Genomic DNA, 56519 nt, shown 5'->3' with positions numbered 1-56519 from the left:
CGAACCCACCGATCACAACCGGCTTGATGAACTCGTCCAGAACGTCCTGCTTGTAGCTGTCCTTGACTGCATCTTCGGCGGTCGCGGCCTCAAAGCCCTTGCCGTTGATCATTGCGTCATAGGCCAGCTGCACCCGCTCCCAGCGGTTGTCGCGGTCCATGGCGTAGTAGCGGCCCGACACGGTGGCGATGAAGGCGCCTTCGGGCAGGCGATCTTCTAGCTCGGCGACGAATTTGTCAGCGGACTTGGGCGCCACATCGCGGCCATCAGTGACCACGTGCATCGCAACGGTCACGCCCGCATCGGTGATCGCCTTGGCGGCGGCCAGCGCGTGCTCGGTGTGGCCATGCACACCGCCGTCCGAGATCAGACCCATCACGTGGGCCATGCCCGCGCTCTCGGTCACTTTGGCGATAAACGCCTGCAATTCTTCGTTCTCGTAGAAAGAGCCGTCTTCGATCGCCAGATCGATCTGCCCCAAGTCCATCGCGACCACGCGGCCTGCGCCGATGTTGGTGTGACCCACTTCGGAGTTGCCCATCTGGCCGCTCGGCAGACCTGCGTCGGGGCCGTGGGTGATCAGGCGGGCATGGGGGCAGTCGTTCCAGATACGGTCAAAGTTGGGCGTCGCTGCCAGCGCGGGCGCGTTCGCCGGACTGTCATCACTCAGTCCCCAACCATCCAGAATACATAGAACAACGGGCTTGGGTGCAGTCATGGTGTTACCTCCTAGGCTTGCCCTCTCCTAGCGCAAGGCAAGCGCGGGGTGAACCATCCCTGTATCGGCCAACTGGATTTTTTGGTCAAAAACCGGAAGCCGCCCGATCAAGGGCGCTTATTCGCGGTGGTACGGCGCGTTCGACAGGATCGAGGCTGCGCGATACAGTTGCTCGGTCAGCATGACCCGCACCAGCATGTGGGGCCACACCATCTTGCCAAAGCTGATCGCGAAAGCCGCCTCGGCGCGCAGGGACGGGTCGATCCCGTCCGCCCCGCCAATCACAAAGGCCAAGTCCTGCGTGCCCGTGTCACGCCACCCCGCCATCTTGTCCGCAAAATCGGGCGAGGTCATGAGTTTGCCGCGTTCATCCATGACGACCAGCTTCGATCCGCTGGGGATCGCCTTGCGCAGCAGATCCGCCTCGGCGCCCATGCCGCGGGACTTCTTATCCTCGACCTCAATGACCTTGGCCGGGCCAAGGCCCAAGGCCCGCCCGGTTCGGTCAAATCGCGTCAGATAGTCGTCAATAAGAGTGGCCTCGGGCCCCGACCGCAGTCGGCCCACCACGCATAAATGCACGCGCATCGTCAGTCCCTAGCGGCGTTCCAGCCTCAGGCGGTGCCCGCAGGCTGCCACATCTTCTCGAGCTGGTAGAACTCGCGCACTTCGGGACGGAACACGTGGACAACAACGTCGCCAGTGTCGATCAACACCCAGTCGCCGCCTTCTTTGCCCTCGATCTTCGAATAGATGCCGAACGCTTCTTTCAGGCGATCGACCAGCTTTTCCGCGATCGAGACAACCTGACGGCTCGAACGACCAGAAGCGATGACCATGTAATCACCAATGGACGACACACCGCGCAAATCGATCTGCACGACGTCTTCAGCCTTGTCATCATCAAGAGAGGTCAGGATACGGGACAAGATGGCTTCACTTGTCACTTCGGCATCCGCTGCCGGAACGGGTTCAGCAGACTGGGCTGCTTGGTTCGTCATAGTCAGGACTTGGTCCTCCTAGATACACGCCGAATAGCCCCGGCGCTGGACATATATATAGCCTACCACTTTTGCGGCTTTCCCTCAATCACCGAGGGGGCATCGCAACGGGCGACTCACTTGGCGCGCCTTCATAGCGGGCGTTCGCGGGCTGTTCCACCGGCTGACCCGAAATTTCGAGACTCGCATGCGCCCAGCCAAAGCTCAGGCACAGGGCCAAAATCAGCAGGATTTGCAGCAAGCACAGAGGCTTCGTCAGGTGGGTCACGCGTTAAACGTCCGTTGGTGAATCACAAGCCGCGGCGTGTAACACGACTTGCCCTTGCAGCGAAGCCCTCTGCGCTGTATTTCCACGCCATGATGGTAATTTTCGATATGGATGATCGCGCACGCCTGCCGTGGCGCTTCTTCGGTGCGATGCACACCGTTCTCGCCCGCCTATAAGGCGGGACCCGAACCACTATTCCATCACATTTTCCAAAGATATCCACGGGAGAGGACCATGACCGCCCCGAAGACACTCTATGACAAGATCTGGGATGCCCACGTTGCCCACGAGGCAGAAGACGGCACCTGCTTGCTTTATATCGACCGTCACCTCGTACACGAAGTGACCAGCCCTCAGGCGTTCGAAGGCCTGCGTATGGCCGGCCGCACCGTGCACGCGCCCGAGAAAACCATCGCGGTTCCGGACCACAACGTCCCCACCACCGCGGGCCGTGACGATCCGTCGAACATGCCCGAGGACAGCCGCATTCAGGTTGCCGCTCTGGACACCAACGCAAAAGAGTTCGGCATCCACTACTACCCCGTGACCGACGTCCGTCAGGGCATCGTGCACATCGTCGGCCCCGAACAGGGTTGGACCCTGCCCGGCATGACCGTCGTCTGTGGTGACAGCCACACCGCGACTCACGGTGCGTTCGGCGCACTGGCCCACGGCATCGGCACGTCCGAAGTGGAACACGTTCTGGCCACCCAGACCCTGATCCAGAAGAAGTCCAAGAACATGAAGGTCGAAATCACCGGCAAACTGATGCCCGGTGTGACCGCCAAAGACATCGTTCTGCGCATCATCGCGGAAACCGGCACCGCTGGCGGCACCGGCTACGTGATCGAGTATTGCGGTGAAGCGATCCGTGACCTGTCCATGGAAGGTCGTATGACCATCTGTAACATGGCCATCGAAGGCGGCGCCCGCGCCGGTCTGATCGCGCCCGACGAGACCACCTTTGAATATGTCAAAGGCCGCCCCCACGCCCCCAAAGGCGCCCAGTGGGAAGCTGCTCTGAACTGGTGGAAGACCCTCTACACCGACGAAGGCGCGCACTTCGACAAAGTTCTGGTCATCGAAGGTGAATCGATCGAGCCCACCGTGACTTGGGGCACCTCGCCCGAGGACGCACTGCCGATCAGCGCCGTCGTTCCCACCCCGTCCGATTTCAAAGGCGGCAAGGTCGAAGCGGCTGCCCGCTCGATCGAGTACATGGGTCTGACTTCGGGCACTCCGCTGACCGACATCGAGATCGACACCGTGTTCATCGGCTCCTGCACCAACGGCCGCATCGAAGACCTGCGCGCCGCAGCAGAGATCCTGAAGGGCAAGAAGGTCAAAGAAGGCATGCGTGCCATGATCGTTCCCGGTTCGGGTCTGGTCCGCGCTCAGGCCGAAGAAGAAGGTCTGGCAGACATATTCAAGGAAGCCGGTTTCGAATGGCGCCTTGCGGGCTGCTCGATGTGCCTTGCCATGAACCCCGACCAGCTGAAGCCGGGCGAGCGTTGCGCCGCAACCTCGAACCGCAACTTCGAAGGTCGTCAGGGCCGTGGTGGCCGTACGCACCTGATGTCGCCCGCGATGGCAGCTGCTGCTGCGATCACCGGCAAGATCACCGACGTGCGCACTCTCGCCTGATAAATCCCGCCGCCTGCGTCAGGCGGTCATGTATGTACGTAAGCCATACGTGATCCAGACGCAGGCCATACCCACCTTTTTCGGAAGGAAGACAGGATATGGACAAGTTCGAAAAACTCAGCGGGATCGCCGCACCCATGCCGTTGATCAACATCGACACCGATATGATCATCCCCAAGCAGTTCCTGAAAACCATCAAGCGTTCGGGCCTCGGCGTGAACCTGTTTGATGAAATGCGCTACGACGACAACGGCAACGAAATCCCTGATTTCGTGCTGAACAAGCCCGCCTACCGCGAAGCCGAGATCATCATTGCCGGTGACAACTTTGGCTGTGGCTCGTCGCGCGAACACGCTCCTTGGGCGATCAAAGATTTCGGCATCAAGTGCGTGATCGCACCCAGCTTTGCCGACATCTTCTTCAACAACTGCTTCAAGAACGGCATCCTGCCGATCGTTCTGCCCCAAGAGCAGGTCGACGTGCTGATGAAGGACGCAGAAAAAGGCGCCAACGCCCGTATGGAAGTGGATCTGGAAGCCCAGACCATCACCACCTCGGACGGCGAGACCTTTGCCTTCGAAGTCGACGCATTCCGTAAGCACTGCTTACTTAATGGCCTCGATGACATTGGCCTGACCCTCGAAAAGAAAGCTGCAATTGATTCTTACGAGTCGGCAGCAGCGCAGGCGCGTCCTTGGGTCTAAGACCCTGACAAACCAAAATATCTAGAAAGGGGCCGAATTTCGGCCCCTTTTTTGCTTACAGTTTGATGCAGAATAGCACCAGCTTTTCCCCGAATCCGCCCCAATACGTAAGTAACTTACTTACAGGTATTGAGACCTGATCCCGATATTGGCAGCATTGTGTCAAGATTGAGGCATTCCGCACCATAAGCGGATCAGGTGGGTCAAAAGGCACGGCAAAAAAGGCCAAGCCCGCCCTGGTAGAGAGGTAGAGCAGTGTTCACACGTTTTGTGAGCGCACTTGTGCGCGCGATATTCGTCGTGCTGTTGATCGCGACCCCGTGGCTGTTGCTGCCCGGTCCGAATGACAGTGCGCCCATCGTCCTTCTGGTGGCGATCTTTGTCGGCTGGCTCGTCTTCTCGGAATACATGACCGAATACCCCAGCCTGATCGAGTTCCGCGACGCCCCCCCGTATAACCGCCTGCGGTTCGGCGCCCTGTTTGCGACCGTTCTGGTGCTGACGCTGATCCAGCGCGGCATTGCGCATCCCAGCCCCATCAGCGAGCTGTTTACCGCGATCTCGCACGTGGTCGGCAATGCTTTGGACTTCCCCTTCTCGCCCGTGCGCCTGATGGTTCTGTCCCTGCCCGAAAGCGCCCATGCCGCCGATATCGACCTGCTGCGCCGCACTTCGGCGATTGCTTATCTGATGTCGCTCATCTCGTTGGTTTTCTTCATCTTTATCATGTGGCTGAACGGCTGGCCCCGCCAGAATGGCAGCTTCAATGTCTGGACCAACCTGCCCACTTTTGACCCCACCGGTGGCGGTGATGTGGTCGGCCGTCTGAACCGCGACGCCAATCTTTACGTGGCCTTAGGCTTTTTGCTGCCATTCTTGATCCCGGCCTTCCTGCAGGCCGCTGCGGGGATCGTTGACCCGATCGCCGTGGCCCAACCGAAGTCACTGATCTGGACCGTCAGCCTATGGGCCTTTGTACCGTCGAGCCTCTTGATGCGGGGCATTGCCACCGCCCGCGTCGCCTCGATGATCGCGGACAAACGTCGCCGGTCCATGGACCGCGACACCGAGGATATGCACGTCTTCGGCTGATCCTATTGGCTGTGCTGGCTTGCCTTGCGGGGCTGGCCCACGCCGACCCCATTCGCATCGCGACCTACAACACAGAGCTCGGCCGCAAAGGGCCGGGCATTTTGCTGCGTGACATCCGGCGCGGCGACGATCAGGTCAACGCCGTTATGCGGGTGCTGGTGCAGGCAAACGCAGACATCCTCGCACTGCAGAGCATCGACTGGGACCATCGCGGGGAAACTCTGGCAGCCTTTGTAGACGTCCTTGCGGCCCAAGGCCTCACCTACCCGCATACCCTTGCCCTACGCCCCAACGCCGGACTTCAAATCGCGGGCACCGATCCGCCCCAAGACCACAGCTTCGGTCGATTCGCAGGGTCCGAGGGCATGGCCTTGCTTTCGAAATTCCCAATCGACCGCACGCAGGTCCGCAACTACGCCGATCTGCCTTGGCGCGCCCTGCCGTGGACCCACCCTCCGGCGGGCACACACCCGGATCAACGCCTCTCGACCATGGGACATTGGGTCGTGCCGCTCCAAACGCCCGAAGGCTTGCTCAGCCTGATGGTCTTCCACGCCACGCCCCCCGTCTTTGACGGCCCCGATGACGCCAACGGCTTGCGCAACGGAGACGAGATCCTGTTCTGGCAACATCTGCTGGACGGCGACCACGGCCCACCGCCCGAACGCTTTGTGATCATTGGGGATTTCAATAACGACCCGACCCAAGGCGAGGGCCTGAAAGCCCCCTTGAATGCCCTACTCTCTGACCCGCGCCTGACGCCTGTCCACGCCACAGGCGCCCAAGGCACGGCCACCGTGGACTGGTCCGATATCGGCCTGCCGCCCATGCGCGTCAGCTACATTCTGCCTGACAACGGGATCACCGTTCGCGCCAGCGGTATCCTCTGGCCGCCCCCCGACGATCCGACGTTTGCGATCATTGATTCCGCCAGCCGGCACCGTTTGGTGTGGGCGGACATCGAGATGCCCCGAAACACGCAAGAAAACGTCACTCAGCCTGCAAAACAACAGCTGCGGTTCCTTGACCCCCTTCGCGCCAGTCGGTAGGCCATCTGCCAACTCTTGGGACATTCAAAAGGACCATCGCACATGAGCAATCCTTCGCTTCTTATCCTGCCTGGTGACGGCATCGGCCCCGAAGTCATGGCGCAGGTTCGCCGCATCATCGACTGGTTCGGTGACAAGCGCGACCTGAAGATCGACGTGAGCGAAGATCTCGTCGGTGGTGCAGCGTATGACGCGCACGGCACCCCTCTGCACGACGACACCATGGCCAAAGCGCAAGAAGTCGACGCGGTTCTGCTGGGTGCCGTTGGCGGCCCCAAATACGACGTCCTTGACTTCTCGGTGAAGCCCGAGCGCGGTCTGCTGCGCCTGCGCAAGGAAATGGACCTTTATGCCAACCTGCGCCCCGCACAGTGCTTTGACGCGCTGGCCGACTTCAGCTCGCTCAAGCGTGACGTGGTTGCCGGTCTGGACATCATGATCGTGCGCGAACTGACTTCGGGCATCTACTTCGGCGAGCCCCGCGGCATCGTCGAAGAAGGCAACGAGCGCGTGGGCATCAACACCCAGCGTTACACCGAGTCGGAAATCGAGCGTGTTGCGCGGTCTGCGTTCGAACTGGCCCGCCGCCGCGGCAACAAGGTCTGCTCGATGGAGAAGGCCAACGTGATGGAATCGGGCATCCTCTGGCGCGAAGTCGTCCAGAAGGTCCACGACGAAGAATACCCCGATGTCGAGCTGTCGCACATGTACGCGGACGCAGGCGCCATGCAGCTTTGCCGCTGGCCCAAGCAGTTTGACGTGATTGTGACCGACAACCTGTTCGGTGACTTGCTGTCGGACGCGGCTGCGATGCTGACCGGCTCGCTCGGTATGCTGCCGTCGGCTTCGCTGGGTGCTCCCATGGCAAACGGCCGTCCCAAGGCGATGTACGAACCGGTACACGGCTCGGCTCCTGACATCGCAGGTCAGGGCAAAGCCAACCCGATCGCGTGTATCCTGTCCTTCGCTATGGCCCTCCGCTACAGCTTTGACCAAGGTGCCGAAGCTGACCGTCTGGAAGCAGCGGTTGCCAAGGTTCTCGAAGATGGCGTGCGCACTGCTGACCTCTTGGGCGAAGAGGGCGTCGAGCCTGTCTCCACCGAGGGCATGGGCAGCGCGGTTCTGGCGGCTCTGGACGCCAGCCTCTGATAAACCTGCACATTCACGAATGTATGAGGGGGGCCTTGCGGGCCCCTTTCTTTTTGGTTTGATGGGTCTAGGGTTACCGCAGTTCCTTGTACTCCCTCCCCTTCCAAGGAGACCTTTCATGTCCACCCCCCCTGCGACTGAACAGTCGAATATCAAGGGTGCCATCTTTGCACTAACCGCTTTTGCGCTCTATTCCGGCCATGACGTGCTGGTCAAAGTGCTGGGTGCAAACCATCACCCCTTCCAAATCGTTTTCTACAGCGTCCTGCTCAGCTTTCCCTTCCTGACCGTGGTGCTGATCCAACGCAAAGAGCCCTCGACCCTGCGTCCGGCCACTCCTGCATGGACCTACGCGCGGACGATCGCCGTGGTCTTTACCGGTGTCTGTGCGTTCTATGCCTTCTCGGTGCTACCGCTGGCACAGGTCTACGCCATGGTCTTTGCCACGCCACTTCTCATTACGGTTTTGTCCATCCCTGTCCTTGGGGAAAAGGTCGGCCCCCGCCGCTGGGGCGCTGTAATCGTCGGTCTGATCGGCGTCATGGTCGTCTTGCGGCCCGGCTCGTCTGAACTGACCTTGGGCCACTTTGCCGCCCTTGGCGCGGCCGTCGGCGGATCGTTCGTGTCGATCATCGTGCGCCGCATCGGGTCGAAGGAAAGCGATATGGTCCTGCTTCTGTATCCCCTGATCGCCAACATTGTGATCATGGGCATGCTGATTCCGCTGGAATACAAGCCCATGCAGCTGTGGGAACTTGGCACCGTTGCCTGCGTGGCGCTTCTGTCTCTGATTGCCATGAGCTTCCAGATCCGCGCCTACAAGACTGGCGAAGCGGGCATCGTTGCACCGATGCAGTACAGCCAGATGATCTGGGCCATCTTTTACGGCTACATGTTCTTTTCCGAATACCCCGACTTCTACACCCTTCTTGGGGCGGGGATCATCATCGCCAGCGGCGTCTACATCGTGATGCGCGAAGGCGCCAGAAAAGACACCCAAGCGCCGGTCACCAACACCGCTGTTCGGTTCGAAACCGGCACCACCCCGCGCTATACGCTTTTATTCCTACGCAGAAGCAAGAAACGCCAAAGCACTCTTGCCAAGCAAAGCTAGGTGCGATAATCGGCCCGGCACGGTCGGAGTGTAGCTCAGCCTGGTAGAGCACTGTCTTCGGGAGGCAGGGGCCGGAGGTTCGAATCCTCTCACTCCGACCAATAAAACAAGGCGCCCTCAGGGGCGCCTTTGTGCGTTCTTGGACACGGTTTTCAGGGATGCGCTGCGCGATAGGCGCTGGGGCTCTGACCCGTCCACCGCTTGAAAGCGCGGACAAATGACGACGCCTCGGAAAAGCCCAGCAGATAGGCCGTCTCCATCACCGAAGCCTTTTGCCCCGTCAGATATTCCTGCGCCATTTGGCAGCGCAACTGGTCATGCACCTCGGCAAAGGTGACGCCTTCGTCCTTCAGCCGACGGTACAGTGTCTGACGGCTCATCCCCAGATCCCGTGCGACGTCATCCATCGAAACCGACCCCTTGTGCAGATCAGGCAACAAGGCCGCCTCAACCCGCGCACGGGTGCTTTCGTCCCGCTGCAATGTGGTCAAGAGCGCGTCGGCATGGCGGGTATAAAGCCCAAAGGCATAGGGCTTTGGCGTGGCATCCAACCCGTCCAGACATCCTGCATCCAACGCCAAGGCATTGCGCCGCGCCTCAAAGGTCACAGGGGCCTGAAATACGTCTTGGTACAGGTCCGTATGGGGCGGCGCGGGATAGGTCACAGAGACCCCTTGCAGAAACGTAGTCTCTGGCAACATCCGGCGGAAGTTCGTCACAAAATTCGCAAAGGTCTGCTCGATCGCAGTGGGCGAGGCATTGGCATTCGGAAAGTGATCGATCAGCCAGAGGGTTTGCCCCTTCCGCTGCAATTCAAACCGATCAGGGGCGTGCGGAATATGCACATCCGCGATAATGCGGGCGTAGCGGTTTACATGGGCAATTCCCGCCTCCAAAGGGCCCGCAGCGTCAATGATCAGCCCAATGATCGACAGTTTCTCTAGCCCCGTTTCCGCAGCATAGCGCAGTGCAATGCCGCTATCGCCGGTGTTGCCGATCGCCGTGCCCATCATCGCCCCATAGGACCGCACCGGCACCCGCGCGTCGGGGTCCAATAACAGTGCCTCGTCAATCTGAGCAGCGTTCAGCAATGCCTCGCGCGGGACACCGCGCCCCACCGCATACTCCAGAAACGAAGCGGCCATGCTTCCCATCACCGTGGGCTCGGTCATTCGTCTGTTCCCCCTGCTCGCGCGTCTTCACAAGCGCGTTGGTCCTAGCCCAAGGGCCTGCGCCCCCTTGATACCAAGGGGCTTGGCCCCACCTACCATAGGTTGATGCAATCCTGACTGTCTCTCAAGGGAATGGTGAATGAACGAACGCCCCGAACACGATGATCATAGCCAGCGCGGCCTACGCCATGTGCGCGAGCTCGAAGGACACCTCGCGTGGCTCGACACCTTTTCGGGGGTCGCCTTGGGCGTTCTGTCCGCTGCATCGGGGATTTACACATATCTTGGCGTTTCGGGACTGCTGGATGACACGGGCGCGTTTTCCTTTTTTGCGGCAGCGGCGTATTCGATCGCGGTATCAGTCGGGATTTTCGTCTTCTGGTCCTACATGCTGCGGCTGTTGCCCGCGATGCGGAACACCGGAAACAAGCTGAAGCTTACCGGCGCGATGGCCTTGGGCTGCGCAGCGATCATTGCGATGTCGTCTTGGCTGAACGCTGCCGCGCTGGCTGGTGCAGCGGCCGTTGAACAGCACCTCGCGACCACGGTCCAAAGCTACCAAAGCGCACTCGAGGAATCCCACGACATCGCCATTTCGGCCCAAGCGCTGGAACGCGACGTCGCCCGCGTGCGCCAGTCGTTCGAGGATCTTTCGGCCCAAGAGGCAGACGGCAACCTGTCCGGTCTTGCGGGGCGCGGCGCCGTCTTCCGTGTTCTCTCTCAGAAAGCGTCTGAGCTTTCGGCGCTCGAAGAGCAGATCGCTGCTCAATCCCCCCTGATCGACTCCGCCTTTGACGAAGGTAACGCCCTACTGTCCCAGATGCGCGCGCTGATCGTTGAACAAGGCCCCGTCGAAGCCCGCAGCGTCGCCTTCAGCGAAGAAGCCGTACGGCTCGCAGGTCTGGTGGCACAGCTTCGTCAGCTGTCCGTTGCACCACTTGTGGATCGCGCGGCAGCAGACCTGTCGGCGTCGGTCGTTCTGCCGGAACTCGACGGCAGCACACCCGACGGGCAAATGGCGCAGCAGCAGACGATCTCTTCGGTGATGGATGTGCTGCAACTGCGCGCAGACTCTTTGGCGCAGGCGGCAGACCAAGTGCTCGCCCGTCCCGCTCCTGCCGACGTGGTCTATACGCCGGTCTCGGCTGCGGATGCGGTGATCCTGTATGCGGGCAACTTCGTGCCGTCTTGGGCGGGCGCGATTGCGATCGACCTTTTGCCTGCCGTGCTGGTCCTGATCCTGATGGTCACCCAATCGGCCATACGCGAAAACCGCCACACCGCCCCCGCTGTCGATGGCCTGACCTTGGGCGAATTGCGCGCGGCCATGTACGCCATGCGCGAGGTAGAACAGGACAGCACACCGCGCCCAACGCCTGCACCTGCCCCCATGCCCAAGCCGGACACACCTGACACATGAGCGAGACGCACACCGTAGACACACGCTCTGCCAAACCTATTCGCCGTGCCATTCTGGCCATCTTGTGGGTGCAGATCGGGATTGGCGCGTTTCTGGCAGGCTCTGATGTGATGTCGGGGTTGGACGGAGTGATGCGCCCGTCCAGCGCCCCCAGCTTTGATCAACCCGTTCGGCCCGGCGATCAAACCCGACGGTTCGAGCCCGCGAACGCGCCGGACCTAACCACTGATCCCAGCCGGCGTACCCCCTTTCCGGGCGGCGATAATGTTCCTAGCCGATTGGCGTTCGAAGCCGCCGACGGCACCGCCTTTGTCAAAGGGCAGATCACGCCCGGTGACGCAGCCCGGTTCGACGAATGGCTCGCCACGGTGGAGGTTGACCGTGTGCGGCTGATGTCTCCCGGCGGATCGGTGCAGGACGCATTGCACATTGGTCGAACCATCCGCAGAAACGCGCTAGAGACCGTGATGCTGGCAGGCGACTTTTGCTATTCCGCTTGTCCCTACGTGCTAGCAGGCGGCACCAGCAGACAGATTGACGACGAAGCCTCGGTCGGGGTGCACCAGCATTACTTTGACGAAAATACGGTGCTGCCCGCTTTTATTGCGGTCGAGAATATCCAGCGCGGTCAAGCAGAGGTCGTCGCCTATCTGACCGAGATGGGCATCGATCTGCGGGTAACAGAGCACGCCCTGTCGACCCCACCGGATGAAATCTACGTGCTCCTCCCCGAAGAACTGGTCGAGTACGGGTTTACCACCGCTGAGGAGGCGTGACGCTTAGGCGTCGCGCTGGATGATGGCGATCCCGACACACACCAGCGCAAGGCCCGAAAATACCGTCCGCGTGATGTTCCAAACCTGCCACGGCTCTGAATAGTCGGCCCAGATGCGGCTGGCCTCGGCCACCTCCGTATCGACCGTGATGTGGAGAGCGCCAAGTGCTTCGTTCATCGGGACGTTCACCAGCATTGTCAGAAACAGGCCCCCGAACAGGTAAAGGAGCGCGCCCGCTCCGACCCACAGTCCAGCGGCTCGCGCACCGGAGCGCAGCGCCAATATCGCCGCCGCGCCCAACACAAGGGGCGTGCCAAAGAATGCGTGGGCGAAGACAGCGTTTCGGACGGACGCGTTCATTTCTTGCATCGCGATAATCGCCACACGCGGATCCGCGTGATCCAACCCCCACATGGTCGAGCAGACCCATGCATAGAAAAACCCAAAGATCGCCCCGCTGAACAAGAGCGAAAGAACCAGCGCCCCAGACACCAAATCAATTGATCTGGTGGAGTGAACTGTCTGTGTGATCGTCATGAAATACCCCGATCCGTAATGATGTGTACGCCTATGCAAGATCCGTAACGAGATGTACGGATTCGGTCAAGTGATTGGGAGACGACTATGCAGGACGCCAAGAAAGACGCACGGAGCGAACAAATCGAAGAGGCAGCCTATGCGGTTCTGGCAGAGAAAGGGTTCGCTGGTGCTTCGATGCTGTCGATTGCCAAGCGGGCGAAATGCTCGAACGAGACGATGTACCGTTGGTATGGGGACAAGGTCGGGCTCTTTCGCGCCCTCGTCACGCGCAACGCTGATCGGGTCGCGTCCGTTTTGCGTCAGGCGGCGGCGCAGGACCGTGCGCCGCTTGACGTGCTCGAAGAGTTCGGCCCCTTGCTCTTGGACACCCTGCTCGGAGAGCGCGCGGTCGCCTTGAACCGAGCGGCAGCGGCGGATGCAAGCGGGACGCTTGGACAAACCTTGGCCGAGGCAGGACGAGACACTGTGCAGCCTCTGATCGTCGCGGTGATGGAACGCGCGATCCGGCAGCGGGCCATCTCTGGACCCGCAGAGGCGGCCTGCGATCTGTATCTGTCGCTGCTACTGGGGGACTGGCAAATCCGCCGAGTGGTTGCGCGGGTGCCCGTCCCGTCCAATGACGTGCGCGCAGCACGGGCCAAGCGGGCGATCCAAGGCCTTCGCACCTTGATGCCTGCCAAATAAAAAAGCCCCCGCCGCTAGGGCGAGGGCTTCGAGTTGCGTGAGTGGTCGGTTTTTAGTCCGAGATTGCGCCTTCTTCGTCTTTGCGCTGCATTTTATTCTTCAGCACACGGCCAAAGACGATGGGCATAACAAAGCCAATAATCGCAATCGCCCACAAACCGAGGGACAGAGGGCTGTCTACAAGGGTCCACCAGTCGCCGTTGTCGATGGTGATCGCACGGCGCAGGTTGGCCTCCATAGAGTTCCCCAACAGGGTCCCGAGGATGATGGGCACCAGAGGCACGTCCAGCTTGCGCAGAACCCAGCCCATAACACCGAAGCCGATCATGACCAGCAGGTCAAAGGACGAGCCCGAGATGCCGTAGATGCCGACAAAGCTGACCATCGCAACCACAGGCATTAGGACGCGCGGGGGCACCATCAGCAGGCGGGTGAACAGACCAACCATCGGGATGTTCATTGCCAGCAGCATGAAGTTCGCAATGAACAGCGCGGCGATCAGGCCCCAAACCACGTCAGGGTTCTGGGTGAACAGCAGCGGGCCGGGAGTGATGTTCAGCGACAGCAGAACAGCCAGCAGAACAGCGGTGGTACCGGACCCGGGGACACCCAGCGCCAGCATCGGCACCAGTGCGCCACCCGCAGCCGCGTTGTTGCCGGTTTCAGGCGCAGCCACACCGCGGGGATCGCCGGTGCCGAACGTGCCTTCTTTGTCGACCAGACGCTTTTCCATCGAGTAGCTGATGAACGAGCCCAGCGATGCGCCTGCACCAGGCAGAACGCCCGCGATGAAGCCCAGAACCGAAGTCCGCAGCATGGTCGGGGTACACTGCTTGATCATGGACCAAGGGGGTGTCAGGCGACCAACGGTCAGCTTACGACCTTCGGCGCTGGCGTTGCCGTGACGCTCTTCGAGGAAGATCAAAACCTCGGACAGGGCGAACAGACCCACGATAGCCACAAGGAAGTCGAGACCGTCATAGAGGTGCACTTCGCCAAAAGTGAAGCGCGGCACACCGGTCTGAGTGTCCACACCGATCATCGCCAGACCCAGACCCAGAGCAGCCGCAAAGGCCGACTTGGCTTGATTGGTCGAGCTCACACCGCCAAGGGTCATGAACGCCAGAGCGAACAGGGCAAAGTATTCGGCAGGGCCAAACAGCAGGGCGACTTTGACCAACTGAGGTGCCAGAGCGATCAGGCCCCATGTCGCAAAAAACGCACCAACGAAGGACGCGATACCGGACAGGGACAGCGCTTCGCCAGCCATGCCCTTTTTCGCCATGGGGTGCCCGTCGAGACAGGTCATCATCGCAGGCTCATCGCCCGGAATGTTCAACAGAATAGAGCTGATCCGGCCACCATACATGGCGCCGTAATACACGGACGTCAGCAGGATCAGCGACGGTGTCGCCCCCAGACCCAGCGTGAACGCCAGCGGGATCAGAATAGCCACGCCGTTCGACGGCCCAAGGCCGGGCAGCGCGCCCATAACAGTCCCCAGAAAACAGCCCAGCAGCGCCAGAAGCAGATTTTCAAAGGTCAGAGCGATCGCAAAGCCATCGCCAAGAGCAGAAAGGATATCCATATCGTGTCTCCTTAGAAGCCGAGCGGGCCACGGGCCAGCGAGAGCCCGAGCACGAGGTGGAAGATGACGTAGATGCCGACCGAGGTACCGACGCCAGTGGCGACAGCTCCGATGATGGTCGAGCCCAGACGCCATGCGAGATAGGTGGCAGCGATTGCGGTCGCGAAAACAAATCCAATGATCGGCAGGAACTCTGCGTACAGGACCATCACGACAACGGCGGCCGCGATTTCAACGAAACGGCCGATGTCAGGCCAGTGGGGCTCTGGATCGGGTTTGATCGCAATCACGGCAGAGCTGATGCCGAGGATAGCTGCGATAATCAGGGGAAAGGCTTTGGGGCCGACTGCGTCCGACAAAAAGCTCTCTTCGATGGCGAGGGCAGACATTGCGTACCCGATGGCCAGAAGAACGCCGAACACGCCGAAGATACGATCACTCATCAAGGATCTCCTGAGACGGCTATGGTTTGGATATGGAAAGGGACGCCGCATGAAGGGGAGAGGCGGCGTCCCTAGGTGTCTACACAGGGGGGCTGCGTAGAATTACTTGATGATCCCGATCTCTTTCGAGATGTTCTGGATCTGGGTCACAGAGCGCGACACAAAGGTCTGGAATTCATCGCCGCGCAGGTCGAGCGGTGCCAGACCGTTTGCTGCCATGATGTCTTTCCACTCGGGCGATTCATACAGGTCGCCGATTTTGCCAACCCATGCGTCATACGCTTCGTCGCTCATGCCAGCGGGGGCGTAGAAGCCGCGCCAGTTTGCGCCGATCGCGTCGATGCCCTGCTCTTTTGCAGTCGGGAAGTCAGCGAATTCGCCACCCAGACGCTCGGGCGACAGAACTGCGATCACTTTGACGTCGCCGCTGTCAACAAAGCCTTTTGCTTCGGAAACGTCGCCGGTGAACGCCTGAACCGAGCCAGCCAGCAGCTGGGTTACAGCTTCGCCGCCGCCATCAAACGCGATATATTTCACCGAACGGACATCTTCGACGCCGTATGCGTTTGCTGCGATCAGAACCTTCAGGTGGTCCCAGCCGCCAACAGCCGAACCGCCAGCAACCGATACCGAGGTGGGATCGTTTTTGATCATGTCCAGCAGTTCGGGGAGGGTGTTCACTTCGCTGTCGGCTGCAACGGCGATGACACCGTAGTCCGCACCGATCGACGCCAGCCAACGCACCTGATCATAGGTGTTGCCAGGGTATGCGCCCTGCGCCAGACGAGTCGCAGTTGCGGTCGAGCCTGCAACGATCAGGTCATTGTCGTCGCCGCGCTTGTTCACAACTTCGGCAAATGCCACACCACCGCCGCCACCGGCGAGGTTCACGACCTGCATAGTCTTTTCGATCAGACCGAGGTCCTGCATGGATTTACCAACCTGACGGCAGGTGAAGTCCCAGCCACCACCGGGGTTTGCGGGAGCGATACACTCGGGGTTCTCGGGCTGCCAGCCTTCGGCGGACGCTGCAAATGCGGATGCACCCAGCATCAGGGCGGCCACGGTCATACGAGTCGCTTTAAAGATCATTGATGTTCTCCTCCACAGTGATCCATCAGACAGATTTCGGGCCTGTCCGGTATGAACCCGCCAGCGCTGCTTGTGTTTGCAGTCTCCTCGTGGCGGGCTATGAAGGAGTTAAGTAGCGATGAAAGCTGTCGCGAACCTGTCAATTTGACAGCAAAGCGCCGGCAGATAGACCCGATAGAGGAAAAAGATGCGCATTCTGATTGTCGAAGACGCCACCGACATGGCAGAGGCCATCGCGATTCGCCTAGGCAAGGCAGGTATGGCCTGTGACATGGCCGAATCGTGCGAGGCAGCCGAAGATTTCCTCGCTGTGCAGCGCTATGATGCCTTGGTTCTAGATATCAACCTTCCTGATCGCACGGGTACAGAGCTCCTTGCGGACCTGCGCGCGCGCGGTGTGCGCACGCCTGTTCTAATGCTAACCGCGCTGTTTTCCGTGGATGACCGAGTATCCGCACTAAACCTCGGGGCTGATGACTATTTGGTAAAGCCCTTTGATTACAGGGAACTAGAGGCCCGCCTCCGCGCTCTTGTCCGCCGCGAAGCCGAGCAAAAGACCGACACACTGACCCTTGGCCCTTTGAAATTCCAGCCATCGACGATGACCGCTGATTTGTCGGACACACCTTTGGACTTAACGCGGCGCGAGGCTGCTCTGCTGGGGCTTTTACTGCGAAACAGTGGCAAAACTCTGAACAAAGAGCGGCTCTATGACGGCCTTTTTGCATTTGAAAACGCAGACGTGGGATTGAACGCGATCGAGCTGTATATCGGCCGCCTGCGCAAGAAACTGGCGGGAAGCGGCGTCTCGATCGAGACCCAACGACGACTCGGATACCGGATCATTCTGGATGAATGAGCCTCTGATTTCCACCGCGCGACAGCGATCTTTGTCGTCACGTGTGGTGACAGGTGTGCTCTCGCTTTTGTTGATCGGTGGAATCATTGTTGCCATCGCGAGCTTTGCCTACGGCCGCCAAGCTGCCCGCCAGGCATATGACCGTCTGCTTTTGGGCGCCGCCAACGACATCGCAGAATCGATTGCGGTGATCGGGGGCGAACCTCTGACCGATCTCCCAGTCTCGGCCTTCCAACTCTTGGCGCTGGCACCCGATGACCGCGTGGCCTACGCCGTGCGCGGCTCGCGCGGGCAGCTATTGACCGGCCAAGACCACGTACGTCTGCCGCAATCGAGCACGACTGGCGGCCCCGTGTTCTACGATGCCCCCATGCAAGACGAGGCCGCGCGTTTTGTAACTGTGTACCGCCGCTTTGCCGAAAGGGATTTTTCGGGCACGGTCAGCGTGACGGTCGGACAAACGCTCGCCGCGCGGAATGTCATGGCTTTGGGACTGACCCGCGATGCCCTGATCGCTTCGCTCGTGGCTGGACTTGCGCTGATGGTTCTGGCCACACTCGTGATCCGCAATGCGATGGCCCCGCTAAACAAAATCGCCGATGAATTACTGGACCGAGATCCCTACGATCTGACTCCCATGGACCGGAATGTGCCGGCCGAAGTCTCCGTCATGATCGACGCCATGAACCGGTTCATGCTGCGTCTGGACCGTCAGGTCAGCAGCATGCGACACCTGATTTCGGACACCGCGCATCAACTGCGCACCCCCGTTGCCGCTATCCGAGCTCAATCAGAGCTGATCGTCGAAGCCACCGACGAGGACGTGCGAAACCAGATGGTCACCCGCTTGACGCGCCGCTCGCGATCCTTGGGCGAACTTTTGGACCAGATGCTGTCCCGCGCGCTGGTGATCCACCGATCAGACAGCGCGCCACCTTTGCCAGTGGATTTGCGCGACATCGCTCTGAATGTCGTCGAGTCCAAGGATCACGAACTTCTCTCGCCTGAAACAGAGGTAGAACTGCGGATCGGACCGGACGAAGTGATTGTACTGGCCGACGAGATCTCTTTGGTCGAGGCGGCGAAAAACATGTTTAACAATGCGCTGCGCCATGGCCAGTCGCCCGTTGTCATCGGTGTCTCTCAGCATGGGGGCTCGGCGGAAATTTGGGTCGAGGATGCGGGCTCTGGCCCGCCCGCCGACATTCTGGACCGCATCGGCGAACGCTTCGAACGCAGCGCCGCCTCTTCGGGGCGCAGCGCAGGCTTGGGCCTGTCTATCGTTCGCTCTGTCGCCAGCGCTTTCGCAGGCGAGCTGACCATGGGACGGGGCGAAAACGGCTTCCGCGTTACACTCACCCTGCCAGCCCAAACCGGAGAGACCCAATGATCCGCAGAATGATCGCGGCCCTTTTGCTGTGCCTCTTTAGCCTGCCAGCCCATGGCGAAGAAGCGGTTGCCGTGTTTGGCGCAGAATCCGCCCGCCCGATGCTGTTTCGGTCCACCACGGATATCCGCGTCTTGGGGCCTACAATCGAAGAGTTCGTGCGTCTGAACCCCGACATCCGCGTAATTTACGAACAGTGGGGCTCAAACGCGCTTTACGCCGAATCCCTTAAGGATTGCGAAGCCGGTCGCGGTGCCGATGCGATCCTTTCCTCGGCGGTGCACCAGCTTGTGTCCTTGGTGAACAGCGCGTGCGCGGCGCCCTACCGATCCCCCCTCACTGAAGCCCTGCCCAATGATCGACGCTGGCGCGACGAGCTTTGGGGGATCACGCGCGAAGCCGCCGTCATCATCTACAACACCGCGCTCGTTTCAGAAGAGGACGTCCCACACAGCCGCTTTGAACTACTGGACCTTATGCGGCGCGAGAACCCCATTTACGAGGATCGCATCGCCACATACGACATCGAAGCCTCGGGCCTAGGCTACCTCTTCGCGTTTTCAGACAGTATTGAGGCCAGCACATTTGGCGCTTTGCTCGAGGGCTTCAGCCGCGTAGACGCGGTTGCCACCTGCTGCTCGAACGAGATCATCGAAGGGGTCAGTTCAGGCCGCTATCTGATCGCGTACAACGTGCTTGGGTCTTATGTCAGCGCCCAGTACCGAGACAATGTCAGCGTGGTGATGCCCGAAGACTACACCCTCTTCCTCTCACGCACTTACATGATCCCGCGCAACGCACAGAACCAGAGCGCGGCCACGCGTCTATTGGACTTCCTGCTCTCCAGCCAAGGCGATGCGCTCTTGCGCGACAGCGGGCTGGTGATGCGCCGCGACCCCGAGGAAACATTCCTGCCCGAAAGCTCGGAACGAGCGATCCCGATCAACCCGATGCTTCTGGTCGCCTTAGACCAACACCGCCGCAAACGGTTCATCGCGCAGTGGCGTTCCACCTTCGGGGCCCCTCAATTCCTATCTCCCTAAAAGAATAAGGCGCAGGCCAGTGAGGAGGGGCCTGCGCCGGATAGCGCCACTTGAATAGGAATGGGGAGTCAGGTGGCGCAGAGCTTGGAACGCGTGAGGAAACGACGCTCCCGCCCATTATCAAGGCTAAACATCCCGCCACGGCCGTCGATCACGTCGATGATCAAATCCGTGTGCTTCCACACCTCGTACTGACTACCCGAAATGTAGAATGGCATGCCGCCAATCTCTCCTAGTAAAACATCGTGCTCACCGATGCGGAAATCCCCTTGCGCGTAACACATCGGGGCCGAGCCATCGCAGCAGCCTCCGGACTGGTGGAACATCACAGGCCCATGATCGGCAACGATCTCGGACAGGAATTCCAGCGCTTCAGGGGTGGCAGACACCTTGTCCAGTTTTTCAGACATGATCCGCCTCCTTCATCTTGGCGAAAATACCCTCGGGGGGGTGTGGGGGACCGAAAGCCCCCCACGCGTTCCGGAGTTAGAAGAAGCCCAGTTTCTTGGGGCTATAGCTGACCAGCATGTTCTTGGTCTGCTGATAGTGCTCCAGCATCATCTTGTGGTTCTCGCGGCCAACACCGGACTGCTTGTAGCCACCGAACGCCGCGTGTGCGGGGTACGCGTGGTAGCAGTTGGTCCAGACACGGCCTGCCTCGATGGCACGGCCAAAGCGGTAGCAGGTGTTCGCATCACGCGACCAGACGCCTGCACCCAGACCGTAGAGGGTGTCGTTCGCGATCTCGAGAGCTTCTTCCGCGTCCTTGAAGGTCGTGACCGACACAACGGGGCCAAATATCTCTTCCTGGAAGATGCGCATCTTGTTGTGGCCCTTCATCACGGTCGGCTTGACGTAGTAGCCGTTCTCGAGATCACCACCCAGAATGTTGCGATCGCCGCCAGCCAGAACTTCCGCACCTTCATCGCGACCGATCTGGATGTAGCTCAGGATCTTTTCCAGCTGCTCTTGCGACGCCTGCGCACCGATCATGGTGTTGGGGTCCAACGGGTCGCCCTGAACGATTTCTTCAACACGCTTCAGAGCGCGCTCCATGAACTTCTCGTAGATCGATTCCTGGATCAGTGCGCGGCTGGGGCAGGTGCAAACTTCGCCCTGGTTCAGCGCGAACATCACAAAGCCTTCGATCGCCTTGTCAAAGAAGTCGTCGTCATGTGCTGCAACGTCTTCGAAGAAGATGTTCGGCGACTTGCCACCCAGCTCCAGAGTTACGGGGATCAGGTTTTCCGACGCGTACTGCATGATCAGGCGACCGGTCGAGGTTTCGCCGGTGAATGCGATCTTCGCGATGCGCTTGGACTGTGCCAGCGGCTTGCCGGTTTCCAGACCAAAGCCGTTGACGACGTTCAGAACGCCTGCGGGGATGACATCGGCCAGCAGTTCACACAGAACCATGATCGCTGCGGGGGTCTGCTCTGCAGGCTTCAGAACGATGCAGTTGCCGCCTGCCAGTGCAGGTGCCAGTTTCCAGCATGCCATCAGCAGGGGGAAGTTCCAGGGAATGATCTGGCCAACAACACCCAGAGGCTCGTGGAAGTGGTACGCGATGGTGTCTGCGTCGATTTCCGAGATCGAGCCTTCCTGAGCGCGCAGAGCGCCAGCAAAGTAGCGGAAGTGGTCGATCGCCAGCGGCAGGTCAGCCGCCATGGTTTCGCGGATCGGCTTGCCGTTGTCCCAAGTTTCACATGTCGCCAGCAGCTCCATGTTTTCTTCCATGACGTCTGCGATTTTCAGCAGAACAGCTGCGCGCTCGGTGGTCGATGCGTGACCCCATGCCGCTTTGGCTGCGTGCGCTGCGTCCAGCGCCGCTTCGACGTCGGTCGCGTCCGAACGGGCGATTTCACAGATTTTGCCGCCAGTGATGGGGCTGCCGTTGTCAAAGTAACGGCCTGCTGCGGGGGCAACGAACTTGCCGCCGATGAAGTTGTCATAACGCTCTTTAAAGGGCGACACACGGTTGGCCGAACCGGCCTGAGCCATCTCGTTCATGATATTCCTCCTCGTTGACCCGGCCTATCCTCCGACCGGGATTGAGAGGACGATGCCCACCCTTTTGGCCCTGCGCATCCCCACCAAAGTCTCATGTTTCGGGGGAGTGTCTCAGGACTGAGACAGTTAGTGAGACTTTTCGGAAATCCCGAGGCGCTTCATCCGGCGGTACATGGTCGCCCGCCCGATTCCGAGCGCTTTGGCGGCCGCAGAGACGTTGCCATCCGCCCGCGACAGGGCCCGCATGACAGCTGCGCGCTCGGCCCCTTCGAATCCTTTGGGCGATTCTTCGGAGCGGCCGAGCAGGTCCACAGCGGGGATCGGACGCAATTCGCCCTCGGTCGGCAAATCTAACGCGGCGCGGGCGAGACGTGTGGCACCAACAACCAAATCATCCTGATCCACCGCGAGCAGTGAACCTTCGCGAGCGTCATCCCCTGCAACAATGATCCGCGCCTTGGGGAAAGTTGCGCGGAAGAAGTCTGTCTCGATCTGGCGGGCTGTTTGTTCCACCATCGCAGAGATCAGTTGATTGAAGCCTTCGGTCTGGTCGCTGCGGGCTGAGGAGACATCCAGCGCGCCCAATAGCTGCCCGTTCGGTCCGAAGATCGGTGCGTCCATACAGCTGAGCCCTGTGTTCCGCGCGATAAAATGGTCATCTCGGTGGATCGTCACGCGGCGGCGCTCTGCCAGACAGGTGCCGATGCCATTGGTGCCCTCAGCCTCTTCGCTCCAGTTGCCACCGGACCACAGGCCCCAGTCCGAGAATACCTCGGCGTCGCCGTCATTCACACGGTGCTGCAAAACGATTCCGCGCGCGTCGGTCAACAGAACCGCGCAGCCCGACTGCCCCACCAGCGCATACAGGTTGTCCACCCGCGGCGTCGCGCTGCGCAGGAAGCTGTCGTTGGATTCCACAAGCACATTCAGTTCGCGTTGGGTCAGACGCTGAGGCCCCTGCCCTGTCGCGGGATCGATGCCGTGCCGCACCAAGGACCGCCGCCAAGACGCGGCCAAACGCGACAACGCTGCCGCAGAACTGGACTCGACAACGGACAGCACGCGGTCTGCGTGGTTATGAAGCTCGGACATGAGTACCTCCCTCATACAGCGCGCCTCACTTCGTCCTCACTCGGCAGGCGTGCGCGCGTAGTGTCCTGCAACGACAAATGGCCCGCAAGGTCTGAAACCTTGCGGGCCATCGTCAATTGGTCCTACTGCAGCGGATTACCGCCCGCCGTCTTCTCCGTCATCACCCGCTTCGCCGTCGGTGTGGTCGGGCAAGTCCAATTCCTTGGGCTTGTTGCGAGCGTCCGCAGTATCCGAGACGTCGTCGGCTTCGCCTTCAACGATCGCTTCGTTCTCTTTCTTGACCCGCATCGGAACGGACGAGCCGTCCTTGTTCTCGGCCCAAGTGAGGGTCTGGTAAGGGAACGGGATCTCGATACCGCGCTCATCGAAGATGCGCTTGATGATCTCGTTATAGGCACGGCCAATGCCCCACTGATCGCCGGGACGGGTTTTAATCCGGCCACGCAGAACGATGGCACTGTCACCAAAGCTGTTCAGACCAAACCATTCAAAGTCACCAGTGATCTTGGCGCCATTTTCACCCTCTTTTAGCTCATTAAAGGCATCGAACATGGCTTCTTTCACCTCGGGCACGCTCTCGCGATAGGCCACGCCCATGTCGGCAACAAAGTAGCCGTATTCCATCATGTAGTTGGACACCATGTCGACACTGCTGAACGGAATCATGTGGTAGATGCCCTGATAATCCCGCAGCGACACCGATCGGATGGTCAGCTTTTCGACCACACCGGTGGTGCCATTCAGGGTGATCACGTCGCCGACGTTAATCACACCCTCGAATTGAATGAAGATACCGGTGATGATGTCCTGCACCATCTTCTGCGCACCAAAACCAATGGCCAGACCGAGCACACCAGCCGAAGCCAGCAGCGGCGCGATATCCAGGCCAATTTGCGAGAGCACGAACATCAGCGTGATGATGATCAGCGCGATGGTCGCCGCATTGCGCAGCAGGCTCAGCAGCGTGGTCTCGCGCGAACTTGGGGCGGAGCCCCAGTCGGGGTTTAGACGATAATCCACCCAAGAGGTCAGCGACAGCCAGATCAGGCAGGACACTGCAAGGATCAGGATCACGCTAATGGTCTTGGCCGACAGATTTGCCCCGAAGTTCGACGCCAATGCTGCACCAAGGTCAAACACACCCAACGCGTTCAGCGCAAAGACGACAACGAACAGGAATAGCACAACGCGCAAGCCAGCCAGCACTTTGGGCACGAACTTGTTCAAGCGCGATTCCAGCAGCGGCAGACGCTCTTTCCACGAGGCGGGCAAGCGCACGCCATGGCGCACAAAGTGGGTCAGCCAGCCAGAAGCCATCATGCCGATCAGGACAACCAGCGCGACTTGGGCCGTATTCACAAACGTTTGGAACACAACGGTGGTGGAGCGGGTCATGACGATCACGAACACGCCTGCCAAATACAGCAGCACCGGCCAGTGCCAGTTGCGCGCCAAAACGCGCGCTGCCCCTTTGGGAGCGTCTTCTTCGTCGCGCCCCAGCAGATAGCTGGCCACATTGGTGCGGTTACGCAGAACGGTCGCGATGATAATGCCCAGAACCAGCAGCGCGAGGATTAGCGTCACTGCACGGCCTGTCATATAGGACAGATCATTGTTCACGACGGGCACGACCAGCAGCTGGCCATAGCCCAGTAGACCGATCAGCAGGTTCAACCGGCGCGACACGTAACCGGCGGTATCGTCATTCAGCGGGAACATCCGCAAGCTTGACGTTGCGGGAGAGAAGATCAGGCGCACGACGACTTTGATCAGCTCGACCACAAGGAAGGCGTTCAGATACAGTGTCTGACGGATGCCGATCTCGCCGAATTCACCAAAGACCATGAGCGCGAGCGCATAGCCCGTGAGCCACGAAATCAAAACGATCAGGACGTCGATCGCGCCGGACAGAAAGAACAAACCGACAGAACGCAGGAAGAGACTGTCAGAAGCCTTGGTCCCCAGACGCTTGTAATAGCTCGTTGCAAAGCTGCGCAGCACAATGAACACCGCGATGGTCGAGACGATCACCAGTGCCAAGTCCTTGAACGTTGCCAGAAGGTCCGAAGCATCATCAGAGTCGAGCGACGTCAGCGTCGACACCGAAAAGGTGATCTGACGCCAGATTTGCGCACTCTGCGCTGTCAGGTCCTCGGCCAACCCTTTGGTAAAGGTCGCGATTTGGCGGCCAAGTGACACGTCGTCTGCTTGCGTGATGTCATCGACCGTTTGCGCGGCCTCATCAGCAATGGTTGTTTCGCTTTGATCAGAAGAGCCCTCGGAATCCGAAGACGAGTCCGAGTTGTCGATCTCCCGAAGGGCTTCGATCAGCCTCTCTCGTGTGGAATCGTTCTGGAGGACATCGATAAGTTTATCGGTTTCAGCACTCTGACTAGAAGATGTGTCAGATGCGGAAGTGTCAGAGGACATCGCTGCACCGCTGTCCTGCGCCAGCAAAGCGCCGGACCACATCAACATCAGTGCCACGACACAGGCCAGCATCAGCTTTGACAGGGTCGAAAGGGGGCGGATCATTTTTCGGAAGTTCTTCTCGGTCATTAATTACAGTTGGTTCGGCCCTGAGTGCTACAGAGAAACGCGCACAGCAAGATGGGCCGAATACGGCTATGCTTTGGGACAAAAGCCCCGCAGCACATGAAAGGTTCCCTATCGCTTAACCTTTTGAGCAAAAATTTCATTAGCCAAGCGCTCAATCACGCCATCACGATCCTGTCGGTTGGCTGAAAAAATGCCATAATTCGGGTGACATCACCGATTTGACGCAGCACTGTCTGTTCCATGTTTGATGCCGCCCTACGTCCCTTGATCGACCCCACTTTGAACCGCTTGGGAGCCCAGATGGCGCGGGCTGGCCTTAGCGCGAACGCGGTTACGCTGGTCGGATTGGCCTTAGGCCTTGGTGCGGCTGGGACAATCGCCACAGGGCACGTGGGCTGGGGACTGGCACTGATGCTGGCGAGCCGATTGGCCGACGGGCTGGATGGTGCCATCGCCCGCGCAACGCGGAAGACCGACTTTGGCGGCTATCTGGATATCACCTGTGACTTTCTATTCTACGGCGCAATTCCTCTGGGGTTCGTTATCCTAGACCCCACTTCGAACGCGCTGGCTGGGGCCTTCTTGCTGACCAGCTTCTACTTCAATGGGGCAAGTTTTCTGGGCTATGCCATCCTTGCCGAAAAGCACCGGATGCACACGTCCGCCCGTGGTTCCAAATCTCTGTATTTTACCGGCGGCATCCTAGAAGGCGCAGAAACCATCGGCTTTTTTATCCTGATCTGCCTATGGCCTGTGCTGTTTGCCCCCGCGTCCTATGTCTTTGGCGCGCTGTGCTTTGTCACCGCCGTGTCGCGCATTCTGTTGGCCCGCCAAGTGTTCGGGTCCCCCGTCCAAGAGGAGGAAAAGATTTGATGAAACGCCTGACTGCGGCCTGTGCCGCGTCCCTGCTGGCCACAACGGCTTTTGCCCAACCCGATCCCACTGATTGGGATGCCGTCCTCGAAGAGGCGCGCGGGCAAACCGTGTACTGGAACGCATGGGGCGGCTCGACAACCACCAATGACTTTATCGCATGGGTCGGGGACCGCGTGGCCGAAGAGCATGGCGTCATTCTCAAGCACGTGAAACTCACCGATACTGCTGATGCCGTGGCCCGTGTTCTGGCCGAACAGCAGGCTGGCACAAACGAAGGCGGCGCAATCGACATCATCTGGATTAACGGTGAAAACTTCGCCTCGATGAAACGTCAGGACCTGCTCTTTGGCCCCTTTGCCGAAGACCTGCCAAATTGGCAGTACGTGGATACCGAGGGCAAGACTGTCCAGACCGACTTCACCATCCCGACCGAAGGCTATGAGAGCCCATGGGCCATGGCTCAGGTCGTCTTTATGTATGACACCGCCGATATCGACACGCCCCTGCCGTCGATGGACGCCATCCTGGAATGGGCACAGGCCCATCCCGGTCGCTTCACCTACCCCCAACCGCCGGATTTCCTAGGCGCGACCTTCCTCAAGCAGGCGCTGCTGGACTTGGTCGAGGACCCTGCCCCGCTGATGGAACCAGCCACGCCCGAGACCTTTGCCAAAGTGTCGGCCCCCGTTTGGGATTTCCTCGAAGAACTGACTCCGAACCTGTGGCGCGAAGGCGAGACCTATCCGCAAAGCGGCCCTCAGCAGATCCAACTGCTCAATGACGACGAGATTGATCTGGCGATCAGCTTCAGCCCGGGCGAAGCCTCGACCGCGATCTCGAACTTCGAGCTGCCTGACACCGTGCGGACGTTTGTTCTGGACAAGGGCACCTTGGGCAACGCCAGCTATCTGGCCATTCCCTACAATGCGAATGCGGCGGCAGGGGCGATGGTTGTCGCGAACTTCATTCTGTCGCCCGAAGCGCAGGCCCATGGTTTGGACCCGTTGAACCTGGGTTACGGCACGGTTCTGGACATGGATAAACTGTCTGACGATCAGAAAGCGGCCTTTGATGCGATCGATTTGGGCATTGCGACGTTGACGCCGGCTGAACTGGGCACGGCCCTACCTGAACCCCACCCCAGCTGGATGGAGATGCTCGAGACCGAGTGGACCGCCCGCTACGGGGTCCAGTGACGCCAAGCCTGACATGGGTTCCCCGCCTGACGCTGGCCGCCTTGGTGCTGCCGGTCGGGGCGGGGCTATGGGGTGTGATTGCCCCCCTCTTGGGTCTGGTCCAGATCACCGGTGCCGACCCTACTGAGGCGATTGATGCACTGCTCGCTTGGCCCGGCCTCGGGCCCTCTGCGCTGCTGAGCGTGACCACAGGCGTTTCTGCAACCCTGCTCGCGCTGTCCTTGGTCGTGCTGATCCTGTCCCAACTGCATGGCAGACCCGCGCTGGATTGGCTTCGCCGTTTGCTCTCGCCACTGCTGTCGGTGCCCCACGCGGCCGCAGCTTTTGGTCTGGCATTTCTGATTGCACCGTCAGGATGGGTGGTGCGGCTCTTTAGCCCTTGGGCGACCGGATGGGACCAACCGCCGGACCTGCTGATCCTGAACGATCCTTGGGGCCTAACACTGACCCTAGGCCTTGCTATCAAAGAGGCGCCCTTTCTGCTGCTCATGAGCCTTGCCGCGCTGGGGCAAACAAGGGCCGACCAGTCGATCCTGATTGCACGGGCGCTGGGGCACAGTGCCTCTGGCGCTTGGCTAAAAACGGTCTTTCCAGCGGTCTACGCCCAAATCCGACTGCCAGTCTATGTGGTGCTGGCTTATTCGATGACAGTGGTAGACGTGGCGCTCATCCTTGGGCCGACGCGGCCGAGCACTCTGTCCGTTCAAATCCTGCGATGGATGTCTGATCCTGATCTGGCCTACCGTCTGCAAGGCGCGGCCGGAGCCTTGGTCCAATTAGCACTCGTCGTGGGCGTCATGGCCCTGTGGTGGGTGTCAGAGCAAATCATCGCAGCGTCGGGCAAGGCATGGGTCATGGGCGGAAATCGGAGCATTGGGCTTGATCGCCTGCGTCCACTCGCTCGCATTCTTGGGACGCTTTCATCGCTGGGGGTGTTGCTGGGGCTGGCTGGACTAATGATCTGGTCCTTCGCGGGGCAATGGCGCTATCCCGATGTGCTGCCCGACCAAATGACCTTGCGCAGTTGGCAACGGTTTGCGCCGCAACTGACAGATCCGCTGATCGAGACCGCCCTGATCGCACTGGCCAGCACTAGCATCGCCCTGATCCTATGTATTGGCAGCCTAGAGGCCGAGACTCGACACAACCTGCGCCCTACAGGGCGCGCGATGGCCCTGCTGTACCTGCCGCTACTAATCCCGCAAATCGCGTTCTTGCCGGGGCTGCAGGTGCTGCTCCTGCAATCAGGTCTCACGTCGGGGCGCTGGGTGGTGGTTCTGTCCCATCTGGTCTTTGTGCTGCCCTATGTCTTCTTGTCGTTGTCCGATCCTTGGCGTGCGTGGGATCGTCGATATGGCACCGTAGCCAGTGCGCTTGGGTCCAGCCCCGATGGCGTTCTGTTTCGTGTGCGTTTGCCAATGTTGCTGGCCCCCCTTCTGACGGCCGCAGCAGTCGGGTGCGCGGTGTCCGTCGGGCAATACCTGCCCACCCTTCTCGCTGGCGGGGGGCGCGTGGCTACGATCACGACCGAAGCCGTCGCGCTGAGTTCCGGTGGGAACCGCCGTGCCATCGGGGTTTACGCCGTGGCTCAAACTCTCGCCGCGCTCATCCCCTTTGCAATCGCGCTTGGACTGCCCAGACTGGTCCACCGCAACCGCCGTGCCTTGATACCGGAGACCCGATGACCACCGGACTGACCCTGAAATCCCTGCGCATTACCCGCGGCGAGACTGAGTTGCTTGCAATCGACACTGATGTACCTTCGGGCGCTGTGCTGTCTGTCATGGGTCCCTCTGGTGCGGGCAAATCTACGCTGCTGGCTGCACTGACGGGCACGCTGGCTCCTGCGTTTCATCTCCAAGGACGCGTGATTCTGAACGGTCGCGATATCACAAACCTACCGACCGAAGCGCGGCGCGTCGGCATTCTATTTCAGGACGACCTGCTATTTCCCCATTTGAGCGTCGGTCAAAATATGGCCTTCGGATTGGCCAAAGGCGGTACCCGCGCCGAGCGCCGAGCGAAAATCGAAACCGCGCTGGCGGATGTGGGACTAGAGGGCTTCTTCGAGCGCGATCCGGCGACCTTGTCCGGCGGACAAAAGGCACGGGTCGCCCTGATGCGGATGCTGCTGAGTGCGCCAGAGGCGCTGCTACTGGACGAGGCGTTCAGTGGTCTGGATCCGGCCTTGCGTGAACAAATACGGGCGCTGGTGTTTACCCGCGCCCGCACTTTGAATTTACCTGTGGTGATGGTGACCCACGACCCCGCCGATGCAGAGGCCGCGGACGGGCCCATCTTGAAAATCGGTTAGGCCGCGCTGCGCGGGTCCACCAGATTGCGCAGGATGTCATCCTTGGTGATCTGACCGATGATCTGGCCGTCCTTGATCACAGCGAGCGGAGTTTCGGTGCCCATGATGCGCTGCATCACGTCGCCCACCGGCATCCCTGCATCCACCTGATCGGTCGCCAGAGAGGTCGCGGGCGACATGATATCGCCCGCGCGCAAAACACCCAGCGGGTTCATGTGCGCCACAAACTCGGTCACATAGTCGTCTGCAGGCTTCGAGAAGATCTCTTGTGGGGTGCCGCACTGGACAATCCGCCCACCTTCCATAATCGCGATCCGATTGCCGATCTTGAACGCTTCGTCCAGATCGTGGCTCACGAAGATGATGGTGCGGTTCAGCTTCTGCTGAAGCTCCAGAAGTTCGTCCTGAAGTTTGGCGCGGATCAGCGGGTCAAGCGCACTGAAGGGTTCGTCCATCAAGAGGATCGGCGCGTCGGTCACGAACGCGCGGGCCAGACCCACACGCTGCTGCATGCCGCCGGACAGCTCACCGACCTTCCGGTCGGCCCACTGGGACAGACCCACGAGGTCGAGTTGAGTTTCAACCTTGGAGTCGCGCTCCGCCTTGTCCATACCGCCAAGTTCCAGACCCAGCTGCACGTTCTCGCGCACGGTCCGCCAGGGCAGCAGACCGAACTGCTGAAAGACCATGGCGATCTGGCTCAGACGCATCCGGCGCAGGTTGGTTTTGTCCGCATGGGTGATGTCCACCATCTGGTTGCCGTCATTGACCAGAACCGAGCCGCGCACGACAGGGTTCAGGGCATTCACAGCACGCAGCAGGGTCGATTTGCCTGAGCCAGACAGCCCCATAAGCACCAGAATTTCACCGGTCCCAACCTCCAGCGAACAATTATGGACGCCCAAGACCTGACCGCATTCCTGTTGGACGGTGCCGCGGTCGGCGCCCTTGTCCATCAGGGGCAGCGCGCTTTGGGGTTTGTCGCCAAAGACGATGGAGACGTTGTCGAATTTAACAGCCGTACTCATTTCTTCTCCCCTTTACTCAGCATCCGATCCAGCATGATGGCGACAACCACGATGACAAAGCCAGACTCAAAGCCGAGCTTGGTGTTCACCTGATTCAGCGCACGCACCACGGGCACGCCAAGGCCATCCGCACCAACCAGCGCAGCGACCACAACCATCGACAGCGACAGCATGATTGTCTGGTTCAGGCCCGCCATGATCTGCGGAAGGGCATAGGGAAGTTCGACCTTGTACAGGACCTGATTGGGCGTTGCACCGAACGCGCGCGCCGCTTCAAGCAGCTGCTGCGGGGTCGAGGAGACACCCAGATAAGTCAGTCGGATCGGCGCAGGCAGCACGAAGATCACGGTCGCAATCAGGCCCGGCACCATGCCGATGCCGAAAAAGACGATCGCGGGGATCAGGTAAACAAAGGTCGGAAGGGTCTGCATCAGGTCGAGCACCGGACGCAAATATGTGTAAACCTTGGGCTTGTGGGCGGCGAAAATCCCGATGGGCACGCCAACGGCCATACAGACCACACAGGCGGACATCACCAGCGTGATGCTTTCGGTGGTTTCCTCCCAATAGTCCTGATTCAGGATGAACAGGAAGCCAGCGAAGACAAACGCACAGATTTTCCAGTTGCGCTGCAGGACCCATGTCAGAGCGACAAAGACCGCGATCACCACCAGCGGATGCGGGGTCTGAAGCAGCCACAGGATGGCATTGATCAGCCAGTCCATCGCATCGGACAGGCCTTCGAAAAAGAATTCGGCGTTGTCGCGCAGGAAGTCGAACACGACCTCGGCGCCTTCGCCTACCGGAATTTTGTTATCGGTTAACCAATCTAGCATCTATCACTCGTTCTCTGTTCGGAGGGACAACCTTGAGAAAGGGGCCCGACATTGATCCGGGCCCCGATAGGTCGGTGATTAGAGACCGAGGTGCGCTTTGACAGCGGCAACCGCGTCGCCACCGTCGATGGTGGTCACGCCTTCGAACCAAGGTTCGATTTCTGCGAAGTTTGCTTTCAGCCAGGTTTCGGTCGCATCATCTGCTTCTTCGCCGTCGTTCAGGATTTTGCCCATGACTTCGTTTTCCATGGCGAGGCTGAACTTCATGTTCTTGAGCAGCTGACCAACGTTCGGGCACTCGTCTGCGTAACCGGTACGAGTGGTGGTATAGACTACACCTTCACCGCCAAAGAAGTCTTCACCGCCGGGCAGGTACTTCAGTTCGAAGTTTGCGTTCATGGGGTGGGGTTCCCAGCCCAGAAAGACAACATCTTCTTGGTCTTTGTAGTTACGCTCGACCATCGCCAACATGCCCTGCTCCGAGCTTTCGACGACTTCGAACTCACCCAGACCATGGGTGTCATTCTCGGTCAGCCCGATCAGGTAGTCGTTGCCTTCGTTGCCGGGCTCGATGCCATAGATTTTGCCGTCCAGCGACTCTTCGAATTTCGCGATGTCACCATAGGACTGCAGGCCACGCTCCCAAGTGTAGGCGGGAACGGCCAGAGTGTACTTGGTCCCTTCGAGGTTCACGACCAGCTGCTCGATCTCGCCTTTGTCGAGGTAGGGCTGGATGGCGCCGGATTGCGCGGGGATCCAGTTGCCGAGGAACACGTCAACGTCGTCGCTTTCGAGCGAGGCAAAGGTCACGGGAACCGACAGAACCTTGGTGTCTACGTCGTAGCCCAGACCTTCGAGGATGTGAGTCGCGGTTGCGGTGGTGGTGGTGATGTCTGTCCAGCCCACGTCCGAGAAGGTCACTTCCGAGCAATCCGCGAATGCGGGCGAAGCGGCGATGACGGCCAGAGCAGAGATGGTTGCCTTGAATTTCATCTGTATTTTTCCCTGATTTGTTTGAGTGTGGTTTTGTTGATTGACTGGTCAATAAAAATCTGGTCTCGGTGAGAGAGTCAACGAAAAACCCGAATTGACAGGGTTTTGTGGCGCATTGGACCAGTTTTTATGCGGTTTGCGAGGGGTTTGGAGTTCATTCCCATTTTGCAAGATCGCACTTGCAACACGAGGAGGACACCGAGAGATGACCGAAACGAAACGGCCGAACATCCTGATTTTGATGGTAGACCAGCTCAATGGCACGCTCTTTCCGGATGGACCGGCAGACTTTCTGCACGCGCCCAACCTGAAAAAGCTGGCCGCGCGGTCCACGCGTTTCCGGAATTCTTATACGGCCTCTCCGTTGTGCGCACCTGGCCGCGCCTCCTTTATGTCCGGGCAGTTGCCCAGTGATACGGGTGTCTACGACAACGCCGCAGAATTCACATCGTCAATCCCGACATACGCGCACCATTTGCGCCGTGCGGGGTATCAGACATGTCTGTCAGGTAAAATGCACTTTGTCGGCCCTGACCAGATGCACGGCCTAGAAGAACGCCTGACCACCGACATCTATCCCGCCGATTTTGGCTGGACCCCGGACTACCGCAAACCCGGCGAGCGGATCGACTGGTGGTACCACAATATGGGCAGCGTCACCGGCGCGGGCGTGGCTGAGATCAGCAACCAGATGGAGTATGATGACGAGGTCGCCTACAACGCCACCCGCAAGATCTATGATCTGGGCCGCGGTCTGGACGACCGTCCATGGTGTCTGACCGTCAGCTTTACCCACCCGCACGACCCCTATGTTGCACGCAAGAAATACTGGGATCTGTACGAGGATTGCGAGCACCTGCTGCCCGAAGTCGGCGCAATCCCCTACGAAGAGCAGGACAACCACTCCAAGCGCATCTTCGACGCGAATGACTGGCGCAGCTTTGACATCACCGAAGACGACATCAAGCGCTCGCGCCGCGCTTACTTCGCCAACATCTCGTACCTCGACGACAAGATCGGCGGCATTCTCGAGGCATTGGACGGCACCCGCCAGACCGAGAACACCATCATCCTGTTCGTGTCAGACCACGGCGATATGCTTGGCGAGCGCGGCCTCTGGTTTAAAATGTCGTTCTACGAGGGCTCGTCCCGCGTGCCGATCATGATCGCTGCCCCACAGATGGAGCCCGGTTTGGTCACCGAGCCCGCGTCGAACATCGACATCTGCCCGACCGTTTGTGATCTGGCTGGCGTCAGCATGGAAGAGGTCATGCCGTGGACCACCGGCGAGTCGCTGGTGCCCTATGGTCAGGGCAAAACCCGAGAAACCCCTGTCGCGATGGAGTACGCGGCAGAGGCTTCGTACGCTCCCATGGTCTGCCTGCGTCAGGGCAAATACAAGTTCACGCGCTGCACTCTGGACCCCGAGCAACTGTTTGATCTGGAAAAGGACCCGCACGAACTGACCAACGTCGCTGGCGATCCCGAATACGCGGACGTTCTGGCTGAGTTCCAAGCCGAAGCCGATCGCCGCTGGGATTTGGAGCGCTTTGATGCGGATGTACGTTTCAGTCAGGCGCGCCGCTGGGTGGTCTACGAATCTCTGCGGAACGGTGAATACTACCCTTGGGACTACCAGCCCCTGCAAAAGGCCTCCGAACGCTACATGCGCAACCACATGGATCTGAACGTCCTAGAGGAAAACAAGCGCTTCCCCCGCGGCGAGTGACAAGCGATCTGCCAGCGGTGGCAAGCCGCTGGCCCTTGACCTTTGGTTTCAATCTGTTGGACCCTGCGGCATTCCCCGCGGGGTCTTTTCGTTTCACAAAGGTCAGCCATGTCTCCGGACCAGTTTCCATCGCCAGACACCTTGCGCGCCGATATCGGTGACGCGGCTTGGGTGGACGTGATGCAGGCTGTAGATCGGACCTATGCAGAACTGGTCGACTACCAGGAACAACTGGAAACGCGGAATGCTGAGTTAGAGGCGTTGCGGACATTTCTGTCGTCGATCATGCATTCGATCAGTGATTATCTGGTGGTGACCGACACCGCCGATTGCATCGCAGACGCCAGCCGGTCGTTCTGCAAGGCAGTGGGCCTGCCCGTGGAAAAGTTGGTCGGCCAACCGATTGCAGGCTTTCTGTCGGGGACCAGCAGCGCCGATCTCATGACTGCGATTTCGCGCACCATGGCGCAGCGGGCCGAAAAAACGGCCGAGGCTGAGCTCTCCACCACCATCGGGCCAGAGCCTGTGGAATTCCGCGTATCGCCCCGTCTGCGGGCAGGACGCAAAAGAGCAGGCGTGATCCTGACGGGCCGTCCCTTGGGCGAACTACGCCGCGCCTACTCAGAGCTGGAAACCAGCCACGAGGAACTGAAGCAGGCTCAGACCCAGCTGGTCCGCAATGAAAAACTGGCCTCCTTGGGCCGCCTCTTGGCCGGTGTGGCGCACGAGTTGAACAACCCGATCAGTTTTGTCTACGCGAACACCCACGCGCTGGAGAAATACATCAACCGGTTCGAGACCTATTTTGACCGCGTGCAATCGGGGGCCTCTCGGGATGAATTGGTGACCCTGCGCGCCAACCTGAAGCTGGACCGCGACCTTCGCAATCTGCGCACCGCCATCAACGGCGCCCGCGACGGGGCGGAGCGGGTCAAGAACATCGTCGAAGACCTGCGCCGCCTATCCGCCGAAGGGTCGGGTGAATTGCGCCCCACGGATCTTGTCCAGACCGCCCGTATTTCCGCCGACTGGGTCGAGCGCGGCAGCAAGAGCCATGTCAAAATCACCTTTAGCGGCGCCGAGCCATGCATCGCCCACGCCCGCGGCGGTCACATCCAACAAGTCTTGATGAACTTGATCCAGAACGCTGTCGACGCCATGTCAGGACAACCCGATGCCACGCTGGACATCGCCACCCGCTACGAGGACACCCGCGCGATTATCGAGGTGACTGACAACGGCCCCGGCATTCCCGACAGCGCCAAGGCCAAAATTTTCGACCCCTTCTTCACGACCAAAGAGGTCGGCCAAGGTACCGGCCTCGGGCTGTCGATCAGTCACAAGATCGCTGATGAACACGGGGGTGCGTTGGAATTGGTTCCGACCGACAGCGGCACACGTTTCCGGCTGACCCTGAATCGGGGAGATCAGACATGAATATCCTATGGCTCCAATCTGCGGGCTGCGGCGGCTGCACCATGTCCCTGCTCTGCGCCGAGGACCCCAATGTGCTGGACCTGCTCGAAGGGGCGGGTCTGGACCTGCTGTGGCACCCGTCCTTGTCCGAGGCCACAGGGGCCGAAGTACGCCGGATGCTGGACGCGATTCTGGCGGGGGAGCAGCAGCTGGACATCCTGTGTGTCGAAGGCTCCATCCTGCGCGGCCCCAACGGCACAGGCCGTTACCACATGCTAGCCGGCACGGGCCGCCCGATGCTGGAGTGGGTCCGCGATCTGGCTGGCATCGCCAGCCACGTGGTCGCCGTGGGCACGTGCGCGGCCTATGGCGGGATGAGCTCGGCAGGCGAAAACCTGACCGACGCAGTGGGCTTGCAGTACGACGGCGGGCACGCGGGCGGGATCTTTCCCGCGACGTGGCGCAGCAAGTCTGGCCTGCCGGTCGTGAACGTGGCGGGCTGCCCAACCCACCCTGACTGGGTCACCGAAACCCTGATGCTGATCAAGGCCGGTGCCCTGACCGAAAACGCGCTCGACGGCCTCGCCCGTCCTCGCTTTTATGCGGACACTTTGGTCCACCATGCCTGCACCAAGAATGAGTTCTACGAATACAAAGCCAGCGCCGAACACCTTTGTGAAATGGGCTGTATGATGGAGCATCTTGGCTGCGTCGGCACCCAAGCCGTCGGCGACTGTAACACCCGAGGCTGGAACGGCGCGAACAGCTGCACACGGGCAGGCTACCCCTGCATCAACTGCACCGCGCCCGAGTTCGAGGAACCCGGTCACGGCTTTACCGAGACCCCGAAATTCGCGGGCATCCCCGTGGGACTGCCCACCGACATGCCGAAAGCGTGGTTCATGGCCCTCGCCAGCCTGTCCAAGGCCGCGACCCCGAAACGACTGGCGGAAAACGCGGTGTCCGACCGCGTGACCGTGCCGCCAACTCTGCGAAAGCCCAAACCATGACGACCCTGCTTGTTGGACCCTTTAACCGTGTCGAAGGGGATCTGGAAATCCGGCTTGAGGTGCAGGACGGTCAGGTGTCAGCAGCCTATGCCAATTCGCCCCTGTTTCGTGGGTTTGAACGGATGATGGTGGGCAAAGGTCCCTTGGACGCCCTGACAATTACACCACGCATCTGCGGGATTTGTTCGATCAGCCAGTCTATGGCGGCTGCGGCAGCGCTGGCCGATCTGGCAGGCGTCCAGCCCGCGCCTGAGGGGGCGAAGGTCGCGGCCCTGCTTCATATGATCGAGAATGTCTCGGACCACATGGCGCATTTCAACCTGTTCTTCATGCCGGATTACGCTCGCGCAGTATATGCGAGTACAGACTGGCACGGGCAGGTATTGGAGAGATTCACGGCGGGCCAAGGCAGTGCCCTACGCCGCGCGATCGAGGCCCGCGCAGACCTGCTGCACGTTGTTGGAATGCTCGGAGGAAAGTGGCCGCACACTCTGGCGATCCAGCCGGGTGGGGTCACCCGCACGCCCACCGCACGGGACCTAATCCGTATCGGCGCGACCTTGCAGGCGTTCCGACGGTATCTGGAGGCCGAAACCTTTGGCGGCAAGCTAGAGGATTTCGCAGCTTTGGACAGCATTGAGGCGCTGGAAGCGTGGAACGGTGGAGACGCCGCCCTGTTCCTGCGCGTTGCAGATGCATCCGGCACGGCAAAGATGGGCCAAGGGTCAGGGCGCTACATGAGCTTTGGCGCCTACCCCCTGCCCGACGGCCGCGTCTTCGGTGCCGGCACGTGGGACAATGGCACCGAAGCGCCCGTGGACTTCAGCGCGATCCAAGAAGACATCAGCCACGCATGGATGCTTGGAGATCCAGCGCACCCGACGCAGGGCGAAACGATCCCCGACGAGATGATGCGTGAAGAGGCCTACAGTTGGTGCAAGGCGCCGCGCCTCGCCGGTCGGACATTTGAGACCGGCGCACTGGCGCGGCAGATCATCGTTGGGCACCCTTTGGCACGGGCGCTGGCGGCAGAGAGCGGTGTACGGGCGCGGGTCGTCGGGCGCCTGCTGGAACTGGCGCTGACACAGATCGAGATGGAACGCTTGCTGCGCAGCATCCAACCCGAAGAGCGGTTCATGGATCAGGTCGCACTGCCTGCAGACGGCACCGGCGTCGGTGTGGTCGAGGCCGCGCGGGGGGCCTTGGGGCATTGGATCAGCGTCGAGGATGGCGCGATCAGCAACTACCAGATCATCGCGCCGACCACGTGGAATTTCAGCCCCCGTGACAGCGCAGGCACCGCCGGTCCGGTCGAGGCCGCCTTGGTGGGCGCACCAGTCGCCGAGGGCGAAGATACCCCGCTTTCGGTCCAGCACATCGTCCGCAGTTTTGACCCCTGCATGGTCTGTACGGTTCACTGATGCAAGGTCTGCGCATCAGGGTGCGTGGTCAGGTCCAAGGAGTCGGCTTTCGACCCTTTGTCTGGACTTTAGCGCAGGATTTGGGCGTCACGGGCCATGTGCTGAACGATCCCGAAGGCGTGCTAATCGAAGCCTATGGACCCGTGGCTTCCTTGCCCGATCTGATCCACAGTAAAGCGCCACCTTTGTCCCGCATTGATGCGATCGAGGTATCAGAAATCACGGGCAAATCGCCCGCAGATTTTCGCATCATTGCGTCAAGCGGCACCGGGGCCGAAACCCGTGTGACACCAGATGCCGCGACATGCGCGGAGTGTCTGGCAGAAACCCAAACACCGACAGATCGTCGCTATGGGTATGCTTTTGCCAACTGTACCCATTGCGGGCCCCGCTACACAATCCTGCGGGCGTTACCCTACGACCGTGCGCAGACCACCATGGCAGAGTTCCCGATGTGCCCGGACTGTGCCTCGGAATACGCCGACCCTGCGGACAGACGGTTTCACGCGCAGCCCATCGCCTGCCCCGTTTGCGGACCGCGCCTGTGGATCGAACCCGCACACGAGGACCCAATAGCCGAGGCCGCAGCGCGCCTGCGGCACGGGGAAATTTTGGCCATCAAGGGGCTTAGCGGCTTCCATCTGGCTTGCGATGCACGGAACGCAGGTGCCATCGCAAACCTGCGTCGGCGCAAGCACCGGCCCGCGAAACCCTTTGCTCTGATGGGGACGCTCGCGATGATCCGCCAGCATGCATCCCCGACAGAGGCAGAGGTCGCCCTCTTGTCAGATCCATCCGCGCCGATCGTGCTGCTGTCCAGCAACGGCACCCTTCCCGAGGGCGTCGCCCCGAACCAAAACACATACGGCTGGATGCTGCCCTATACCCCTCTGCATCACCTGCTGATCGAGGCCTTTGGCGGGCCTCTGGTGATGACCAGCGGGAACCTGTCGGGCGAGCCGCAGGTCATCGGCAATGATGAAGCACGCGAGAAACTGGCGCCCTTTGCCGATGCGTTCCTGATGCATGACCGCGATATTGCGCGGCGGTTGGATGATAGCGTCGAGCGGATCACCCTGCACGGCCCCATGGTTTTAAGGCGGGCGCGAGGGCGCGTACCGGGGACTTTGCCCCTGCCCAAAGGGTTCGAGGATGCGCCGCAGGTTGTGGCCTATGGCGGGCAGATGAAAGCAGCGCTTTGCCTGATCAAAAACGGGCAGGCCCTATTGGGTCACCATCTAGGAGAACTGGATGAGGCTCTGACATGGGAGGCATTCCAGCAGGCCGACCGCGATTATGCAGCGCTATTTGATCACAAGCCACAGGTCGTGGCGGTGGACCTGCACCCCGATTTCCGCGCCTCTCGACACGGAACCGCGCGGGCCGAGGCCGAGGGATTAATCCTGCAGGAAGTGCAGCATCACCACGCCCACATCGCAACGTGCATGGGCGAAAACCTGTGGCCTCTGGATGAGGGCAAGGTCGCGGGGATCATACTGGATGGGCTCGGGCTTGGGCCGGACGGGACCGTCTGGGGCGGGGAAATCTTGCTGGGGGATTATCTTGGTTTCGAGCGGGCTGCGCATTTGTCACCCGCGCCGCTGGTCGGTGGAGATAGGGCGCAAGCAGAGCCTTGGCGGAATGCTTTGGCGCGACTGGATCAGGCAGGGCTTTCTGATTGGGCGGATGCGCTATTTCCAGATGCGCCCCGAGACATGCTGCGAATGGCGGCTGCGCGCGGGCTGAATGCGCCGATGTCCACCAGCGCAGGGCGGCTCTTCGATGCAGTGGCCGCATGCCTAGGTATCTGTTCGGCGGGCCAGAGTTATGAAGGCGAGGCCGCGATGACCCTAGAAGCGCTCGCACTGAAGGCCCCGTCGCCTGACCCGCACCACGCCTACCAAATGCCCGAAACCCCCAACGGCTTTGACGCGAGCCAGATGTTCAAAGCCATCCGCGCAGACCTAGGCACTCAAACCAGCATCCAGACGATCGCATGGCGCTTTCATGCCGGACTGGCGCAGACGTTTGCCACTGCGGCTGCGGCACTGGTCAAGGATGGTCAGGCCAAGGCCGTTGCCCTATCTGGCGGGTGCTTTCAGAACGCGCTGCTGCTTGATCTGACCCTTCGCGCGCTTGGCGACACACCAGTGCTGATCCACACCAAGACTCCGGCCAATGACGGCGGGCTGGCCTTGGGGCAAGCGCTGGTTGCAGCAGCCCGCGCAACAGCTACGCCGGAAAGTATGTAACCAACAGGGTGGAAAGCTGGCAGCATTCCATCCGAATGCAACCGCAGCACCAAGCCCAATAGTTACAGCAAGCCCCTGATCTGACAGCGTTTTAAATGTGTGCCGCCGGTGCACCCATTCGCTTTGATCGAAATCGTCACCTGTCCGACATTCAGACTAACGGAATGTATGCAATTGCATCCCGACGGAATCGATCCAGTTAGGGGAGGACCAGTTTTGAGCCAGATCGAAACCTTCTACGACGTCATGCGGCGTCAAGGGATCACGCGGCGGAGCTTTATGAAGTATTGCTCTCTGACTGCGGCGGCCCTGGGCCTGAGCCCAAGCTTTGTACCCAAAATCGCCCACGCCATGGAAACCAAGCCGCGTACGCCGGTGATCTGGGTTCACGGTCTGGAGTGTACCTGTTGTTCGGAATCCTTCATCCGCGCCGCGCACCCGCTGGCCAAGGATGTGGTTCTGTCGATGATTTCGCTCGACTACGATGACACGCTGATGGCGGCGGCAGGTCACGCGGCGGAAGCTGCGCTGGAAGATACCATCGAGAAGTACAAGGGCAACTACATCCTTGCCGTTGAGGGCAACCCGCCCTTGAACGAAGATGGCATGTTCTGCATCACCGGCGGCAAGCCCTTTGTCGAAAAGCTGCGCTATGCTGCCAAAGACGCCAAGGCGATCATCAGCTGGGGTGCCTGTGCATCCTATGGCTGTGTGCAAGCGGCGAAACCGAACCCGACCCAAGCGACACCGGTTCACAAGGTCATCACCGACAAGCCGATCATCAAGGTTCCGGGCTGCCCACCCATCGCCGAGGTCATGACCGGTGTGATCACCTACATGCTGACCTTTGACCGTTTGCCCGAGCTGGACCGTCAGGGCCGCCCCGCGATGTTCTACAGCCAGCGCATCCACGACAAATGCTACCGTCGTCCGCACTTCGACGCCGGCCAGTTTGTCGAGACATGGGACGACGAGCACGCGCGCAAGGGCTATTGCCTGTACAAGATGGGCTGCAAAGGCCCGACCACCTACAACGCATGCTCCACCATCCGCTGGAACGAAGGCGTCAGCTTCCCAATCCAATCGGGTCACGGCTGTATCGGTTGTTCGGAAGACGGCTTCTGGGATCAGGGCAGCTTCTATGACCGCGTCACCGACCTGACCCAGTTCGGCATCGAAGCGAACGCAGACAAGGTCGGCCTGACCGCTGCCGGTGTCGTCGGCGCAGGTGTCGCCGCCCACGCCGCGATCAGCGCGCTGAAGGCTGCCCAAAAGAAAACTCAAGACAAAGAGGAGGCGTAAGCCATGGTCGCAACTCCGAACGGCTTTGACCTCGACAACACCGGCCGCCGCATTGTCGTCGACCCCGTGACCCGTATCGAAGGCCACATGCGCTGCGAAGTGAACGTGGACGAGAACGGTGTGATCCGTAACGCAGTCAGCACCGGCACCATGTGGCGCGGTCTGGAAGTGATCCTGAAGGGTCGTGACCCCCGTGACGCTTGGGCCTTTACCGAGCGCATCTGCGGCGTCTGCACCGGCACCCACGCGCTAACCTCGGTTCGTGCGGTAGAAGACGCGCTGGGGGTCACCATCCCCGACAACGCGAACTCGATCCGCAACATCATGCAGCTGAACCTGGAAATTCACGACCACGTCGTGCACTTCTACCACCTGCATGCGCTGGACTGGGTGAACCCTGTCAACGCTCTGCGCGCTGACCCCAAAGCGACCAGCGAGCTGCAGCAGGCTGTCAGCCCCAGCCACCCGCTGTCCTCGCCCGGGTACTTCCGCGACGTGCAGAACCGCCTGAAGAAGTTCGTTGAATCGGGCCAGCTGGGTCTGTTCAAGAACGGCTACTGGGACAACCCCGCCTATAAACTGCCCCCCGAGGCAGACCTGATGGCGACCACGCACTATCTCGAAGCGCTGGATCTGCAGAAAGAGATCGTCAAGGTTCACACCATCTTTGGCGGCAAGAACCCTCACCCGAACTGGCTGGTTGGCGGCGTCCCCTGCCCGATCAACGTCCACAGCACCGGTGCTGTCGGCGCGATCAACATGGAGCGCCTGAACCTCGTTTCGTCGATCATCGACAAGTGTAACGAGTTCAACCGCAACGTTTACCTGCCCGACGTGATCGCCATTGGCGGCTTCTACAAGAGCTGGCTCTATGGTGGTGGTCTGTCGTCCAAGGCCTGCCTTGCCTACGGTGACATCCCCGAGAACCCCAACGACTTCTCTCCCGAGCAGCTGCACCTGCCCCGCGGCGCGATCATCAACGGCAACATGAACGAAGTTCACGACGTTGATCCGCGCGACCCCGAGCAGGTTCAGGAGTTCGTGGATCACAGCTGGTACGACTATGGCGAGCCCGGCATGGGTCTGCACCCGTGGGATGGCCGCACCGAGCCCAAGTTCGAGCTGGGTCCGAATGCCAAAGGCACCAAGACCAACATCAAAGAGCTGGACGAAGCTGGCAAATACAGCTGGATCAAGGCCCCCCGTTGGCGCGGCAATGCGATGGAAGTTGGCCCACTGGCTCGCTACATCGTCGGCTACGCCAAAGGTCACGAGGACATCAAAAACCAGGTCGACGGCCTGCTGCGCACCATGGATCTGCCCGTGGACGCCCTGTTCTCGACCCTTGGCCGGACTGCGGCGCGCGCGCTGGAATCCGAGTACTGTGGCCGCCTGCAGAAGCACTTCTTCGACAAGCTGGTCCAGAACATCAAGAACGGCGACGAGAGCACCGCGAACGTCGAGAAGTGGGACCCCAAGACCTGGCCCAAAGAGGCGAAGGGTGTTGGCATGACCGAAGCGCCGCGCGGTGCCTTGGGTCACTGGGTCAAGATCGAGAACGGCCGGATCGAGAACTACCAGTGCGTGGTTCCCACCACTTGGAACGGCTCGCCCCGCGACAGCAAAGGCAACATCGGTGCGTTCGAAGCGTCGCTGATGAACACCCCGATGGAGCGTCCCGACGAGCCCGTCGAAATCCTGCGCACCCTGCACAGCTTCGACCCGTGCCTCGCTTGCTCGACCCACGTGATGTCGCCCGATGGTGACGAACTGACCACTGTCAAAGTGCGCTAATCAGAGGATCAAACCATGAAATATTTCAAACTTGCTCTTCTGTTCGGCGCAACAGCGGCTCAGGCACATACCGGTCACGATGCCGCCCTTTCGGGCGCATCGCACTGGGTCCTGTCGCCCATGCACGGTCTTGGTCTCATTGCTGTGGCGGGTGTCCTGTACACCCTCCGCACAGCACGCCGGAAGGAGTGAGCCATGCCCGAGGATACAATTCACCGACCGAATATGGACGTGAACCCGTTGCCGACAGCCCAGCTGACCGGCGACGCCACGGCCGAGGACATCGATAGTATCCGTCGTCGGACCTCTGTCTTTGTCTACGAATGGCCTGTCCGCCTGTGGCACTGGGGTAATGCTCTGTGCATCGTGGTTCTGTGCATCACTGGCTGGTTCATCGCCAGCCCGCTGCCGACCATGACCTTTGCCGAGGCGACTTACCAGTTCGTCATGGGCTACATCCGCTTTGCACACTTTGCGGCGGGTCAGCTGATGACTGTGGGCTTCTTTGCCCGCATCTACGTGGCGATCACGGGCAACCACCATGCAAAACAGCTGTTCTATGTCCCGTTCTGGAACAAGCATTGGTGGGCGGAAATCATGTTCGAAATCCGCTGGTACCTATTCATGGAAAAAGAGCCCAAGAAGTACGTGGGTCACAACCCGCTGGCGCAGGTCGCCATGTTCTTCTTTATCACGCTGGGGACTGTCTTCATGCTGGCAACCGGTTGGGCGCTGTATGCCGAGGGCGCAGGTCAGGGCAGTCTGCCCGATCTGGTCATGGGCTGGCTGATCGCGCTGGTTGGGAACACCCAAGTGCTGCACAGCCTGCACCACATCGGCATGTGGTTCATCGTGATCTTTGTGATCATCCACATCTACGTGGCGATCCGCGAAGACATCATGAGCCGCCAGTCCATGGTCTCGACCATGATCTCGGGTCATCGGACGTTCAAGGATGACCGCCCCGATTGATCACGGCGTTGTCACTTTGGATAGGAATCGGAAAGGCGGATCTTCGGGTCCGCCTTTCTGCATGACAGCAATGTTCCAAAATACTCAATTAGTGGTTACTTACTTACCACCCCGTCAAGCAGCTAAGATCCTGAAATCCAGCTAACACACCAAAATTCAAAGGAAATAGTTTTCTCAGCCCAAAAGGTGAATTTCTTCCATCCCTTCGAATGGCCTGCCAAACTACCGGAACCAAGGGAAACCGGAAAGCTGGCTACCAGCCCACCGGTCTAGGGAGGAGACAATGATGATGCCGAGTGTGTTGGTTCTGGGTATTGGTAATGTGTTGTGGGCCGACGAAGGTTTTGGTGTGCGTTGTGTTGAGCGGCTCGCGCAGACCACGGCTTTTGGTCCGAATGTAAAAGTTCTCGACGGCGGCACTCAGGGTCTCTATCTCCTCCCCTTTCTCGAAGAAGCAGACGCGCTGATCGTGTTCGACGCGGTGGACTACGGTCTGCCCGCAGGCACCTTGAAGATCGTTGAAGACAAAGACGTGCCCTCTTTCATGGGCGCCAAGAAGATGAGTCTGCACCAGACCGGATTTCAGGACGTCATCGCGACAGCGCAACTGATGGGCTACTGCCCCGAGCGTCTGGTCCTGATCGGCTGCCAGCCCGTTGAGCTAGAGGATTACGGCGGAGGTCTGCGCGATCTGGTCGCCGCCCGCATTGACCCCGCCATCGAGATTGCCATGCAAAAGCTGGCCGAGATGGGCATCCACCCCATCGAAGGCGAAGGCGACACCAGCAATCTGGCCGACCCCTCGATCATGCGCAGCGCCTACGAGGACGGTCGCCCGTCCGAAGAGGACGCCTGCCGCACCGGCGACCACCGCTTCTTTCCCGAAAGCGCCTGAGCCATGTGTGTCGGCGTACCGATGCAGGTGCTGTCCGTCGACGGCATCGCCGCCCGCGCCACCGATGGCCGCGAAGAGGCTCTGATCGATCTGTCGCTGACCGGCCCTGTGCAGGTGGGTGACTGGGTCCTGACCTTCCTTGGCGCGGCTCGCGAAATCATCACCGAAGACGAGGCCCGCAAGATCACTGCCGCGCTCGACGGTTTGCGCAATCTGATGGAGGGCAACGACCTCGGCGATGCGTTTGCCGATCTGGACAACCGCGCTCCGCAATTGCCGCCCCATCTGCAAGCCGCGCTGGACGCGGGCAAAACCACAGCTTGAGAGACCCGCAATGACCCATCCTTTGATTGACCGTCTGACGACCGAGTTCAGCTGGCCCAAACTGGACAACCAGCACGACGTAACCGAATTCACCAGCCGCGAGGGCGTGCATGTCCTGTTCGTCCCCGGCGACCCCAAGCGCAATTTGGAAACCGCCGACGTGGCCGTGATCCTGCCCGAAATCAAACAAGCCTTTCAGGGCCGCTTTGACTGTGCGGTCGTGGGTGACGACATCGAACAAAAGGTCCGCGAGGAGACCAAAGTCCTCAAGACCCCCAGCCTGATCTTCTACCGCGAAGGCCAGATGATCGGCGGCATTCCCCGCGTGCGGGACTGGGACGAATACATGGCCCGCATCACCCAAATTCTCGCGCAGAACGCCACCTGCGAAATCGCAGAGGCCTAAGGCCGACAGGAGAGACGACAGATGGTTAGCAACTTCCACCTGCCCCCCATGGGCTACGGCCCCGGCTCGCAGCAGGATGAAACCGGCGAAGAGCTACAGTACATGCCCATGCCTCAGGACATGCGCACCTATCACACGCACTATCCCGACATGGAGATCGACGAAAACCTGCGTCCCGCCATGGAGTTGATGGCCGCCGTTGCAGGTGCCGCCAAGGCCTGCGGCGAAGGCGCAGCGAACCAGACCTTCGATCTCAGCAAGCTGGACGCCGAAAACCGCCGCCTGATCGCCGAGACCATGGGCCAAGGCGAAGTGTCGATGAAGATGCACGGCATTCCCGCCGTCGCCGCCCAAGAGTCGGTCTTCGCTGGCATCTGGGTGATGAAAGCCGCCGGCATGGACATGATCGAGGTCGGTCCCTCGCCCACCGTGGCGCGTGAGCGTGCGTTCAACCCCCGCCGTGCAGCTTTGGGCACCGATGCGCCCAAGGCCCCCGGTGTTCTGAACGCTCCGCCGCTGCTGGTCGAGCTGCAGGACAAATCCGCGGGCTACAGCCTTGGCGACGAAGTCCACGTGATCAACCTGACCCTTCTGCCCCACACCGAGCAGGATCTGGAGTGGCTGGACAAGGCGCTTGGCCAAGGTGCGACCGACATTCTGTCGCGCGGCTATGGCAACTGCCGTGTCACGGCGACCGCGCTGCCGAACGTCTGGCGCGTGCAGTTTTTTAACTCGATGGATGTGCTGATCCTCGACACGTTCGAAGTGACCGCGATCCCCGAAGTCACCGTCGCCGCCCCCGAAGACCTGATCGACAGCGGCGAGCGTCTGGTCGAAGTGCTGGAGGCCATCCGATGAGCGGTTTCGAAGGCAGCTATCTGGGAGCCAACGACAAGATCAGCCCGCGCGCCGTCATGGAGTGCAAGATCTGCTGGACCCCCTACGACCCCGAAGAGGGTGATGACACCCGTCAGGTTCTGCCGGGCACGCCCTTTATGCACCTGCCCGACGACTGGTCCTGCCCGAACTGCGACGCCCCCAAAGAGCAGTTTCTGGTGAACCACGACCCCGGTTCGGACGCGATGGCAGAGGCGGCTGTTCTGTCCGCAAAAACCTCGGCTTTGGTCACTGATTTCACCGAAGTCTGGCACGCCAAAATGCGGGATGTGCCGATCGTGAACAAACTCTTGCACGTGCAGGCCGTTGGCTGGCGGATGCACGAGGGACGACCCTTGGGCGTGCTGATTTCGCCGTGGTTTATGAACCTGATCCAACTGCCCGCCGAGGGCGAGGATTGGAACGACCTGATGGCAGGCTCCAAGGAAAACATCCGCTTCCCCTCGGGCACCTACGAGTTCATCTGCAACACCCGCGAACAGACCGGTGGCTACAAGGCCTGCTCTCTGTTCTCGCCCATGGGTGAGTTCAAATCGCAGGCCTCTGCGGTCGAGGTCGCTGAGGCTGTCATGGTCGCCCTGTTCCAAGAAGAACACCGCGCCGAAACGGATCGCAGCGCCGACATCCGCGCCGCTCGCAACGAAGAAATCGCCGCAGTTGAGGCCGCCGAAGCCGAAGCGCAGGCCGCCGCAGAAACCAAGGTCGACATTCCCGAAGCGCCCACCCGCCGTCAGGTCATCTCGGCCGGCATGGCATCCACCGAGGCCGAATAAAATGAACGCGCCCACCTCTTTTGACGCGGACCGTTGGACCGCCATTCCCGCCCCGGCCCTGCCGGTGACGCGGCTGGTGATCGGACGCCCCGTCGAAGAGGTGGCCGAAACCCTGCCGCGCATTTTCAACCTGTGCCGCGCGGCCCAAAGCACCGCCGTCAGGCTGGCCCTTGGCTTGCCTGCGCCCGACGCCTCGGAGGCGCTCGCCGATGAAATCCGGCGCGAGCATTTGTTGCGTCTCTGTCTGGTCTGGCCCCAACATTTCGGAGTGCCTCCCATTCCGATGCAGGCGAACGATCTGAGCACCCATCTTTTCGGCGCAGGTCTGCCCGACGATGTGAATGAGTTGAAAGTTTTCGCCTCTGGCAGCGCGGCTTTGGCCCCGCTGGTAGCGGCTGTGATGTCCCGTTTTGCACCTGCTGAGGCGGTGGCGAACGGGCTGCCCGTCCCGGATGACACGCGCCACCTCTCCCGCGCGCCGCAAGAGAATTCCGTTTCCGCCCGCCGTCGGGCCCACCCGCTGATGCTGGATGTGGAACGGGTTTTCGGTCGTGGACCCCTCTGGCGCGTTCTTGGGCGGGCTCTTGACCTCGGGGCCGTGTTGAGTGGCTGGCGTCCCGAGGCCCGCGTGCTGCCGGACGGATGCGTCACCGTTCCGGCGGCGCGCGGCATATATGCTGTTCGCGCCCGCACCGAAAATGGCCGCGTCACCGAATTTACCCGCATCACCCCGACCGACCACCTGATGGCCGACGGCGGCGTGATGCAACGCACCCTTGAGAGCCTGCCCCCTTGCGGTCAGGATAGGGCGCAAGCTGTGGTCGATCTGCTAGACCCCTGCGCCCCAGTGACCCTGCAAAGGAGGCCGCACCATGCATGAGATGTCCCTCTGCGAAGGCATCCGCAACGTGATCGAGGATCAGGCGCGCGCCCATACCATCACCCGCGTGAAATCCGTGCGAGTCGAGATTGGCCGCTTTTCCGGAGTGGAAAAGGATGCGCTGAGCTTTGCCTTTGACGTGGTGATGCGCGGCTCGGTCGCCGAAGGCGCGCGACTAGAGATGATCGACCTGCCCGGTCGGGCCATGTGCTACGACTGCATCCACGAGGTCGAGATTGAAAACCGCTTGGACCCCTGCCCTGATTGCGGCGGTGGCAAGCTGATGCCCGTCGGGGGCGATGAAATGCGGATCAAGGATCTGGAGGTAGTCTGATGTGTAATGTTTGCGGATGCGGAACCGGCAGTGTCGAAGGGCACAGCCATCACCACGATCACGGCTCCGGCCATCATCATCACGACCATGACCACGGCCATGGCCACCATCATCATCACCACGGTGACATTCACTTTGGGCAAGGGCCTGCGTGTGTCGAAGTGCCCGGTATGACTCAAGAGCGTCTGATCGAGATCGAGACAGACATTCTAGCCAAGAACGACCGCTATGCCGACGCGAACCGTGCCATTCTGGCCGACCGCGAGATCCTGACGCTGAACCTTGTCAGCTCGCCCGGCTCGGGCAAAACCACCTTGTTGTGCAAAACCATCGAGGCGCTTGGCGATCAGCCGCTCGCCGTCATCGAAGGCGACCAGCAGACCGCCAATGATGCCGACCGTATCCGCGCCACCGGAGCAAAGGCCGTGCAGGTCAACACCGGCAAAGGCTGCCACTTGGACGGCCACATGGTCGGCCACGCGATGGAGCATCTGCAGCTGGCCAACAATTCGATCCTGTTCATCGAGAACGTCGGCAATCTGGTCTGCCCCGCTGGCTTCGATCTGGGAGAGGACGCCAAAGTCGCGATCCTGTCCGTGACCGAAGGCGAGGACAAGCCGCTGAAATACCCCGATATGTTCACCGCCTCTCGTCTGGCGCTCTTGAACAAGGTCGATCTGGCCCCCTATTGCGACGTGGATCTGGACCTCTACGAGGAAAACCTGCGCCGCGTGAACCCGGGCATCGAGATCATCCGCGTCAGCGCCCGCACCGGCGAAGGCATGGACGTCTGGCTGCAGTGGCTGCGCGACCGTCTGGCCCAAAAAGCAAAACCCGAGGCTGCGGAATAATGACTGCGCCTTTGCCCTCTATCCTGCTGGTTGACGACGAAGAGCACAGCCTCTCGGCGATGCGCATGGCGCTGGAGGATGACTTTGACTGCTACACCGCCACAGGGGCCGAGCCCGCGCTGGCGATCATGCAGGAACAGGACATTCAGGTGATCTTTTGCGATCAGCGAATGCCGGGCAAATCGGGCGTCGAATTTCTGGCCGAGGTCCGTGAACGCTGGCCCGACACCGTGCGGATCATCATCACAGGCTACACCGAAACCAATGACATGATTTCCGCGATCAATGACGCGGGGATCTACCAATTCCTGACCAAACCGTGGCACCCCGACCAACTGCTCATGGTTGCCAAGAACGCCACCGATCTGTTCCGCTTGAACCGCGATCACGAGCGGATGTCGCTGGAAATGCGCTACCTTGCCCGCCGCGTCGAAAGCAGCGTCGAGGATCAGCGCAAGGCCCTGCGCGAAGGCATGGGGTTCGAGAATGTGCTTCGCTCTGCCAATTCGCCCCTGAACGCGGTGATCGAACAGGCCCGCCAGTTCGCCAGCTTTGACGTGCCTGTGCTGCTGCAGGGCGAGGCTGGCACGGGCAAAGGCCAGATCGCGCGGGCCATGCATTATGCGTCGTTACGCTCGGATCGTCCATTTTACGAAATAGACGTAACTGGGATAGATGACGAGATTCTGGAGATCGAGCTCTTCGGGGCCCGCCGCGGTGCTGTGCCCGGTCTGGCCTCCAAGAAAACCGGCCTCTTGCAAAAGGCCGATCGCGGGACGCTCTATATCAGTGGCATTCACGATCTGAGCCCCCGAATGCAGCTAGCACTGCTTCGCGTCGCGACCGAGGGCGCGTTCCGTCCCCTTGGCGGGTACGAAATGATCCGGTCGGACATCCGCATTCTGTCCGGTAGCGAAAAGGACCTGCGCCAAGAGGTGAGCGAGGGCCGCTTCCGCGGGGATCTTTACCATGCGCTCGGCCCTACCGCGCTGCATATCCCGCCCCTGCGCAGCCGCCTTGGTGATCTGCCGGTACTGGCGCAGCGCCTGTTGTTCGATGCGGCGGCCAAGCACGGCAAACCCGTCCACGGGATTTCTGACGACGCCCTGCGCTTTCTTGGAAATTACGACTGGCCGGGCAATCAGCGCGAGCTCGAGAACGAGATGACCCGCATGCTGATCTTCTCTCAAGACGCCACGCTCGGGCCGGAATTGATAAGCCGCCACATCCTGCAGGCAGCCCCCCGCGATGCCCACTCGGACATGCACACCGACGCGGTCCTGACCACTGAGGGCACCCTGAAAGAACGGATCGAGGTGATCGAGATGCGCATCCTGCGCGAAACGCTCACCCGTCTGAAATGGAACAAGAGCCGTGCCGCCAACGAGTTGGGCCTGTCCCGCGTCGGCCTGCGCGCCAAGATTGAACGTTACGGGATCGACACCCATGCCGATGCCGACGAGAGGGAGGATTAAGCCATGTGTCTGGGAATTCCCGGTCAGATCACAGCCATCACCGACCCCACCCGCATGATGGGCATAGCCGAAGTGTCGGGCGTGCGGCGCGAGGTGAACGTCGCGCCCATCGTCACCGGCGCTTTGGAAGACGTCATCGGCAAATGGGCCCTGATCCACGTCGGCTTTGCCATGGCAGAGATTGACGAGGAAGAGGCCGAAAAGACTTTGGAGGCCCTGCGGCACCTTGGCGAAGCTCAGGAAGAGCTGGAGGCGATGGTCGCAGGTGCCGCCGCGCTGGAGGTGCAGCCATGAAATACGCTGACGAATTCCGCGATCCCATCGCCGCCCGCGCGGCATTGGATGCCATTGCGCGTGTCTGCGATCAGATCGGCGCGACCGCTGAAAACCCTGTCCGGATCATGGAGATTTGTGGCGGCCACACCCACGCGATCTTCCGCTACGGCCTTGATAAGTTGACCCATCCGGGCATCGAGTTCATCCACGGCCCCGGTTGCCCCGTCTGCGTCCTGCCCATGCGCCGCGTGGACGAATGCGTCCAACTGGCCGAGCAGCCCAACGTGATCTTCACTACCTTTGGCGATGCGATGCGCGTGCCAGGCACCCGCAAGTCCTTGCTTCAGGCCAAGGCGGACGGCGCGGATATCCGCATGGTTTACTCGCCCCTCGATGCGCTGGAATTGGCCCGCCGGAACCCCGATAAAGAGGTGATTTTCTTTGGCCTCGGGTTCGAGACGACAACTCCCTCGACCGCCTTGTCGATCCAGCAGGCGGCACGCGAGGACCTGACCAACTTCACCGTCTTCTGCAACCACATCACCGTGCCGCCGCCCATCAAGGCGCTGCTGGATGACCCCTTCATGAAGCTGGATGGCTTTGTCGGCCCCGGCCACGTGAGCATGGTGATCGGCACGCACCCCTATGATTTCATCGCCGAAGATTACGGCAAGCCGATCGTCGTGGCGGGGTTCGAACCCCTCGACCTGCTGCAATCTGTTCTGATGGTGCTGGAGCAGATCCGCGACGGCAAAGCTGTGGTGCAGAACCAGTACGCCCGCGTGGTGCCCGAACACGGCAACCCCGTCAGCATCGCCGCGATCAACGATGTTTATGAGCAGCGCCCCAGCTTTGAATGGCGTGGTTTGGGTGAAATCGACCACTCGGGACTGCGGATCCGCGAGCAGTACAAAGCCTTCGACGCTGAAGAGAAGTTCGGCATCGGCTACGCCACCGGCACCCGCTCGGTTCAGGAACCCGAGGGCTGCGAATGCGGCGCGGTCATGACCGGCCGGATGAAACCCACCCAATGCCCGATGTTCGGCAAAGGCTGCACGCCCGAAATGCCCCTGGGCGCGTTGATGGTCAGCTCCGAAGGGGCCTGCGCGGCCTACTATCAATACGGCGGGGCCCGTGCTGTGGAGCCTGCGGAATGAACATGATGCGACTGAAACAGGACACCGTCACGCTGGCCCACGGCGGCGGCGGCAAGGCGATGCGCGATCTGATCGAGAGTGTGTTCACATCTGTCTTCCAGCCCGACGGGATGGAAGATCAGGCCCGCCTGATGGATGCCGCGTTACAGGAACCCGGTGCGCGTCTGGCCTTTACCACCGACAGCTTTGTGGTCGATCCGGTAGAATTCCCCGGCGGCGATATCGGCAAGATCGCCGTCTGCGGTACGGTGAACGATCTGGCCGTTGGGGGCGCGAAACCCCTTTGGCTGTCGGCAGCCTTCATCATCGAAGAGGGTACCGAGATCGCCCTTCTGCGCCGGATCGTCGAATCCATGCGGATCGAGGCCGAGAAAGCTGGCGTCCGCATCGTCACCGGCGACACCAAGGTCGTGGGCCGGGGCAGCGCGGACAAGGTGTTCATCACCACCTCGGGCGTGGGCGTGATCCCGGCGGGGCGCACTCTGTCCGCCGACCGCATCAAAGAGGGCGACGTCGCCATCGTGAATGGCGTTCTGGGGGATCACGGCGCGGCCATTCTGGCGGCTCGTGGCGATATGATGCTGTCCACCGACATCCAATCCGACTGTCAGGGCCTTGGGCATCTGATGCAGGCGGTTTGCGCGGCGGTTGACGTGCACGCCTGCCGCGATGCCACCCGCGGCGGCGTCGCGAGTGCCCTGAATGAGATGGCAGAGGCCTGCGGTTTTGCCATTGAGATCGACGAAACCGCGCTGCCCCTGCGCACCGAAGTCAAAGGGGTCTGCGAAATCCTCGGCCTTGATCCGCTGTATCTGGCGAACGAAGGCACCTTGGTCCTGTTCGTCCCCGAAGATCAGGCAGAGGCCGCCCTAGACGCGATGAAATCCACCGAGGCAGGTCGCGACGCTTGCATCATCGGCCGCGCAAAACGGGGGCCAAAGGGTCAGGTGACCATGCGCACCCTGTTCGGCGGAGCGCGCATCGTGGACATGCTGGTGGGCGAGCAACTTCCGCGGATTTGCTAGACCTTAGACCCTCTGCGCCACGGCGTGGAGGGCTGCTGCGCCCGCACGAATACCAAGCCCCTTGAGCAGACGGAACGGCGCGGGTTTGAGCGGACGGATGGGCACCGGTATATCTTCAAGTGCGATTTCCCCAGTGATATGCTGGGCCAATGCGCGGCCATATACGGTGCCAGGCGCGATCCCGCGGCCGTTGTAACCACCGACCGCCAATGCCTTGGGGCCCAATTGTCCAAGGCTTGGCAGGTTGTCATCGGTCATGCCGATTTGACCCCACCAGAAATGCTCGAATTCCACATTATACAGCTGCGGATACATTGCCTGTATACTGCGGCGCGCAAAAGCAGCATGGCACGACGCCTCGATCCCAAGCTGCCCCACGCTCCCAAAGATCAAACGCCCTGCGGCATCCATCCGGAAAGAGGTCAGGACAGATCGCGTGTCCCATGCTCCTTGTTTTTCGGGCAGGATTTCCGCGCGCAGCCTGTCGGGCAAAGGCTTGGTGGCGATATTGAAATAGGGCAGGATAGTCTGGCTGTTGGCCACTTCACCGTGGACACACGTCGAATATATATTTGTCGCAGCAATGAGCCATTCAGACCTGACGCTGCCCATCGGTGTGGTCAGAACCCACCTACTCCCATCATGTCCGGTTTTCAAAACCGGAGAGTGCTCAAACAGTTTGGCCCCTAAGCCAACTGCAGTCCCCGAAAGTCCACGAGCATAAGCCAAGGGCTGCACGGTTCCCGCGCGGTGATCCCAAAGCGCCCCCTCAAAACATCCAGTCCCAAGCTTGGTGGCGGCGGCTTTCTTGTCCAACACCTCGACTGGTGCATCTAACTGGCGCCACTGCGCCGCACGCTCGATTATTTCACTGAGCCCCGCCGCCCCAACCGCACAATGCAAGGTGCCGTTTCGCTGCGCTTCGCACGCAATGCCAAAGCGGTCAATTAATTCGAAAACATGCGCAGGCCCGTCACCTAAAAACGAGAGCATCCGGCCGCCAAGGTCTGCGCCCAAGGTTTGCTTTAGAGTTTCAGGCATGACCCACATGCCTGCATTCACCAAGCCGACATTTCGGCCTGACCCGCCAAACCCCACCGTCTCTGCCTCGAGTACTGCGACTGTCATCCCGCGCTCTGCTAAGTGCAGCGCTGCGGACAACCCCGTGTAGCCCCCACCAATCACCGCAACGTCGCAGACATGGTTCGTCCCGAGCTTCTCGGCGATGGGCGCATTCGGCGCAGTTCGACCCCAAAGGCCATGGGACGACGTGCTGTTCATTCAGGCCTCGCGATTAGATTGCTGAAATCAGATTGTCCGAACTCTATGCTTCGCGCTAGAGAGAGTTGGGTTTGAGGTTATTCCAATCCCGAATACCTCAAACGCCTGAGCGACGCTCAAGCGGTTCGTATTGGGCCTATTTATCGTAGATTTCCGGTACGACATGTAGCAAAGAGCCTTTGATATTCCTCTTTGTCATGCACGTGCTAAGTCAAAGGCTCACTATCAGAGCGAACGAACCATGCCGATTCCCCGACGCTTTTTACCCTCGACGTCTTTGCTTCAGGCCTTTGAGGTCACAGCGCGTACGCAGAATGTCACCGCAGCAGCCAAAGAACTGTCGCTGACCCAAAGCGCGGTGTCGCGACAAATTCGCGCCTTGGAGGAACAGCTAGGGACCGAACTTTTTTATCGTGAAAAGCAGAGCCTGCGATTGACCTCCGGCGGCGAACGGTATGCGCGCGAAATTCGCGAAGCCTTGCAAAAAATATCTTCCGCCTCAATGAGCCTCCGCGCGAACCCCTCTGGTGGAACGCTCAACCTGGCGATCCTCCCAACATTCGGAACGCGATGGCTGGCACCACGATTGCCTGACTTTCTAAGTAAGAACCCTGGCGTGACGATCAATCTCGTCACCAAAATGAGCCAGTTCGATTTTCGGAGCGAGGCGATCGACGCCGCCATCCATTTTGGCGAGCCGGATTGGCCAGATTGCGGCTTCCAGTTGCTCCGAGGGGAAGTCGTTGTTCCAGCATGTTCACCAGATTTCAAACAGGTGCATCAGTTAGAAACTGTCGAAGACCTCCTGCTTTCCCCACTTCTGCATCTAAGTTCACGTCCGGATGCCTGGGAGCAGTTTTTTGCGCTACATGGTGTTTTGGCGCCCGCCCTAGAAGGGATGCTATTTGATCAGTTTGCGACGGCGGCCCAAGCGGCGATGTCAGGGATGGGGGTGGCTTTGCTTCCTGATTTTTTGATCAAGGACGAACTGGAGCACGGTGTGCTCGTCCGAGCGTGCGAAGCGACATTAAACAGCAGCCCACAATACTATCTCTGTTGGCCCTTGGAGCATGGTAAGTACGGACCATTACAGGCGTTCAGTGGTTGGCTAAGGGATATCTGCGACGAGGATTGAGTTTCTTCGCGGCACAAATTCTGCTCGGGAGCATCTCCCCTTACGTTTCCCGCTTCGTGTTTCGGACATGTATCGCGCACGCGTCACGGCACTTATCCGTTCTCTTGGGGATCGGACAGAGAAGAACGAGAGTTGGGACAGCTTACGGTGTCTGATCGAGGAGCTTGTACTGCAACCGCGCTTGGCTGACGTTTATGCCCAGAAGATCACCAGCTTGCTCGGGCTCTTTTGGTTCTTCGTGCTGACGCGGACTACCCTAACGACCAC

At 60.4% G+C, this 56519-nt stretch carries 56 protein-coding genes and 1 tRNA gene (1 of these 57 running past the window's edge); 40 read left to right on the top strand and 17 right to left on the bottom strand.

Features of this window, described 5'->3' with window-relative positions:
* From gpmI to N4A58_RS11930, 4 genes are all read right to left on the bottom strand, one after another.
* A protein-coding gene (gene gpmI / locus N4A58_RS11945; RefSeq protein WP_293709894.1) for a 2,3-bisphosphoglycerate-independent phosphoglycerate mutase crosses the window boundary here: on the bottom strand, nt 1–718 show its beginning. It extends 800 nt beyond the left edge of the window; 718 of the gene's 1518 nt are visible here — the first part of the coding sequence; its start codon is at nt 716–718; the stop codon falls past the left edge of the window.
* 117 nt (nt 719–835) lie between these two features.
* On the bottom strand, nt 836–1306 hold the full coding sequence (gene rlmH, locus N4A58_RS11940; RefSeq protein ID WP_293709893.1) for a 23S rRNA (pseudouridine(1915)-N(3))-methyltransferase RlmH: 471 nt from the start codon (nt 1304–1306) through the stop codon (nt 836–838).
* Nucleotides 1307–1332: 26 nt separating this feature from the next.
* Nucleotides 1333–1719 (bottom strand): ribosome silencing factor, encoded by a 387-nt coding sequence (rsfS, locus tag N4A58_RS11935; RefSeq protein WP_072709599.1) that lies wholly within the window; start codon nt 1717–1719, stop codon nt 1333–1335.
* Between the two features lie 88 nt (nt 1720–1807).
* On the bottom strand, nt 1808–1987 hold the full coding sequence (locus N4A58_RS11930) for a hypothetical protein (RefSeq protein ID WP_293709892.1): 180 nt from the start codon (nt 1985–1987) through the stop codon (nt 1808–1810).
* A gap of 234 nt (nt 1988–2221) precedes the next feature.
* On the opposite strand from N4A58_RS11930, the gene leuC reads away from it, so the two are divergent.
* The 7 genes from leuC to N4A58_RS11895 all read left to right on the top strand — a co-directional run bounded on the left by leuC (nt 2222) and on the right by N4A58_RS11895 (nt 8840).
* Nucleotides 2222–3631: a 3-isopropylmalate dehydratase large subunit gene (gene leuC, locus N4A58_RS11925; RefSeq protein WP_072709595.1), complete on the top strand. Its 1410-nt coding sequence runs from the start codon at nt 2222–2224 to the stop codon at nt 3629–3631.
* Between the two features lie 98 nt (nt 3632–3729).
* Nucleotides 3730–4335, top strand: coding sequence for a 3-isopropylmalate dehydratase small subunit (leuD, locus tag N4A58_RS11920; RefSeq protein ID WP_293709890.1), 606 nt, complete (start codon nt 3730–3732; stop codon nt 4333–4335).
* A gap of 255 nt (nt 4336–4590) precedes the next feature.
* Nucleotides 4591–5427 carry a hypothetical protein gene (locus tag N4A58_RS11915; protein ID WP_293709889.1) on the top strand — a complete coding sequence of 279 codons (837 nt, stop codon included), beginning with the start codon at nt 4591–4593 and terminating at the stop codon, nt 5425–5427.
* An 11-nt stretch (nt 5428–5438) separates the two neighbouring features.
* Nucleotides 5439–6476, top strand: a complete 1038-nt coding sequence (locus N4A58_RS11910) for an endonuclease/exonuclease/phosphatase family protein (RefSeq protein ID WP_293709981.1) — start codon at nt 5439–5441, stop codon at nt 6474–6476.
* A gap of 42 nt (nt 6477–6518) precedes the next feature.
* Complete coding sequence (gene leuB, locus N4A58_RS11905) at nt 6519–7625, top strand: 3-isopropylmalate dehydrogenase (protein WP_293709887.1); 1107 nt, start codon at nt 6519–6521, stop codon at nt 7623–7625.
* A gap of 118 nt (nt 7626–7743) precedes the next feature.
* Nucleotides 7744–8739 carry a DMT family transporter gene (locus N4A58_RS11900; RefSeq protein WP_072709584.1) on the top strand — a complete coding sequence of 332 codons (996 nt, stop codon included), beginning with the start codon at nt 7744–7746 and terminating at the stop codon, nt 8737–8739.
* A gap of 24 nt (nt 8740–8763) precedes the next feature.
* Nucleotides 8764–8840, top strand: a tRNA-Pro gene (locus N4A58_RS11895).
* A 51-nt stretch (nt 8841–8891) separates the two neighbouring features.
* Here the strand turns inward: N4A58_RS11895 and N4A58_RS11890 are convergent.
* The gene (locus tag N4A58_RS11890) at nt 8892–9911 is read right to left on the bottom strand and encodes an AraC family transcriptional regulator (protein ID WP_293709884.1); all 1020 of its coding nucleotides are present in this window, start codon (nt 9909–9911) and stop codon (nt 8892–8894) included.
* 139 nt (nt 9912–10050) lie between these two features.
* Here N4A58_RS11890 and N4A58_RS11885 point away from each other — a divergent pair, with 139 nt between their 5' ends.
* Together N4A58_RS11885 and N4A58_RS11880 are read left to right on the top strand one after the other, a co-directional pair.
* Complete coding sequence (locus tag N4A58_RS11885; protein WP_293709882.1) at nt 10051–11331, top strand: hypothetical protein; 1281 nt, start codon at nt 10051–10053, stop codon at nt 11329–11331.
* Entirely contained in the window at nt 11328–12107 is a 780-nt protein-coding gene (locus tag N4A58_RS11880; RefSeq protein ID WP_293709880.1) for a hypothetical protein, read from the top strand. The genes N4A58_RS11885 and N4A58_RS11880 overlap by 4 nt, the downstream gene beginning before the upstream one ends.
* A gap of 3 nt (nt 12108–12110) precedes the next feature.
* Here N4A58_RS11880 and N4A58_RS11875 read toward each other — a convergent pair whose 3' ends face one another.
* Nucleotides 12111–12644: an anthrone oxygenase family protein gene (locus N4A58_RS11875; protein ID WP_293709878.1), complete on the bottom strand. Its 534-nt coding sequence runs from the start codon at nt 12642–12644 to the stop codon at nt 12111–12113.
* An 87-nt stretch (nt 12645–12731) separates the two neighbouring features.
* On the opposite strand from N4A58_RS11875, the gene N4A58_RS11870 reads away from it, so the two are divergent.
* Nucleotides 12732–13331, top strand: coding sequence for a TetR/AcrR family transcriptional regulator (locus N4A58_RS11870; RefSeq protein WP_293709876.1), 600 nt, complete (start codon nt 12732–12734; stop codon nt 13329–13331).
* A gap of 52 nt (nt 13332–13383) precedes the next feature.
* Here the strand turns inward: N4A58_RS11870 and N4A58_RS11865 are convergent, their stop codons facing one another.
* The 3 genes from N4A58_RS11865 to N4A58_RS11855 form a co-directional block, all read right to left on the bottom strand.
* Nucleotides 13384–14919: a tripartite tricarboxylate transporter permease gene (locus N4A58_RS11865; protein WP_293709874.1), complete on the bottom strand. Its 1536-nt coding sequence runs from the start codon at nt 14917–14919 to the stop codon at nt 13384–13386.
* An 11-nt stretch (nt 14920–14930) separates the two neighbouring features.
* Nucleotides 14931–15362, bottom strand: coding sequence for a tripartite tricarboxylate transporter TctB family protein (locus tag N4A58_RS11860; protein ID WP_293709872.1), 432 nt, complete (start codon nt 15360–15362; stop codon nt 14931–14933).
* A 102-nt stretch (nt 15363–15464) separates the two neighbouring features.
* Nucleotides 15465–16454 (bottom strand): tripartite tricarboxylate transporter substrate binding protein, encoded by a 990-nt coding sequence (locus N4A58_RS11855; protein WP_293709870.1) that lies wholly within the window; start codon nt 16452–16454, stop codon nt 15465–15467.
* Nucleotides 16455–16641: 187 nt separating this feature from the next.
* On the opposite strand from N4A58_RS11855, the gene N4A58_RS11850 reads away from it, so the two are divergent.
* Genes N4A58_RS11850 through N4A58_RS11840 form a run of 3 tightly spaced genes read left to right on the top strand, consistent with a single transcriptional unit; the run spans nt 16642 to nt 19743 of the window.
* The gene (locus tag N4A58_RS11850; RefSeq protein WP_072709541.1) at nt 16642–17313 is read left to right on the top strand and encodes a response regulator transcription factor; all 672 of its coding nucleotides are present in this window, start codon (nt 16642–16644) and stop codon (nt 17311–17313) included.
* A complete protein-coding gene (locus tag N4A58_RS11845; RefSeq protein ID WP_293709868.1) occupies nt 17306–18703 on the top strand; it encodes a sensor histidine kinase in 1398 nt (465 codons plus the stop codon). Before N4A58_RS11850 ends, N4A58_RS11845 begins: the two co-directional genes overlap by 8 nt.
* Complete coding sequence (locus N4A58_RS11840) at nt 18700–19743, top strand: ABC transporter substrate-binding protein (RefSeq protein WP_293709867.1); 1044 nt, start codon at nt 18700–18702, stop codon at nt 19741–19743. Before N4A58_RS11845 ends, N4A58_RS11840 begins: the two co-directional genes overlap by 4 nt.
* A 68-nt stretch (nt 19744–19811) precedes the next feature.
* Here N4A58_RS11840 and N4A58_RS11835 read toward each other — a convergent pair whose 3' ends face one another.
* The 4 genes from N4A58_RS11835 to N4A58_RS11820 form a co-directional block, all read right to left on the bottom strand.
* The gene (locus tag N4A58_RS11835) at nt 19812–20153 is read right to left on the bottom strand and encodes a DUF779 domain-containing protein (RefSeq protein ID WP_293709865.1); all 342 of its coding nucleotides are present in this window, start codon (nt 20151–20153) and stop codon (nt 19812–19814) included.
* A gap of 76 nt (nt 20154–20229) precedes the next feature.
* Nucleotides 20230–21753, bottom strand: coding sequence for an aldehyde dehydrogenase (adh, locus tag N4A58_RS11830; protein WP_072709535.1), 1524 nt, complete (start codon nt 21751–21753; stop codon nt 20230–20232).
* Nucleotides 21754–21879: 126 nt separating this feature from the next.
* Nucleotides 21880–22845: a GAF domain-containing protein gene (locus N4A58_RS11825; protein WP_293709862.1), complete on the bottom strand. Its 966-nt coding sequence runs from the start codon at nt 22843–22845 to the stop codon at nt 21880–21882.
* A gap of 135 nt (nt 22846–22980) precedes the next feature.
* Nucleotides 22981–25380, bottom strand: a complete 2400-nt coding sequence (locus N4A58_RS11820) for a mechanosensitive ion channel domain-containing protein (protein ID WP_293709860.1) — start codon at nt 25378–25380, stop codon at nt 22981–22983.
* A 264-nt stretch (nt 25381–25644) separates the two neighbouring features.
* On the opposite strand from N4A58_RS11820, the gene N4A58_RS11815 reads away from it, so the two are divergent.
* The 4 genes from N4A58_RS11815 to N4A58_RS11800 are packed head-to-tail and all read left to right on the top strand — an operon-like array spanning nt 25645 to nt 29790.
* Nucleotides 25645–26277 carry a CDP-alcohol phosphatidyltransferase family protein gene (locus tag N4A58_RS11815; RefSeq protein WP_293709858.1) on the top strand — a complete coding sequence of 211 codons (633 nt, stop codon included), beginning with the start codon at nt 25645–25647 and terminating at the stop codon, nt 26275–26277.
* Nucleotides 26277–27476, top strand: coding sequence for an ABC transporter substrate-binding protein (locus N4A58_RS11810; RefSeq protein WP_293709856.1), 1200 nt, complete (start codon nt 26277–26279; stop codon nt 27474–27476). Before N4A58_RS11815 ends, N4A58_RS11810 begins: the two co-directional genes overlap by 1 nt.
* Entirely contained in the window at nt 27449–29161 is a 1713-nt protein-coding gene (locus N4A58_RS11805; protein ID WP_293709854.1) for an ABC transporter permease, read from the top strand. Before N4A58_RS11810 ends, N4A58_RS11805 begins: the two co-directional genes overlap by 28 nt.
* Complete coding sequence (locus N4A58_RS11800) at nt 29158–29790, top strand: ATP-binding cassette domain-containing protein (protein WP_293709852.1); 633 nt, start codon at nt 29158–29160, stop codon at nt 29788–29790. Before N4A58_RS11805 ends, N4A58_RS11800 begins: the two co-directional genes overlap by 4 nt.
* Here the strand turns inward: N4A58_RS11800 and choV are convergent.
* The 3 genes from choV to choX form a co-directional block, all read right to left on the bottom strand.
* Nucleotides 29787–30818, bottom strand: a complete 1032-nt coding sequence (choV, locus tag N4A58_RS11795) for a choline ABC transporter ATP-binding protein (protein WP_072709524.1) — start codon at nt 30816–30818, stop codon at nt 29787–29789. The two genes, N4A58_RS11800 and choV, sit on opposite strands and share 4 nt — an antisense overlap.
* A complete protein-coding gene (choW, locus tag N4A58_RS11790; protein ID WP_072709522.1) occupies nt 30815–31654 on the bottom strand; it encodes a choline ABC transporter permease subunit in 840 nt (279 codons plus the stop codon). Before choW ends, choV begins: the two co-directional genes overlap by 4 nt.
* A gap of 78 nt (nt 31655–31732) precedes the next feature.
* Nucleotides 31733–32647, bottom strand: coding sequence for a choline ABC transporter substrate-binding protein (gene choX, locus N4A58_RS11785; RefSeq protein WP_072709520.1), 915 nt, complete (start codon nt 32645–32647; stop codon nt 31733–31735).
* A gap of 205 nt (nt 32648–32852) precedes the next feature.
* Between choX and betC the strand changes: the two genes are divergently transcribed.
* From betC to hypE, 21 genes are all read left to right on the top strand, one after another.
* Entirely contained in the window at nt 32853–34376 is a 1524-nt protein-coding gene (gene betC, locus N4A58_RS11780; protein WP_293709849.1) for a choline-sulfatase, read from the top strand.
* Between the two features lie 108 nt (nt 34377–34484).
* Complete coding sequence (locus N4A58_RS11775; protein WP_293709847.1) at nt 34485–35813, top strand: ATP-binding protein; 1329 nt, start codon at nt 34485–34487, stop codon at nt 35811–35813.
* On the top strand, nt 35810–36802 hold the full coding sequence (locus N4A58_RS11770) for a HupU protein (protein ID WP_293709845.1): 993 nt from the start codon (nt 35810–35812) through the stop codon (nt 36800–36802). Before N4A58_RS11775 ends, N4A58_RS11770 begins: the two co-directional genes overlap by 4 nt.
* The gene (locus N4A58_RS11765) at nt 36799–38223 is read left to right on the top strand and encodes a nickel-dependent hydrogenase large subunit (protein WP_293709843.1); all 1425 of its coding nucleotides are present in this window, start codon (nt 36799–36801) and stop codon (nt 38221–38223) included. The genes N4A58_RS11770 and N4A58_RS11765 overlap by 4 nt, the downstream gene beginning before the upstream one ends.
* On the top strand, nt 38223–40475 hold the full coding sequence (gene hypF, locus N4A58_RS11760; protein ID WP_293709841.1) for a carbamoyltransferase HypF: 2253 nt from the start codon (nt 38223–38225) through the stop codon (nt 40473–40475). The genes N4A58_RS11765 and hypF overlap by 1 nt, the downstream gene beginning before the upstream one ends.
* 216 nt (nt 40476–40691) lie before the next feature.
* Nucleotides 40692–41777 carry a hydrogenase small subunit gene (locus N4A58_RS11755; protein WP_293709839.1) on the top strand — a complete coding sequence of 362 codons (1086 nt, stop codon included), beginning with the start codon at nt 40692–40694 and terminating at the stop codon, nt 41775–41777.
* A 3-nt stretch (nt 41778–41780) separates the two neighbouring features.
* Complete coding sequence (locus tag N4A58_RS11750; RefSeq protein WP_072709506.1) at nt 41781–43571, top strand: nickel-dependent hydrogenase large subunit; 1791 nt, start codon at nt 41781–41783, stop codon at nt 43569–43571.
* Between the two features lie 15 nt (nt 43572–43586).
* On the top strand, nt 43587–43763 hold the full coding sequence (locus tag N4A58_RS11745) for a DUF6732 family protein (protein WP_293709836.1): 177 nt from the start codon (nt 43587–43589) through the stop codon (nt 43761–43763).
* Between the two features lie 3 nt (nt 43764–43766).
* Entirely contained in the window at nt 43767–44543 is a 777-nt protein-coding gene (gene cybH / locus N4A58_RS11740) for a Ni/Fe-hydrogenase, b-type cytochrome subunit (RefSeq protein ID WP_072709504.1), read from the top strand.
* 289 nt (nt 44544–44832) lie between these two features.
* A complete protein-coding gene (locus N4A58_RS11735; protein WP_293709980.1) occupies nt 44833–45438 on the top strand; it encodes a HyaD/HybD family hydrogenase maturation endopeptidase in 606 nt (201 codons plus the stop codon).
* Nucleotides 45439–45441: 3 nt separating this feature from the next.
* Nucleotides 45442–45762 (top strand): HypC/HybG/HupF family hydrogenase formation chaperone, encoded by a 321-nt coding sequence (locus N4A58_RS11730; protein ID WP_293709833.1) that lies wholly within the window; start codon nt 45442–45444, stop codon nt 45760–45762.
* Nucleotides 45763–45772: 10 nt separating this feature from the next.
* Nucleotides 45773–46168, top strand: coding sequence for a hydrogenase accessory protein (locus tag N4A58_RS11725; protein WP_293709831.1), 396 nt, complete (start codon nt 45773–45775; stop codon nt 46166–46168).
* Nucleotides 46169–46189: 21 nt separating this feature from the next.
* Nucleotides 46190–47026 carry a hydrogenase expression/formation protein gene (locus tag N4A58_RS11720; protein WP_293709829.1) on the top strand — a complete coding sequence of 279 codons (837 nt, stop codon included), beginning with the start codon at nt 46190–46192 and terminating at the stop codon, nt 47024–47026.
* A complete protein-coding gene (gene hybE / locus N4A58_RS11715) occupies nt 47023–47838 on the top strand; it encodes a [NiFe]-hydrogenase assembly chaperone HybE (protein ID WP_293709827.1) in 816 nt (271 codons plus the stop codon). The genes N4A58_RS11720 and hybE overlap by 4 nt, the downstream gene beginning before the upstream one ends.
* 1 nt (nt 47839) lies before the next feature.
* Entirely contained in the window at nt 47840–48718 is an 879-nt protein-coding gene (locus N4A58_RS11710; RefSeq protein ID WP_293709825.1) for a hypothetical protein, read from the top strand.
* Nucleotides 48711–49052, top strand: a complete 342-nt coding sequence (gene hypA / locus N4A58_RS11705; protein WP_293709823.1) for a hydrogenase maturation nickel metallochaperone HypA — start codon at nt 48711–48713, stop codon at nt 49050–49052. The genes N4A58_RS11710 and hypA overlap by 8 nt, the downstream gene beginning before the upstream one ends.
* The gene (hypB, locus tag N4A58_RS11700; RefSeq protein WP_293709821.1) at nt 49052–49903 is read left to right on the top strand and encodes a hydrogenase nickel incorporation protein HypB; all 852 of its coding nucleotides are present in this window, start codon (nt 49052–49054) and stop codon (nt 49901–49903) included. Before hypA ends, hypB begins: the two co-directional genes overlap by 1 nt.
* Nucleotides 49903–51378 (top strand): sigma-54 dependent transcriptional regulator, encoded by a 1476-nt coding sequence (locus tag N4A58_RS11695; protein WP_293709819.1) that lies wholly within the window; start codon nt 49903–49905, stop codon nt 51376–51378. The genes hypB and N4A58_RS11695 overlap by 1 nt, the downstream gene beginning before the upstream one ends.
* A gap of 3 nt (nt 51379–51381) precedes the next feature.
* Complete coding sequence (hypC, locus tag N4A58_RS11690) at nt 51382–51672, top strand: HypC/HybG/HupF family hydrogenase formation chaperone (protein WP_293709817.1); 291 nt, start codon at nt 51382–51384, stop codon at nt 51670–51672.
* A complete protein-coding gene (gene hypD, locus N4A58_RS11685; RefSeq protein WP_293709816.1) occupies nt 51669–52811 on the top strand; it encodes a hydrogenase formation protein HypD in 1143 nt (380 codons plus the stop codon). Before hypC ends, hypD begins: the two co-directional genes overlap by 4 nt.
* A gap of 5 nt (nt 52812–52816) precedes the next feature.
* On the top strand, nt 52817–53836 hold the full coding sequence (gene hypE / locus N4A58_RS11680) for a hydrogenase expression/formation protein HypE (RefSeq protein ID WP_293709979.1): 1020 nt from the start codon (nt 52817–52819) through the stop codon (nt 53834–53836).
* A gap of 3 nt (nt 53837–53839) precedes the next feature.
* On the opposite strand, the gene N4A58_RS11675 is transcribed toward hypE, so the two are convergent.
* Nucleotides 53840–55117, bottom strand: a complete 1278-nt coding sequence (locus N4A58_RS11675; RefSeq protein WP_293709814.1) for an FAD-binding oxidoreductase — start codon at nt 55115–55117, stop codon at nt 53840–53842.
* 241 nt (nt 55118–55358) lie between these two features.
* On the opposite strand from N4A58_RS11675, the gene N4A58_RS11670 reads away from it, so the two are divergent.
* Together N4A58_RS11670 and N4A58_RS11665 are read left to right on the top strand one after the other, a co-directional pair.
* Nucleotides 55359–56252, top strand: a complete 894-nt coding sequence (locus tag N4A58_RS11670) for a LysR substrate-binding domain-containing protein (protein WP_293709812.1) — start codon at nt 55359–55361, stop codon at nt 56250–56252.
* Nucleotides 56253–56319: 67 nt separating this feature from the next.
* Nucleotides 56320–56519, top strand: a 200-nt coding sequence (locus N4A58_RS11665) for a hypothetical protein (RefSeq protein ID WP_293709810.1), incomplete at its 3' end; no start/stop codon positions are given.

This window comes from Donghicola sp., assembly GCF_025210255.1.
GTDB classification, from domain to species: Bacteria; Pseudomonadota; Alphaproteobacteria; order Rhodobacterales; family Rhodobacteraceae; genus Donghicola; species Donghicola eburneus.
Note: the sequence above shows the minus strand (reverse complement) of the source record. Positions and strands in the feature narration are given on the sequence as shown.

Excerpts from the sequence above, each read along its gene's own strand:
- rlmH (WP_293709893.1), bottom strand. The coding sequence starts at position 1,306 with ATGCGCGTGCATTTATGCGTGGTGGGCCGACTGCGGTCGGGGCCCGAG.
- rsfS (WP_072709599.1), bottom strand. The coding sequence starts at position 1,719 with ATGACGAACCAAGCAGCCCAGTCTGCTGAACCCGTTCCGGCAGCGGAT.
- leuC (WP_072709595.1), top strand. The coding sequence starts at position 2,222 with ATGACCGCCCCGAAGACACTCTATGACAAGATCTGGGATGCCCACGTT.
- leuD (WP_293709890.1), top strand. The coding sequence starts at position 3,730 with ATGGACAAGTTCGAAAAACTCAGCGGGATCGCCGCACCCATGCCGTTG.
- leuB (WP_293709887.1), top strand. The coding sequence starts at position 6,519 with ATGAGCAATCCTTCGCTTCTTATCCTGCCTGGTGACGGCATCGGCCCC.
- N4A58_RS11900 (WP_072709584.1), top strand. The coding sequence starts at position 7,744 with ATGTCCACCCCCCCTGCGACTGAACAGTCGAATATCAAGGGTGCCATC.
- N4A58_RS11890 (WP_293709884.1), bottom strand. The coding sequence starts at position 9,911 with ATGACCGAGCCCACGGTGATGGGAAGCATGGCCGCTTCGTTTCTGGAG.
- N4A58_RS11885 (WP_293709882.1), top strand. The coding sequence starts at position 10,051 with ATGAACGAACGCCCCGAACACGATGATCATAGCCAGCGCGGCCTACGC.
- N4A58_RS11880 (WP_293709880.1), top strand. The coding sequence starts at position 11,328 with ATGAGCGAGACGCACACCGTAGACACACGCTCTGCCAAACCTATTCGC.
- N4A58_RS11875 (WP_293709878.1), bottom strand. The coding sequence starts at position 12,644 with ATGACGATCACACAGACAGTTCACTCCACCAGATCAATTGATTTGGTG.
- N4A58_RS11870 (WP_293709876.1), top strand. The coding sequence starts at position 12,732 with ATGCAGGACGCCAAGAAAGACGCACGGAGCGAACAAATCGAAGAGGCA.
- N4A58_RS11865 (WP_293709874.1), bottom strand. The coding sequence starts at position 14,919 with ATGGATATCCTTTCTGCTCTTGGCGATGGCTTTGCGATCGCTCTGACC.
- N4A58_RS11860 (WP_293709872.1), bottom strand. The coding sequence starts at position 15,362 with ATGAGTGATCGTATCTTCGGCGTGTTCGGCGTTCTTCTGGCCATCGGG.
- N4A58_RS11855 (WP_293709870.1), bottom strand. The coding sequence starts at position 16,454 with ATGATCTTTAAAGCGACTCGTATGACCGTGGCCGCCCTGATGCTGGGT.
- N4A58_RS11850 (WP_072709541.1), top strand. The coding sequence starts at position 16,642 with ATGCGCATTCTGATTGTCGAAGACGCCACCGACATGGCAGAGGCCATC.
- N4A58_RS11845 (WP_293709868.1), top strand. The coding sequence starts at position 17,306 with ATGAATGAGCCTCTGATTTCCACCGCGCGACAGCGATCTTTGTCGTCA.
- N4A58_RS11840 (WP_293709867.1), top strand. The coding sequence starts at position 18,700 with ATGATCCGCAGAATGATCGCGGCCCTTTTGCTGTGCCTCTTTAGCCTG.
- N4A58_RS11835 (WP_293709865.1), bottom strand. The coding sequence starts at position 20,153 with ATGTCTGAAAAACTGGACAAGGTGTCTGCCACCCCTGAAGCGCTGGAA.
- adh (WP_072709535.1), bottom strand. The coding sequence starts at position 21,753 with ATGAACGAGATGGCTCAGGCCGGTTCGGCCAACCGTGTGTCGCCCTTT.
- N4A58_RS11825 (WP_293709862.1), bottom strand. The coding sequence starts at position 22,845 with ATGTCCGAGCTTCATAACCACGCAGACCGCGTGCTGTCCGTTGTCGAG.
- N4A58_RS11820 (WP_293709860.1), bottom strand. The coding sequence starts at position 25,380 with ATGATCCGCCCCCTTTCGACCCTGTCAAAGCTGATGCTGGCCTGTGTC.
- N4A58_RS11815 (WP_293709858.1), top strand. The coding sequence starts at position 25,645 with ATGTTTGATGCCGCCCTACGTCCCTTGATCGACCCCACTTTGAACCGC.
- N4A58_RS11810 (WP_293709856.1), top strand. The coding sequence starts at position 26,277 with ATGAAACGCCTGACTGCGGCCTGTGCCGCGTCCCTGCTGGCCACAACG.
- N4A58_RS11800 (WP_293709852.1), top strand. The coding sequence starts at position 29,158 with ATGACCACCGGACTGACCCTGAAATCCCTGCGCATTACCCGCGGCGAG.
- choV (WP_072709524.1), bottom strand. The coding sequence starts at position 30,818 with ATGAGTACGGCTGTTAAATTCGACAACGTCTCCATCGTCTTTGGCGAC.
- choW (WP_072709522.1), bottom strand. The coding sequence starts at position 31,654 with ATGCTAGATTGGTTAACCGATAACAAAATTCCGGTAGGCGAAGGCGCC.
- choX (WP_072709520.1), bottom strand. The coding sequence starts at position 32,647 with ATGAAATTCAAGGCAACCATCTCTGCTCTGGCCGTCATCGCCGCTTCG.
- betC (WP_293709849.1), top strand. The coding sequence starts at position 32,853 with ATGACCGAAACGAAACGGCCGAACATCCTGATTTTGATGGTAGACCAG.
- N4A58_RS11775 (WP_293709847.1), top strand. The coding sequence starts at position 34,485 with ATGTCTCCGGACCAGTTTCCATCGCCAGACACCTTGCGCGCCGATATC.
- N4A58_RS11770 (WP_293709845.1), top strand. The coding sequence starts at position 35,810 with ATGAATATCCTATGGCTCCAATCTGCGGGCTGCGGCGGCTGCACCATG.
- N4A58_RS11765 (WP_293709843.1), top strand. The coding sequence starts at position 36,799 with ATGACGACCCTGCTTGTTGGACCCTTTAACCGTGTCGAAGGGGATCTG.
- hypF (WP_293709841.1), top strand. The coding sequence starts at position 38,223 with ATGCAAGGTCTGCGCATCAGGGTGCGTGGTCAGGTCCAAGGAGTCGGC.
- N4A58_RS11750 (WP_072709506.1), top strand. The coding sequence starts at position 41,781 with ATGGTCGCAACTCCGAACGGCTTTGACCTCGACAACACCGGCCGCCGC.
- N4A58_RS11745 (WP_293709836.1), top strand. The coding sequence starts at position 43,587 with ATGAAATATTTCAAACTTGCTCTTCTGTTCGGCGCAACAGCGGCTCAG.
- cybH (WP_072709504.1), top strand. The coding sequence starts at position 43,767 with ATGCCCGAGGATACAATTCACCGACCGAATATGGACGTGAACCCGTTG.
- N4A58_RS11735 (WP_293709980.1), top strand. The coding sequence starts at position 44,833 with ATGCCGAGTGTGTTGGTTCTGGGTATTGGTAATGTGTTGTGGGCCGAC.
- N4A58_RS11730 (WP_293709833.1), top strand. The coding sequence starts at position 45,442 with ATGTGTGTCGGCGTACCGATGCAGGTGCTGTCCGTCGACGGCATCGCC.
- N4A58_RS11725 (WP_293709831.1), top strand. The coding sequence starts at position 45,773 with ATGACCCATCCTTTGATTGACCGTCTGACGACCGAGTTCAGCTGGCCC.
- N4A58_RS11720 (WP_293709829.1), top strand. The coding sequence starts at position 46,190 with ATGGTTAGCAACTTCCACCTGCCCCCCATGGGCTACGGCCCCGGCTCG.
- hybE (WP_293709827.1), top strand. The coding sequence starts at position 47,023 with ATGAGCGGTTTCGAAGGCAGCTATCTGGGAGCCAACGACAAGATCAGC.
- N4A58_RS11710 (WP_293709825.1), top strand. The coding sequence starts at position 47,840 with ATGAACGCGCCCACCTCTTTTGACGCGGACCGTTGGACCGCCATTCCC.
- hypA (WP_293709823.1), top strand. The coding sequence starts at position 48,711 with ATGCATGAGATGTCCCTCTGCGAAGGCATCCGCAACGTGATCGAGGAT.
- hypB (WP_293709821.1), top strand. The coding sequence starts at position 49,052 with ATGTGTAATGTTTGCGGATGCGGAACCGGCAGTGTCGAAGGGCACAGC.
- N4A58_RS11695 (WP_293709819.1), top strand. The coding sequence starts at position 49,903 with ATGACTGCGCCTTTGCCCTCTATCCTGCTGGTTGACGACGAAGAGCAC.
- hypC (WP_293709817.1), top strand. The coding sequence starts at position 51,382 with ATGTGTCTGGGAATTCCCGGTCAGATCACAGCCATCACCGACCCCACC.
- hypD (WP_293709816.1), top strand. The coding sequence starts at position 51,669 with ATGAAATACGCTGACGAATTCCGCGATCCCATCGCCGCCCGCGCGGCA.
- hypE (WP_293709979.1), top strand. The coding sequence starts at position 52,817 with ATGCGACTGAAACAGGACACCGTCACGCTGGCCCACGGCGGCGGCGGC.
- N4A58_RS11675 (WP_293709814.1), bottom strand. The coding sequence starts at position 55,117 with ATGAACAGCACGTCGTCCCATGGCCTTTGGGGTCGAACTGCGCCGAAT.
- N4A58_RS11670 (WP_293709812.1), top strand. The coding sequence starts at position 55,359 with ATGCCGATTCCCCGACGCTTTTTACCCTCGACGTCTTTGCTTCAGGCC.